The sequence below is a fragment of the Pseudoalteromonas sp. DL2-H2.2 genome, assembly GCF_021532535.1.
In the GTDB taxonomy this organism is placed as follows: Bacteria; Pseudomonadota; Gammaproteobacteria; order Enterobacterales; family Alteromonadaceae; genus Pseudoalteromonas; species Pseudoalteromonas rubra_A.
The window spans coordinates 1-54,916 of sequence record NZ_JAKGBD010000011.1 but is presented as its reverse complement, the minus strand read 5'-3'; the positions used below and the strand labels follow the sequence as shown (position 1 = coordinate 54,916).

Annotated in this window: 68 protein-coding genes (1 of these 68 cut by a window edge); 20 read left to right on the top strand and 48 right to left on the bottom strand. The window is 48.9% G+C overall.

What is annotated here, in order from left to right; all coding sequences use genetic code 11:
• Nucleotides 1–1,290 carry the beginning of a PAS domain-containing hybrid sensor histidine kinase/response regulator gene (locus L1285_RS17525; RefSeq protein ID WP_235413456.1) on the bottom strand. It extends 1,890 nt beyond the left edge of the window, so the window shows 1,290 of its 3,180 coding nt (coding positions 1–1,290); its start codon is at nt 1,288–1,290; its stop codon lies off the left edge, out of view.
• Nucleotides 1,287–2,195 carry an ABC transporter substrate-binding protein gene (locus L1285_RS17520; RefSeq protein WP_235413454.1) on the bottom strand — a complete coding sequence of 303 codons (909 nt, stop codon included), beginning with the start codon at nt 2,193–2,195 and terminating at the stop codon, nt 1,287–1,289. Before L1285_RS17520 ends, L1285_RS17525 begins: the two co-directional genes overlap by 4 nt.
• A gap of 176 nt (nt 2,196–2,371) precedes the next feature.
• Between L1285_RS17520 and L1285_RS17515 the strand changes: the two genes are divergently transcribed.
• Nucleotides 2,372–3,472 (top strand): response regulator, encoded by a 1,101-nt coding sequence (locus L1285_RS17515; RefSeq protein WP_235413453.1) that lies wholly within the window; start codon nt 2,372–2,374, stop codon nt 3,470–3,472.
• 136 nt (nt 3,473–3,608) lie between these two features.
• Here L1285_RS17515 and L1285_RS17510 read toward each other — a convergent pair whose 3' ends face one another.
• The 36 genes from L1285_RS17510 to L1285_RS17340 form a co-directional block, all read right to left on the bottom strand.
• Nucleotides 3,609–4,619 carry a phage late control D family protein gene (locus L1285_RS17510; RefSeq protein WP_235413451.1) on the bottom strand — a complete coding sequence of 337 codons (1,011 nt, stop codon included), beginning with the start codon at nt 4,617–4,619 and terminating at the stop codon, nt 3,609–3,611.
• Between the two features lie 2 nt (nt 4,620–4,621).
• Nucleotides 4,622–4,834, bottom strand: coding sequence for a tail protein X (locus L1285_RS17505; RefSeq protein WP_046005619.1), 213 nt, complete (start codon nt 4,832–4,834; stop codon nt 4,622–4,624).
• Between the two features lie 8 nt (nt 4,835–4,842).
• Complete coding sequence (locus L1285_RS17500; RefSeq protein ID WP_046005618.1) at nt 4,843–5,298, bottom strand: phage tail protein; 456 nt, start codon at nt 5,296–5,298, stop codon at nt 4,843–4,845.
• A 27-nt stretch (nt 5,299–5,325) separates the two neighbouring features.
• Nucleotides 5,326–10,593, bottom strand: a complete 5,268-nt coding sequence (locus tag L1285_RS17495; protein ID WP_235413449.1) for a hypothetical protein — start codon at nt 10,591–10,593, stop codon at nt 5,326–5,328.
• 223 nt (nt 10,594–10,816) lie between these two features.
• Entirely contained in the window at nt 10,817–10,942 is a 126-nt protein-coding gene (locus tag L1285_RS23675; protein ID WP_268836137.1) for a hypothetical protein, read from the bottom strand.
• A 5-nt stretch (nt 10,943–10,947) separates the two neighbouring features.
• Nucleotides 10,948–11,205: a phage tail assembly protein gene (locus L1285_RS17490; RefSeq protein ID WP_010385143.1), complete on the bottom strand. Its 258-nt coding sequence runs from the start codon at nt 11,203–11,205 to the stop codon at nt 10,948–10,950.
• Between the two features lie 37 nt (nt 11,206–11,242).
• Nucleotides 11,243–11,752, bottom strand: coding sequence for a phage major tail tube protein (locus L1285_RS17485; RefSeq protein ID WP_235413447.1), 510 nt, complete (start codon nt 11,750–11,752; stop codon nt 11,243–11,245).
• Entirely contained in the window at nt 11,752–13,113 is a 1,362-nt protein-coding gene (locus L1285_RS17480) for a phage tail sheath subtilisin-like domain-containing protein (protein ID WP_235413446.1), read from the bottom strand. Before L1285_RS17480 ends, L1285_RS17485 begins: the two co-directional genes overlap by 1 nt.
• A 117-nt stretch (nt 13,114–13,230) precedes the next feature.
• The gene (locus L1285_RS17475) at nt 13,231–13,566 is read right to left on the bottom strand and encodes a GPW/gp25 family protein (protein WP_235413445.1); all 336 of its coding nucleotides are present in this window, start codon (nt 13,564–13,566) and stop codon (nt 13,231–13,233) included.
• A 12-nt stretch (nt 13,567–13,578) separates the two neighbouring features.
• Nucleotides 13,579–13,890: a PAAR domain-containing protein gene (locus L1285_RS17470; RefSeq protein WP_235413443.1), complete on the bottom strand. Its 312-nt coding sequence runs from the start codon at nt 13,888–13,890 to the stop codon at nt 13,579–13,581.
• 15 nt (nt 13,891–13,905) lie between these two features.
• A complete protein-coding gene (locus L1285_RS17465; protein WP_235413441.1) occupies nt 13,906–14,787 on the bottom strand; it encodes a phage baseplate assembly protein V in 882 nt (293 codons plus the stop codon).
• The gene (locus L1285_RS17460) at nt 14,784–15,365 is read right to left on the bottom strand and encodes a hypothetical protein (RefSeq protein WP_235413439.1); all 582 of its coding nucleotides are present in this window, start codon (nt 15,363–15,365) and stop codon (nt 14,784–14,786) included. The genes L1285_RS17465 and L1285_RS17460 overlap by 4 nt, the downstream gene beginning before the upstream one ends.
• A 75-nt stretch (nt 15,366–15,440) precedes the next feature.
• Nucleotides 15,441–15,653, bottom strand: coding sequence for a hypothetical protein (locus L1285_RS17455; protein WP_235413438.1), 213 nt, complete (start codon nt 15,651–15,653; stop codon nt 15,441–15,443).
• Complete coding sequence (locus L1285_RS17450) at nt 15,650–16,441, bottom strand: hypothetical protein (protein ID WP_235413436.1); 792 nt, start codon at nt 16,439–16,441, stop codon at nt 15,650–15,652. The genes L1285_RS17455 and L1285_RS17450 overlap by 4 nt, the downstream gene beginning before the upstream one ends.
• 237 nt (nt 16,442–16,678) lie before the next feature.
• Nucleotides 16,679–16,978, bottom strand: a complete 300-nt coding sequence (locus L1285_RS17445; RefSeq protein WP_235413434.1) for a hypothetical protein — start codon at nt 16,976–16,978, stop codon at nt 16,679–16,681.
• Between the two features lie 21 nt (nt 16,979–16,999).
• Nucleotides 17,000–17,833, bottom strand: coding sequence for a hypothetical protein (locus L1285_RS17440; RefSeq protein WP_235413432.1), 834 nt, complete (start codon nt 17,831–17,833; stop codon nt 17,000–17,002).
• Nucleotides 17,834–17,857: 24 nt separating this feature from the next.
• Complete coding sequence (locus L1285_RS17435) at nt 17,858–18,415, bottom strand: phage tail protein (protein WP_235413430.1); 558 nt, start codon at nt 18,413–18,415, stop codon at nt 17,858–17,860.
• Entirely contained in the window at nt 18,415–19,542 is a 1,128-nt protein-coding gene (locus L1285_RS17430) for a phage tail protein I (protein ID WP_235413428.1), read from the bottom strand. The genes L1285_RS17435 and L1285_RS17430 overlap by 1 nt, the downstream gene beginning before the upstream one ends.
• Nucleotides 19,535–20,416: a baseplate assembly protein gene (locus L1285_RS17425; protein ID WP_235413426.1), complete on the bottom strand. Its 882-nt coding sequence runs from the start codon at nt 20,414–20,416 to the stop codon at nt 19,535–19,537. Before L1285_RS17425 ends, L1285_RS17430 begins: the two co-directional genes overlap by 8 nt.
• 358 nt (nt 20,417–20,774) lie before the next feature.
• On the bottom strand, nt 20,775–21,143 hold the full coding sequence (locus tag L1285_RS17420; RefSeq protein ID WP_235413424.1) for a hypothetical protein: 369 nt from the start codon (nt 21,141–21,143) through the stop codon (nt 20,775–20,777).
• 10 nt (nt 21,144–21,153) lie between these two features.
• Entirely contained in the window at nt 21,154–21,882 is a 729-nt protein-coding gene (locus L1285_RS17415; RefSeq protein WP_235413423.1) for a hypothetical protein, read from the bottom strand.
• A gap of 2 nt (nt 21,883–21,884) precedes the next feature.
• A complete protein-coding gene (locus L1285_RS17410) occupies nt 21,885–22,439 on the bottom strand; it encodes a phage tail-collar fiber domain-containing protein (protein ID WP_235413422.1) in 555 nt (184 codons plus the stop codon).
• A 7-nt stretch (nt 22,440–22,446) separates the two neighbouring features.
• Nucleotides 22,447–23,169 carry a phage tail protein I gene (locus tag L1285_RS17405; RefSeq protein WP_235413420.1) on the bottom strand — a complete coding sequence of 241 codons (723 nt, stop codon included), beginning with the start codon at nt 23,167–23,169 and terminating at the stop codon, nt 22,447–22,449.
• Nucleotides 23,162–24,145, bottom strand: a complete 984-nt coding sequence (locus L1285_RS17400; RefSeq protein WP_235413418.1) for a baseplate assembly protein — start codon at nt 24,143–24,145, stop codon at nt 23,162–23,164. Before L1285_RS17400 ends, L1285_RS17405 begins: the two co-directional genes overlap by 8 nt.
• 68 nt (nt 24,146–24,213) lie before the next feature.
• Nucleotides 24,214–24,576: a hypothetical protein gene (locus L1285_RS17395; protein WP_235413417.1), complete on the bottom strand. Its 363-nt coding sequence runs from the start codon at nt 24,574–24,576 to the stop codon at nt 24,214–24,216.
• On the bottom strand, nt 24,566–25,168 hold the full coding sequence (locus L1285_RS17390) for a hypothetical protein (RefSeq protein ID WP_235413415.1): 603 nt from the start codon (nt 25,166–25,168) through the stop codon (nt 24,566–24,568). Before L1285_RS17390 ends, L1285_RS17395 begins: the two co-directional genes overlap by 11 nt.
• Nucleotides 25,169–25,266: 98 nt before the next feature.
• Nucleotides 25,267–25,725: a hypothetical protein gene (locus L1285_RS17385; RefSeq protein ID WP_235413414.1), complete on the bottom strand. Its 459-nt coding sequence runs from the start codon at nt 25,723–25,725 to the stop codon at nt 25,267–25,269.
• A gap of 9 nt (nt 25,726–25,734) precedes the next feature.
• The gene (locus tag L1285_RS17380; protein ID WP_235413413.1) at nt 25,735–26,547 is read right to left on the bottom strand and encodes a hypothetical protein; all 813 of its coding nucleotides are present in this window, start codon (nt 26,545–26,547) and stop codon (nt 25,735–25,737) included.
• 77 nt (nt 26,548–26,624) lie between these two features.
• Complete coding sequence (locus L1285_RS17375) at nt 26,625–26,903, bottom strand: hypothetical protein (protein ID WP_235413411.1); 279 nt, start codon at nt 26,901–26,903, stop codon at nt 26,625–26,627.
• Nucleotides 26,904–26,937: 34 nt separating this feature from the next.
• On the bottom strand, nt 26,938–27,492 hold the full coding sequence (locus L1285_RS17370; RefSeq protein ID WP_046005599.1) for a phage tail-collar fiber domain-containing protein: 555 nt from the start codon (nt 27,490–27,492) through the stop codon (nt 26,938–26,940).
• A gap of 14 nt (nt 27,493–27,506) precedes the next feature.
• Nucleotides 27,507–28,517, bottom strand: coding sequence for a phage tail protein I (locus L1285_RS17365; RefSeq protein WP_235413409.1), 1,011 nt, complete (start codon nt 28,515–28,517; stop codon nt 27,507–27,509).
• Between the two features lie 10 nt (nt 28,518–28,527).
• Nucleotides 28,528–29,349: a baseplate assembly protein gene (locus tag L1285_RS17360; RefSeq protein ID WP_235413407.1), complete on the bottom strand. Its 822-nt coding sequence runs from the start codon at nt 29,347–29,349 to the stop codon at nt 28,528–28,530.
• 132 nt (nt 29,350–29,481) lie between these two features.
• A complete protein-coding gene (locus tag L1285_RS17355; protein WP_046005597.1) occupies nt 29,482–29,727 on the bottom strand; it encodes a hypothetical protein in 246 nt (81 codons plus the stop codon).
• 38 nt (nt 29,728–29,765) lie between these two features.
• Entirely contained in the window at nt 29,766–30,185 is a 420-nt protein-coding gene (locus tag L1285_RS17350; RefSeq protein ID WP_235413405.1) for a glycoside hydrolase family protein, read from the bottom strand.
• 9 nt (nt 30,186–30,194) lie between these two features.
• Nucleotides 30,195–30,557: a hypothetical protein gene (locus tag L1285_RS17345; protein ID WP_235413404.1), complete on the bottom strand. Its 363-nt coding sequence runs from the start codon at nt 30,555–30,557 to the stop codon at nt 30,195–30,197.
• Nucleotides 30,532–30,807 carry a helix-turn-helix domain-containing protein gene (locus L1285_RS17340; protein WP_046005594.1) on the bottom strand — a complete coding sequence of 92 codons (276 nt, stop codon included), beginning with the start codon at nt 30,805–30,807 and terminating at the stop codon, nt 30,532–30,534. Before L1285_RS17340 ends, L1285_RS17345 begins: the two co-directional genes overlap by 26 nt.
• Before the next feature lie 522 nt (nt 30,808–31,329).
• Between L1285_RS17340 and ettA the strand changes: the two genes are divergently transcribed.
• The 7 genes from ettA to L1285_RS17305 all read left to right on the top strand — a co-directional run bounded on the left by ettA (nt 31,330) and on the right by L1285_RS17305 (nt 38,168).
• Entirely contained in the window at nt 31,330–32,994 is a 1,665-nt protein-coding gene (ettA, locus tag L1285_RS17335; RefSeq protein WP_138550321.1) for an energy-dependent translational throttle protein EttA, read from the top strand.
• Nucleotides 32,995–33,129: 135 nt separating this feature from the next.
• A complete protein-coding gene (locus tag L1285_RS17330) occupies nt 33,130–33,492 on the top strand; it encodes a PilZ domain-containing protein (protein WP_235413402.1) in 363 nt (120 codons plus the stop codon).
• Between the two features lie 320 nt (nt 33,493–33,812).
• A complete protein-coding gene (locus L1285_RS17325; protein ID WP_155946259.1) occupies nt 33,813–33,974 on the top strand; it encodes a hypothetical protein in 162 nt (53 codons plus the stop codon).
• 371 nt (nt 33,975–34,345) lie between these two features.
• Nucleotides 34,346–35,047, top strand: a complete 702-nt coding sequence (locus tag L1285_RS17320) for a spondin domain-containing protein (RefSeq protein ID WP_235413400.1) — start codon at nt 34,346–34,348, stop codon at nt 35,045–35,047.
• A 10-nt stretch (nt 35,048–35,057) separates the two neighbouring features.
• Nucleotides 35,058–35,903: a spondin domain-containing protein gene (locus tag L1285_RS17315; protein WP_235413399.1), complete on the top strand. Its 846-nt coding sequence runs from the start codon at nt 35,058–35,060 to the stop codon at nt 35,901–35,903.
• A gap of 76 nt (nt 35,904–35,979) precedes the next feature.
• Nucleotides 35,980–36,705, top strand: coding sequence for a response regulator transcription factor (locus L1285_RS17310; RefSeq protein ID WP_235413397.1), 726 nt, complete (start codon nt 35,980–35,982; stop codon nt 36,703–36,705).
• The gene (locus tag L1285_RS17305) at nt 36,702–38,168 is read left to right on the top strand and encodes a sensor histidine kinase (RefSeq protein WP_235413396.1); all 1,467 of its coding nucleotides are present in this window, start codon (nt 36,702–36,704) and stop codon (nt 38,166–38,168) included. The genes L1285_RS17310 and L1285_RS17305 overlap by 4 nt, the downstream gene beginning before the upstream one ends.
• A 127-nt stretch (nt 38,169–38,295) precedes the next feature.
• On the opposite strand, the gene L1285_RS17300 is transcribed toward L1285_RS17305, so the two are convergent.
• The gene (locus L1285_RS17300) at nt 38,296–38,694 is read right to left on the bottom strand and encodes a hypothetical protein (protein WP_235413394.1); all 399 of its coding nucleotides are present in this window, start codon (nt 38,692–38,694) and stop codon (nt 38,296–38,298) included.
• An 87-nt stretch (nt 38,695–38,781) separates the two neighbouring features.
• Between L1285_RS17300 and L1285_RS17295 the strand changes: the two genes are divergently transcribed.
• Nucleotides 38,782–39,222 carry a MarR family winged helix-turn-helix transcriptional regulator gene (locus L1285_RS17295; protein ID WP_235413393.1) on the top strand — a complete coding sequence of 147 codons (441 nt, stop codon included), beginning with the start codon at nt 38,782–38,784 and terminating at the stop codon, nt 39,220–39,222.
• A gap of 96 nt (nt 39,223–39,318) precedes the next feature.
• Here L1285_RS17295 and L1285_RS23980 read toward each other — a convergent pair whose 3' ends face one another.
• Entirely contained in the window at nt 39,319–39,537 is a 219-nt protein-coding gene (locus L1285_RS23980; RefSeq protein WP_442960516.1) for a hypothetical protein, read from the bottom strand.
• Between the two features lie 353 nt (nt 39,538–39,890).
• On the opposite strand from L1285_RS23980, the gene L1285_RS17290 reads away from it, so the two are divergent.
• The 4 genes from L1285_RS17290 (at nt 39,891) to L1285_RS17275 (ending at nt 42,014) form a co-directional block, all read left to right on the top strand.
• Complete coding sequence (locus L1285_RS17290; protein WP_235413391.1) at nt 39,891–40,142, top strand: hypothetical protein; 252 nt, start codon at nt 39,891–39,893, stop codon at nt 40,140–40,142.
• Nucleotides 40,143–40,259: 117 nt separating this feature from the next.
• The gene (locus L1285_RS17285) at nt 40,260–40,661 is read left to right on the top strand and encodes a GNAT family N-acetyltransferase (RefSeq protein WP_235413389.1); all 402 of its coding nucleotides are present in this window, start codon (nt 40,260–40,262) and stop codon (nt 40,659–40,661) included.
• 275 nt (nt 40,662–40,936) lie between these two features.
• Complete coding sequence (locus L1285_RS17280; protein WP_235413387.1) at nt 40,937–41,380, top strand: LIC_13387 family protein; 444 nt, start codon at nt 40,937–40,939, stop codon at nt 41,378–41,380.
• Nucleotides 41,370–42,014: a DJ-1/PfpI family protein gene (locus L1285_RS17275; protein ID WP_235413385.1), complete on the top strand. Its 645-nt coding sequence runs from the start codon at nt 41,370–41,372 to the stop codon at nt 42,012–42,014. Before L1285_RS17280 ends, L1285_RS17275 begins: the two co-directional genes overlap by 11 nt.
• A 69-nt stretch (nt 42,015–42,083) precedes the next feature.
• On the opposite strand, the gene L1285_RS17270 is transcribed toward L1285_RS17275, so the two are convergent.
• Together L1285_RS17270 and L1285_RS17265 are read right to left on the bottom strand one after the other, a co-directional pair.
• Complete coding sequence (locus L1285_RS17270) at nt 42,084–42,605, bottom strand: hypothetical protein (protein ID WP_235413383.1); 522 nt, start codon at nt 42,603–42,605, stop codon at nt 42,084–42,086.
• Nucleotides 42,606–42,808: 203 nt separating this feature from the next.
• Nucleotides 42,809–43,642: an alpha/beta hydrolase gene (locus L1285_RS17265; RefSeq protein WP_235413382.1), complete on the bottom strand. Its 834-nt coding sequence runs from the start codon at nt 43,640–43,642 to the stop codon at nt 42,809–42,811.
• 439 nt (nt 43,643–44,081) lie between these two features.
• Here L1285_RS17265 and L1285_RS17260 point away from each other — a divergent pair, with 439 nt between their 5' ends.
• The 7 genes from L1285_RS17260 (at nt 44,082) to L1285_RS17230 (ending at nt 49,970) form a co-directional block, all read left to right on the top strand.
• Nucleotides 44,082–44,882 carry an ion transporter gene (locus tag L1285_RS17260; protein ID WP_235413380.1) on the top strand — a complete coding sequence of 267 codons (801 nt, stop codon included), beginning with the start codon at nt 44,082–44,084 and terminating at the stop codon, nt 44,880–44,882.
• Nucleotides 44,883–45,096: 214 nt separating this feature from the next.
• Nucleotides 45,097–46,002, top strand: a complete 906-nt coding sequence (locus L1285_RS17255; protein ID WP_235413378.1) for a hypothetical protein — start codon at nt 45,097–45,099, stop codon at nt 46,000–46,002.
• A gap of 254 nt (nt 46,003–46,256) precedes the next feature.
• Entirely contained in the window at nt 46,257–46,565 is a 309-nt protein-coding gene (locus L1285_RS17250; RefSeq protein WP_010385201.1) for a hypothetical protein, read from the top strand.
• Nucleotides 46,566–46,954: 389 nt separating this feature from the next.
• Entirely contained in the window at nt 46,955–47,458 is a 504-nt protein-coding gene (locus L1285_RS17245) for an RNA methyltransferase (RefSeq protein ID WP_235413377.1), read from the top strand.
• 276 nt (nt 47,459–47,734) lie between these two features.
• Nucleotides 47,735–48,037: a DUF6172 family protein gene (locus tag L1285_RS17240; protein WP_235413376.1), complete on the top strand. Its 303-nt coding sequence runs from the start codon at nt 47,735–47,737 to the stop codon at nt 48,035–48,037.
• A gap of 371 nt (nt 48,038–48,408) precedes the next feature.
• Nucleotides 48,409–48,723 (top strand): hypothetical protein, encoded by a 315-nt coding sequence (locus L1285_RS17235; RefSeq protein ID WP_046005575.1) that lies wholly within the window; start codon nt 48,409–48,411, stop codon nt 48,721–48,723.
• 593 nt (nt 48,724–49,316) lie between these two features.
• Nucleotides 49,317–49,970, top strand: coding sequence for a vWA domain-containing protein (locus L1285_RS17230; RefSeq protein ID WP_235413375.1), 654 nt, complete (start codon nt 49,317–49,319; stop codon nt 49,968–49,970).
• Nucleotides 49,971–50,156: 186 nt separating this feature from the next.
• On the opposite strand, the gene L1285_RS17225 is transcribed toward L1285_RS17230, so the two are convergent.
• The 6 genes from L1285_RS17225 to L1285_RS17205 form a co-directional block, all read right to left on the bottom strand.
• Entirely contained in the window at nt 50,157–50,594 is a 438-nt protein-coding gene (locus L1285_RS17225) for an acyl-CoA thioesterase (RefSeq protein WP_046005573.1), read from the bottom strand.
• Between the two features lie 293 nt (nt 50,595–50,887).
• Nucleotides 50,888–51,319, bottom strand: a complete 432-nt coding sequence (locus L1285_RS17220; RefSeq protein WP_235413374.1) for a hydrogenase — start codon at nt 51,317–51,319, stop codon at nt 50,888–50,890.
• Nucleotides 51,316–51,438, bottom strand: coding sequence for a hypothetical protein (locus L1285_RS23670; protein WP_268836135.1), 123 nt, complete (start codon nt 51,436–51,438; stop codon nt 51,316–51,318). The genes L1285_RS17220 and L1285_RS23670 overlap by 4 nt, the downstream gene beginning before the upstream one ends.
• A 53-nt stretch (nt 51,439–51,491) precedes the next feature.
• Complete coding sequence (locus L1285_RS17215) at nt 51,492–52,085, bottom strand: Crp/Fnr family transcriptional regulator (protein ID WP_235413373.1); 594 nt, start codon at nt 52,083–52,085, stop codon at nt 51,492–51,494.
• A gap of 369 nt (nt 52,086–52,454) precedes the next feature.
• Nucleotides 52,455–54,095, bottom strand: coding sequence for a methyl-accepting chemotaxis protein (locus L1285_RS17210; RefSeq protein WP_235413372.1), 1,641 nt, complete (start codon nt 54,093–54,095; stop codon nt 52,455–52,457).
• Between the two features lie 159 nt (nt 54,096–54,254).
• Nucleotides 54,255–54,743: a hypothetical protein gene (locus tag L1285_RS17205; RefSeq protein WP_235413371.1), complete on the bottom strand. Its 489-nt coding sequence runs from the start codon at nt 54,741–54,743 to the stop codon at nt 54,255–54,257.
• Nucleotides 54,744–54,916: the final 173 nt, after the last annotated feature.

Below are 54,916 nucleotides of genomic sequence, written 5' to 3'. Positions count from 1 at the left end.
GCTAAATTCCTGCACCTCACCACGGGTATTGATCACGATAATGGCATCAGCGGCAGTATCTATGATTGCGCGAGTCATGGCCTGATTTTCAATCAGTGAGTGCTCCTTACGCATCTGCTCTGAGATATCCTGGACAATCCCCACCACCTTACTGCGCCCGGTATTGCTGTCCTGGCAACGCTCAGCCACCAAACGGACAAACCGTCGTGCGCCTGCTTTGTAATGCAATTCATAACTAAAATCATGGTGGGTCTGTTGCTCATCTAAGATGGCCCGCATCGCAGCCTCTGCAACGTCTTCTGAATGGCCAAATAAAGTACGTATGCTCACCGGTTGTGATGGGCTCGCACCGACTATGTCGTATGCTTCATGTGAAAAGTGCATCAGGCCATCGTCCAGCTCCCAGCGGCCCAGCCGCGCCATTTTTTGCGCCTGTTCATAGTTAAGATTTGCGCTGCGTAATTCCTCTGTGCGCAAGCTAACCTGAGATTCCAGCTCCTGCTGATTTTTATCCAATGCAGCAATATGTTCCGCAATGGCGTGCGACACCCAACTGAGGGTATTCGCCAAAGCCGCAATTTCCTTAAAGCCAGAACGCACGGGCTTGAGCGGTTCAGCGCTACTGGCCAGCAGCGTTGCCTGCCTGGCCAACTCTCCCAGTGGGGTAATAATACGGCTGCGCAGCAATATCATGACCAGCAGCATCAGTAGCCCGCAGCCACTCCACAGCAGCAGTAAGTCAAAGCGAATTTGCTGCCACAGCGCCTGCTCGCTAAAAGCCAGATTATAGCGCAGAAAAACCAATCCACGGCGACTGGAGCGCAGCTCAAGGTGCGACGGTAAGGCAAAGCTTTGTAGGGCTTCAAGTTGACTATGATCGCTCGAAAAGGTGATCACGGGCATATTACCAGCCAGCGCCTTGGTGAGTGACTGAGCAGAGCTGTGACTGGCTATCTCTGGCAATAGCTTGCCGATATCAGAAAAATGATTGCTGAATATAACCCGTCCGGTGTTATCGGTCACCGTAATGTTCAAAACCTCAGGCACAGTCCCCATCACAGAGATATCATGACGGATCTCATCGGGCTTATTTAAGCTCAGGTTCACTTCAACATGACGCTTAAGTGTCAGCAGCATATAGTTTGCATGAGACTGGTGGCTCGTTTGAGCAACATCCCGGCTGCCAGTGTAAATCACTATGGTGCTGAGCGTCAGCACAATCAGGCAAAATGCAATAATCCCCACCGGCACCCAAAATGCCAGTGAGCGCGGCAATATCAGACTTCTCATTGTATGACAAACCTCGCATCGACCAGGCTATTCACATCAACGTCGGTGTCTATCATATGATGCTCAAGCAGCACAGATAATAACTGCTCAGCCGTTGTCTGTAATGGTGGCGTTTCGCCCTGACCAACCAGCAGTGCCCGGTTTGTTGCCGCATCCGCAAGCACCATGCCATCGAGCGCTAAAAGCAAATCATCCGGTTCAAGCCCCAACCTGGGCGACATCAATTCGGCGGCATGATTTGGGTTTTGTGCAATGTATGAAAGTGTTGCAAACTGCGCCGAGATCAGAGACCGCAATGACGTCTGATGACGGCTCAGCTGCTGCGTTCTGACCACCAGCACATCCACAATTTTTCCGGGGATCTCTGCACTGTCGAAAATAATTTGATGTTCATGATTACGTAACTGGGTCGTTACCGGCTCAAAGGTAACGACGGCGTCAACATGGCGTGTCTGCAAAGCCTGAAAGTGCTGGTTGACCGGCAAATGCACCGCTTCAATGTCGGCCATTTGCAATTGTGCGGCTTCCAGTGTTTCGTGTAACATCAGCGCTCCCACGGCAGTTTGTTCATACGCAATGCGCTTGCCCTTAAGCTGCCTCAGATCGGTCACAGATTGACGCGCAACCACAGCATCAGCACCATTGGAAATATCCATGATCAGCACAATGTTCAGCGCAATGCCCTCACCAGCTAACACCAAAGCTTCATCAAGCGTCAACGCCGCCACCTCAATACGGCCATGACGAAATGCATCCATGGTATCGGTGGCTGACATCAGTTCAACAAGCCGAATATTGTCCGCCAGATAACCCTGTTGTTTGGCCAGACGTAGCGTCTCGTAGCCTGGCCAGAAATTAAAACCGACCCGCAGCTGTGCCTGCGGTTGCTCCGTGCAAGCACACATCAGTATCCATACCCATATCAACAACAATGATCTCACCTTGCCTCCCAGACAGATAAGTCAGTGGTAAAGTCCTTGTTTGTATTCTAGTCTTGATTTAGGCGTTTGGGAGCTGTGGCAGACAATCCCACAACGGATCAACACAACTTCAGCTGAAGGTTTGACTTAGGATGAGCACAATGGAAACAATTCTGATTGTTGATGATGATGAGTTTGTATTGGAGTATCACAATCACATGTTGTCCTCAAAATACCTTATCAGGGAAGCCAGAAGCGGTGAAGACGCATTAAAAGCAGCACAATCGGGCACTGTAGACCTGATCCTGATGGACATACAGATGCCCGGCATGAGCGGCTACGAGGCTGCGTATAAGTTAAGAGTGGCCGGGCACACCATGCCTATTTTGTTTTTCTCGAACCTCAACTCGTTAGAGGAGCGCTTAAAAGCCTATGATGCCGGCGGCAACGACTTTATTGCCAAACCGGTAGACGAACAAGAGCTGCACATCAAAGTGTCTGCCCTGCTTAAATCGCATCAGGCGCGCGCCGCTAAACCCGATGACGCGGATGACGTGGCAGTCAAAGCCTTATCGGCGCTCTCTTCATTGGGAATTGTGATGGGGTTTTATCGGGATAGCTTTCATTGCCACGAGTTGGAACACCTGGCCCAGTCCGTTTTTAACGTGACGCGCGGATTTGGCCTGAAATGCTCTTTGATCGTTCGAAGTCACGACACCAGCCCCTGCTTTTTTGATGACGGGGTGGTTAAAAATATCGATGCGGCTTTACTGGAGTCATTACACGGGGCAAGCCGGATCATGGCATTTGGTAAGCACAGGGCGGCGTTTAACTGGCGCCGTGCCTCCTTACTGGTAAAAAATATGCCTGAAGATCCAGAAATGGCGGGCACAATGCGAGATTATCTCGCCTATGTGATGGATGGTATGGAACAGTGTATCAACCGGGTGTTGCTGGAGCAGCAGTTGCGTCAAACCATCCGCCAGTTTAAAACCCAAAATACCAACATAAAAAACGGCATTGTGGGCCTGATTGACGATTTAGAGACACAGCTGGAATCTTTGTTTTGCACTTTGAGTATAGATAACGAATTATCTGAAGAGGCCGAGCAACAGCTTCTCACCATGATCCTGGCGGCAAGAGCGTCGGCGGACACCAAACTACAGTCTGGTAAAGAGGTAGAACGGCAACTCACCCAGCTCATAGCACTCCTCGATGACCGAGCAGCCAGCACCAACAGCGCTGATATAGAGCTGTTCTGATCTATTTGCAGCGTAACTGAACAAGACCCGGGCTTTATTGACATGACACCATGCGAACCCAAAAAGATTCACATGGTGCTGATTGGAAAGGCATGGAGAAAGGACTTACTCGCATCAGGGCGATGCGATGGCAGGACTAATTGGGTTGCTCTGCCTTGATCAGGCTAATGTACCCCGTTGATGTCAGCCGATGAGTGACTTCAGTGATAAAAAAGTCGCCTTCAAGGTGATCCACTGAGCTATCAACCGAGATTAATGCTCCGGCAACAATCTCTGGATTGCCGGGCACAGTAAGTTGAACCGCGCCATGGGCGCGCTTAAGACGCGTCAGCTGACTATCGGCAGCCGCTTGTGCACTGGCTTCATCCGGATAAAGGTAAGGCAGCTTAATCACAGGCGCGCCACTGCCGGCCTGCACCAACATCCGCTGCGCCTGGTCTGAGTCGTGGTAGAAGCCTTGTACGGCCCCCACCAGGTGATAATGATTACTCACTCTGGCCCAGTGTATAATTTGGTTTTTACTCAGCGTAGCCGAGGTAACGGTTTGACCGGACAACGACTGCCCACTTCCTTTGGTCACAAACAGCAGTTTACCGGCCGCCACTTTCATCACGGCGTCGTAGCGCAAAGCAAGACGCGTGAGCAACTGCATGTCGCTTTCACTTTGCTCCAGATGTGGCAAAGTAATACTACGCAATGCATCACTGACCCCACTTTGTAAGCCATATTCAGAGGCAATTTGCGCCACCAAATCTCCCAATGTGACGGGCGTTTCACTGCCTTGCTGCGGCCAGGAACGAAACCGGGGCGACTTAAAGTCGACATCCCACATGATGCTGTTGCCATATAAAGTCAGTGCTCTGGCAGGCCCTGTGAGTTCGTATGCCCCGACATCAAACTTGCCCACCGGGGTAAGCGCAGCATGGGTATCCGGCGTACCATCTTTGTACCCCATCGCGATTTCCAGCACGTTTCCCGGCTCTGGCAGCTGGATAGGAAACTCTTCCAGGTTATCAAACCGCACCTTACACACATCACTGAGCAAACCCGTTCGCTGCGTCACACTGACCTCAACGATCCGATCTTTGAGGCGCTTGGTGACTTCATTACCATTCGCTTTGATAGAAAAATAGGGTTGCTGATTCATAACTAATCCCAAATATTGATCACATGTTTGGTCTTAGGCTTGGGCAATTCCGGCAGAAAAATCTCAATGCCAGCCGGGTAAATCGCACCGAGCCCGGCTAAGCCGGTATTAGCCCCCAGCACCTTTTCCACCGTACCTGAGCTTTGTCCGTAATGGCGATAGCAGATCAGATCCAAACAATCACCATCGCGCGTTACATAACTTACGCCTTTCATGATACCTCCTACTCAGGCTCTCTGAGGATCGCCTGATAGCGACCCAGTCGCATAGAAAATTGAATTTCACGTGGAATACCGTCGTTAAAAAACAAAGTGCGCGTTTCACTGATGCTGTTGATGATCCACTTACCCAGCACCCGCCCCACACTGGGGCTGGTGTTGCCACTTTGCTCTACATAACCCAGCGTTAAAGGCTGCCCCTTGGCGGCCTCTTCTCGCATGTAGTCCAGTTGTTTAAGCCCGTTATCTACCATTTGCGGGAAAATAGTCCCTTCCAGGTCAAGCGTTTGCTCACCCACGCCGATAAACTGCATTAACGGGCTGTTGTCATCCGTTGGTGCCTCCAGGCTCTTCCAGCGGTATTGTGTGTCGTACTTCAACTTATTAAATGCAGCCGAGCTGACCGAGAACTTATAGCTGCCCAGCTGCATCATGTGTCTGGCATGATTGGTATTACTCATAGTTCACCTGAATTGTGGATTGGGCTATCAAGCCACATGATTGAAATAGCCAGCATTGAGGTCCAAAATGGCCTGCTGTTGCTGTTGTTCCAGTAACTGCTTGACCTGAATCGCAATATCTTGCGCCTGTTCGCCACTGCGAGCATTGACTGTAATATTGGCGTTCACCGTCACCTGTGCGGTGCGGTTATCGGATGCAAAATGTGAAGACTCAGGCGTGCTGGACGTCGCGTCGGAGTCTGACAAATGCCACAGTGCGTCCGGGTCAAACGGCAGCGCAGTCTGAGCGGTGACATTACCTTTGGCGTTCGCCTTTGGTTCATCACCAAACCAACTGCTTACTTGTGAGCCCACCAGTGCATTGGTCGCAAACCCGGCCAGCGGTGCTGCCATCTTAAGCCAGGGGTTGCGGCTGTTTTCCATCAACCCGCTCACGGCCTTGGCTGAAAACATGCCGCCCAGCGTACCGCCAATCACACCCGATTTTTGCGAGCCACTCAGCGCATCATCGTTGGCTGCCTGCCATACCGTATGGTAGTTCAGTGCATCCCCCGCCAGGTTACCGATTTTGGCAACCTTATGCACCGGATTGTGTTGCTGACCTTTCAATCCTGCATAGGCCGAAGCTGTGCCTGCCACCAGATTAAAGGGGTTGATAAACTGGTTTTTGATAAAGCCTTCGGCCTGAGTAAAGACGCTACTTGCGCCATCAGAATTCGTCGCTGGTGAATCGGGTAACACAAGAGAGTGCAATCCCTCAGCTCCTTCCTGTCCGGCACCTTGGTTGAACCAGCCACCCAATAAACTTGTCGCAGCGCCACCCACAGGACCCAGTGCCATCCCCAGTACCTTCGAGACCAGGCTGCCACCTGGGCCAGATTGAGCTGCACCGGCTGAGGCAGCTTGTGACTGACCCCCTTGTGCTAGTTGCAGCGCCGCGCCAAGTGGCCCTGCGGTTATACCCAGTGCGCCTAACACACCGTCCACTGGCGTTTTCAACTGACTTTGTTGTGCCAAGAATGCTGAGTCATTCGCTGCCACAGGCAGCTTAAAACCAGGTCGCGCCGGTTGCTGGCCATTCTTACTTGCCCTGGTTCCCGGTTCGAACAGAGAAGCTTCTGACGCTTGTGCAGCATCCGCACTTTCGTTGAACAATGGTCCAAACTGGCTGCTCATACCTATGCCGGGACTATTGAGCGCTTTGGCAACCGTACCCGACATGCGGCTTTTAACCGACTTACCCGAGGTACCCAAAGGGACTCTGGCTTTGTCGGTTTTTTGATTTCCCTGAGGCTGAGCGAACAAGGACATTATCGAGCCAAATGGCCCTGTTAGTCCCTTAAGTAACGTATTGCTGCCTATTTCGTTCAGCGAGCCACCTGGCGTTTTGCCAGCCAGTTCCGTCTCTGTCGCTGCAGGCTCAGTGGTCGACTTGCCCTCACCAAAGAGCTTGGATGTCAGCGACATCACCGGACCAAGTGGCCCCGCAAGACCCTGAAGCAGCACATTGCTGCCAATGTCGCTCAGTGAGCCACCTGGCGTTTTGCCTGCCAGCTTCGCCTCTGTCGATGCAGGCTCAGTGGTCGACTTGCCTTCACCAAAGAGCTTGGATGTCAGCGACATCACCGGACCAAGTGGCCCCGCTAGACCCTGAAGCAGCGCATTGCTGCCAATCTCGCTCAGCGAGCCACCTGGCGTTTTGCCTGCCAGCTTCGCCTCTGTCGATGCAGGCTCAGTGGTCGACTTGCCCTCACCAAAGAGCTTGGATGTCAGCGACATCACCGGACCAAGCGGCCCTGCAAGGCCCTGAAGCAGTGCATTACTGCCGACCTCATTCAGCAACCCACCCGGCGCTTCATTTGGCAATTCAGCCTCCGCCGACGCCGGCTCATTTGCCACTTTGCTGTCACCAAAAAGAGTTGACGTCAGCGACATCACCGGACCAAGCGGCCCTGCAAGGCCCTGAAGCAGCACATTGCTGCTTGCCTGATTGGCCAAATCTCCCGGCTTGATGTCTGATTGCTCGGGCGTTACAGGCTCCGGATGAAGCTCGGAAGTCGCAATTGCCGCTTCCTCAACTTCTTCAGAGACCATGTCTGTACTTAGCTCTGGGTCGGGGTCATCCTCAAACCAGCCTCCGAGCTTGTCTCCTAACCAGCCTCCGACAGACTCTCCGCCCATGGCGCCTAGTGCACCGCCGATCAGGCCACCAACGGCCGTTCCAATACCCGGAATGACGGAGCCCAACGCAGCACCCGCAGCAGCTCCGGCCCAGGCTCCTCCGGCTCCCCCCACCGCAGTGCCTAACTGTTGGGTTTTCTGCTGCGCTGTCAGCGTATCATCAGACAAGGTCGTCGCGACATCAACTGCGCCCATGACTGCACTCAGAGGCGCCGCCATCTTGCCAAATAGTTTGGCCCCGGGCAGACGACTCAGAAAGCCACCTTTTTTCCCTGCAAACTGACCAAGCTTGGCGTTTTTAGGGCTGTTGGCCGTCATTTTTTGTGGACTCTGACTGCCTTTATCGAGCTGACGCATGACATTGCCAAGCTTACTCTGTTTGGGTTTAGGTTTAGGCTTGGGCTTTGGATGAGATTTGCCGGGTTTAGCACGCGTCTTGCCTGGTCGCGCTGATACGTCCTTGCGTGTGTTACCTTTCCCTTTCGCGCCTTTTCCTTTGCCTTTAGCGCCCTTGCCTTTGCCCTTTTTGCCTTTATTACGGCCTTTACCTGGCTTTTTCTTATTCTTCTTGTCTTTTTTCTTCTTATCCTGGTCTTTTTGTTCGTCGTCCTGCTCGGCTTCATCAAGCAAGTCATACTCATCAAATTCTTCGTAAGCCGCATCCTCAGAGTCTGCATATTCCGAGTCTGATGCCACATCGCTCTGATCTGGCTCACCCTGCGCGTCGCCTGCCTGCCCACCTTCTTCGCTGCTGTCGCCAAACAGGCCAGAATCACTGAGCCACTGAGACGCCGCATCCCCTAAAGAGGACAAGTCGCCTTGCAAAAGACCGGGTACATCCAGTTGCTTAAACACCGCTTCATGTTGCTCCATAAAGGAAGCTGCATCATCCATACCCAGTGCGCTGAATACATCCGGGGCGATATCAACCAAAGAGGACAGATCACCGTCCATCACCCCTTTAATATTGAGCTGTTCAAAAATGCCTGAGTGTTGCTGTAATAAAGAGGCGGCATCTTTCATACCAAAGGCATTGAGCAACTCCGGGCCGGCCTGTGCCAAAGAAGACAAGTCGCCGCTCATCAGACCGTCCAGGTCAAACTTTTGCAGCGCCGGTAACGCGGACTGCATCACGGCCCCCACATCGCCCAGCTCAAGTACCTCGAACAACTCAGGTGCCACATCAAGCAAACTGCTGAGATCGCCTTTCATCATGGCCGATGCGTCAAGTTTGCCCAGCACAGGCATGGCTTTTTCCATCACCTGTGCAGCCCCTGGCATATTCAGGGCATTAAACAATTCAGGTGCCGCAGCACCCAGCGATGTCAGGTCGCCGTTCATCAGGCCTTTAACATCGAGCTTTTGTACCACTCCAGCATGTTGCTGTAGTAAATTTGCAGCATCACCCATACCCAGTTCGTGCAGTAATTCAGGACCAGCTTCGATCAGTGAAGACAAATCACCAGCCAGCAGACCATCCACATCAAACTTTTGTAACACAGGCAGCGCTGCACCTATCAGCTGCCCGGCATCGCCCAGTTGCAACGCGTCAGCCAGCTCAGGCGCAGCACTCATGAGGCTCGACAAGTCGCCCTGTGCAATGCCCTTCATGTCTAGTTTCGTCAGGCCAGGGATCGCCGCCTGGAATTTGTCAGCGACCTCATCCAGCTCAAAGGCACGCATCACCTCAGGCGTCGCATGCAACAAGCTGCTGAGATCGCCCTCCACCAGGGCCGCCGGATCCAGCTTGGCAAACACCGGCATGGCTTTTTGCATCGCCTGCGCTGCGCCCGGCATGTTCAGCGCCTCAAAGACCTCCGGCACTACCTCACTGAGTGAGGACAAGTCGCCATTCATCAGGCCCTTCACATCCAGTTTCTGGATTAGCCCCGAATGTTGCTCAAAAAGTGTGGCCACCTCGTTCATACCAAAGGCATTGAACAGCTCAGGCGCGGTTTCAACCAAAGAGGTTAAATCCCCGCTCAATACGCCTTGCGCATCAATTTTCTGTAGCGCAGGCAGGATATTGGCCATGCTGCGGGCTGCACCCGGCATATCCAGGGCACTGAAGACCTGTGGTGCCTGATCCAGCAATGAGCTTAGATCGCCACTGACAATCCCGGCCATATCCAGCTGTTTGAGCGCAGGAAGTGCCCGGGTTACGGCCCCTGAGGCACCATCCAGACCCAGCTCAGTCAACACACCTGGCGTGACTTCCAGCAAAGATTGCAGATCGCCCTGTAACACACCAGCCAGATCCAGTTGCGCCATCGCTGGCAACTCGGCCGCCAGTGTTTTTTGCAATCCGGGTATATCTGCAACATCCAGCAGCACCGGCAATGCGGCTTGTATTGCCTGCAGATCGCCCGCTAGCATTCCACCCAAATCCAGTTGCTGTAGTGCCGGCAGGGTCGCTTTAAATTGCGCTACCACTGTGGGTAGGCCAGATGCCTCACCCAGCTGCGGAGCCAGTGTTGTTAGCTGTCCAAGCTCGGTAGATATTCCCGTTGCAGGTGCAACCGAAACCGTGTTTTGCTGCGTACTAAGCGGACCTGCAACGGATGCAGACGGAGCAGCCGCTGCACCATTGACTTCAAGGTGTGTCGCCTGCTGCGGCGCACTCAGTTGCGGTGCAACAAATTGCGCAGCAGTCGCCATCGGCTGTGGTACTGACGCAGCCTGCTGGGCGCTATTGACTACAACAGCCGGCGACAACTCCAGACTGGTAATCGCCGACGTCAGCTTATCTATGGCCTGCACTAACTGATCTGAGTGCTCAAAGACCTCGCTATGTTCCGCCTCAAGCGTATCTGGGGTCGCCCCGGCATCTGCTGCCTGCTCTTTCGCAGCCGGCTTAAAAAATTGCCTAAGCTGGGCTTGTAAATTGGCTTCGTTTGGGTCCAGCAGCGCCATGGCATTGAGTTGCGACATGGCATTCAACAGCTGGTTGACGGATTGGGTACTGGCGTGACTGTGTGCTTTTAACTCTTTAAGCGCATCACCCAGTTTGGCCAGTCGCTTCGCTGTACTCCCGCTGTGTGGGAGGCGATATTTAACTTTGTTTTCGGCCCCGGCGGGGGAACGAAGATGGTCGACAGATCCCTGTTGCTTCATAATATTACCTGAGAATGACTAGAAAAATGGCACGCACGCCAAGACAAAAATGACAGACACGGCAGCCGCCTCAGGCGCACAGCATGAGGGTTTCGGTCCGTATCGGGATGAAGAAATTTTGGAAAGCGAAAAGGTGCTTTATAGGTAAGCGCTCTGATATGGAGCACTTACCTATAAAGGCTGACGGGTGTGAATTGCCCGTCAGCCCTAACCCGCCCACGAGTCAGGAGGGAGTGGTTGCGCGTTTGTAGTCAACCGCTGCCTCAAACCAGTCGATTAACTCGTCTTCGGTTAACGCGTTAAGCTCAGCCAGGCCCCAGCCTGTGTATTTAGCCAGGGCCACAACCATGGCTCTTAAGCGCCTGGGCGGGATACGAGAAAAGCCTGTAAGGTTTCTCTGAGCTTCACAAAGTCGCTCCAGTCAAGCTCTTCGATGATATCCGGCGAGACTTCACACAAATTGGAGAAGTAACGAATTTCACTTTCCGACTCGCTGATATCTGCCTTATCCACCATTAACCGGTCACGTACTTTAGGTCGTCTCATTGTTAGTTCGGCATACTCATGCCCATCAACCGTGATTGGAAATGCCAGGGTAATGATTTCTTTCATGCTTTTGCTCCTATTTATTGTTATTGCGAGTTAGTGCTTAAGCGCCAATGGCGTTACGCAGCAGCTCCATGTGGTCTTTGCCGTTGACCTTACGCACATCGTTGTACAGGTCGATTTCGTAGATGGTGTCCGGACCAATCTGAAGCTTGTACTTTTGTACCGCATACTGCAGCGTCAGCTTGGCTTCTTCACCGTCTTTCCAGTTACCCATATCGACTTCTTTGAAGAAGCCTTCCAAAGTAACCACGACCGGTACCGGCGAATCGCCCTGTGCCTGAATCGCACCGCGCGCTGTCAGTGGTGTCGTTGCACTACTCCAGTCGCCCAGTAGCTTCATCATGTCGGCGTTGTACTCAAGCAAAGTCACCGTGCCTTCCAGCTTTTCCAGTTGGCCCACATCCAGCTCGATTGGCGCCTGGAAGCCAGAAGTCACTTCACGGGTTTTCACGGTTACTTTTGGTAACGTAAGCTCGTCCGCAATGCCCAGGTAGCCTTTACCATCTACGAACAGTTTGAATTTTTTAAGGATTTTAGGAGACATTGCCATTATACGATTTCCTCTAGGTAGTTGTTTGTCATGATGCTCTTGAAGGTGATGTGCTCAGCAGGCGTAGGTGGTGTAAAGTCAAAGCTAAAGAACACTTTACCGGCCTGAATATTTTCCGGCGTGTTTTGCTCTTCATCTGCCCAGATCTCACCGCCCAGAATTGCGCCCTGCGCCTTCAGGTTGTCCAGGTATGACTGAACACTTTGCGTCACATCTTCGATGTAAGTTTTGGTGATATTGCGGTCAACGGCCCACATATGAGCGCGTTGCAGTGAATCGTTGATCATGTCTGCGGTACGTACCACTGACAGGAATGCCCATTTAGGGTCGCTTGAACACGTGCGGTTACCCCACAGCTTAAAGCCATTTTGACGAATGATGGTCGCCACATCTTTGCTGTTAAGCTGGTTTGCACTGGCAAGCGGGTCGCCCAGCTGGAAGTCAACTGGACGGGCGGTACCGGCAATGCCATTGATAGCGGTGTTACTCGGGCTCCACCAGAAACCGCGGTCATTGTCAGATTTGGCAATCAAACCTGCAACACGGGCACTGGCCGGCTCAGCCTGAAGCTTGTCGCCTTTTAGTACATTGACCTGAGGGTCAACCAGGAACAGACGGCGAGAGCCAAACTCATTACGGTATTCCGCCGCTTTCTGGTCGCTATCATTTGGACCATCCGCGATAACCACAGCACGTAAGCGCTCTGCCACAGCAATCAGTTCATCTGCAACCGCTTTTTGATGACTGAAACCAGGTGCTACCAGAATACGCGGTGTCACGCCTAATACAGACTCTGAGCCCAGGAATGCCTCAATCGCCTTTGGCTGAGTGTCGCTGCCAACCATGGCGCTAGTCGCAGCACTGTCATCTGCGCCTTCAACACGGATAACCACAACCGCAGCACCGGCCTGGTCAAAAATGCCATCAATGGCGCGCAGCAGGCTGCCTTTTTTCGCATCATCAATGTCTGTGACAGCGTTACGCGCTTGCTCTTCGACCTTGTCCTGAATAGCGGTTTTTTCTTCCGCAGACAGCACATAGTCAGCATCTTTGCCATTTGCCGCCTTGAACGCTTCAACAGCCGCCAGATACTCAGCGCTGGTTTCTAGTCTTGCATCGTCACCAGCCTTGGTTTTTGCCTCATTCAACAACGTCTGATAGGCAGCGCCTTTGGTATCAACCAACTTCATGGCATCTGCGCGCTTACCTGCGATCAATACCGGTGTATTGGCCGGAAACGCAGTAGTATCAGCAAGGGGTGCTGTACCAATGACTCCAATTACAGAGCTTTTAACGGTTTTAACTGGGCGAGTACCAGACTGCGCCTCGATTACTTCTACACCGTGTAGAAATTCAGACATAGTTATCTCCTTTAAAGGTATGTCAATTAGCTAATAAAAAAGCCACAGGGTTGCGGATGGCTCCGCCCTTACCTGTGGCTTAAGTTGATAATGATTAAAATGAAAATGGTTAAAAAATTAGAACTGGATCCCTTCTATGGTCACCGGTTGTCCGCTAATGAGGTATAACCCCTCAATGGTAATAGACAACTTGCCATTACCTGCCGGGTGCACCGCCACGCCTTCAAGGCGAAAACGAGGCTCCCACAATTCCAGCGCATTGGATATCACCATAGTGATGTCGCCCACCAGCGAATGTGAAAATGGACGGTCGACCAGCTCATACAGACCGCAGCCATAGTTGCGGCGCATGACCCGACTGCCCAAAGGCGTGGTCACGATATCGCGAATACTTTGTCTGAGATGCGCCAACCCGCTCAGCGGCTTGCCTGTTTGTGCATCCATCCCCGCCATGCTTATTACTCCTTATGAATTAATATCCAGCTTGCTGTCTCCCCCAGTAAGTAATGCGCCGCAGGTGGTTTTATCGCCTACCCGGGCAATGGGAGTACCCCCTAACGAGAACAATGCGCTGCCCTCAATGACTTTGCCTGGAGGGTGAACGGTTTGTTTACTCTTATCCGAGTGCGCCATCACCAGATCACCAACCAGAATGACCGGATCGCCATTGACGGTAAATTTACGATCAGGATCCAGGAGCTGTACTTTTCCGGGGTCAAAACTGGCGTCATGTGCTTCGCCCCCGGCTTTATCTCCCTTAATGCTGACATCTGCCATCCTTACCTCCTGTTATTAACTGGCCTTAATCTTACCGCCTTTGAGCAACAGGTCAGCACCACCCGCGTCAACCTCCAAGGGGCCACCCGTGGACTTCACGGACACTGTATTGCCCTCAAGGGTTAATGCGCCCTGGCTGGCCTTGACCGTCAGTGCGCCTTGCTGCGCCAATACGTTCAGGCCGCTCTGTAAGGCTTCGATATTGAGCTCTCCCTGCTCAGCTTTAATATTCAGTTCACCTTGTTCAGCGTTGATATTCAGCGTGCTTTGCTTGGCTGTCAGGTTAAGTTCATTACCCGCACTCAGCGCCGCATTGTTGTCAACGGTAATAGTCGCATCTCGCGTTACATTCACCAGTGCATCGCGGTCGCACTGGATATGCGCATCATTTTCGCAGTGAAGCCGGATATCTCTGGCAGAATGAATGTGGATCTGAGCCTCTTCATTGCCATCACGATTCGGTACATACAAATGATAGATATGACGCTCGGTGTCATACTCCATCAAAGCGCCGTCCTGATAGCGGGTGCGATGCACATGCTCTCGGCTACTGGCCGCAGCGTAACTCTCTCCTTCACCCGCACCCAATACATGATCGGGTTTATGATGATCGGCGGCAGCACTGTAAACACTGCCCAGTACCACGCCCTGCGCGGTGTCGCCGCACGGTGCCAGTACCACAACCTGCTCGCCTATTTCAGGCGCTCGCCAGCTCATATTATGCGCGGCCATGTCGGCCAGCCAGGGCAGCTTTGCCGTGATCCAGTCACCAATTTTGACTTTGACACGGGCAGTCTCATAATCGACTTCGTGCACCGTACCCAGCGTGATCAGCTTGCTTAAGCGATGCTGTAAGTCAGAGACCGCCAGTTCGGATTGCATGGGGTCGGGTCTCATACTACCTCCGCGCTTGATGCGTCACTGCTGTATATCAACTTGTGCTCATAGCCCTTTTGTCCCAGATACACTTCAGTGATGGCGGTACCTGGTAGTTCTGGGTACTCCACCTGATAATAGAAGGCCCAGTTCGCTTGCAGCCGGGCCTTAATGGCTTCATCTTGCTCAGTAAATTCAAACGTCGTTTGCTCGGCAATAAAATGTTGCCAGTAGGTGGGCACGTCGTCCGCCAGCATCGCGGCTTCGCCTATACTGAGCACCTCATCCAGCCTCTCCAGTAGCCTGGCTTTATCGCCATCCACCAACTCGATGTCGAGCTGCACACTCAGCACTCGCCTGTCCAGCGAGTTCGGGCTGAGGTTTTTGTTGTACGCCGGTCCATAGCTGACACCTTTGTCGGTGCCTTTACTTTGCAGCTCGCTGGCCTGACGCTCCTGTGTCGGCGTTACCGTCAGTTGCGCTTGCTGGGTCAGGTCCGGGGCCACCTGGCTCGGGATTAGGTAATCCACCTGAGCCACCTGTGCCAGGGACGCTGTCAGGCGCTCAAGCACCTGAGTGATTAAGGTCGTTCGTTGCATAGACTTGCTCTTAGATTAAAAAGACTCGAAGACAATCAGTGAGTCAGGGCGGGCGACGTGCCCGAAGGGTTGCCCCTAAAAAGGAAGTGGCAAAGGTGTTTCTATCATAGCTCTCACCTGGGCCCGGTTAGCTTTAATTTCCTCGGGCACGGGAGTTCCGGTTTCCAGTTCACGGATCACGTACCAGTCGGTCTTGGCCAGATAAACACGTAAATCGGCATCAATGTCGAAACGTGCTCGGCCACCCCCCAACTCATCCGTTGCCTGGGTAATTTGTTCAATACTCATAACTCACTCTCCAGCACTGGCTTTTCAAAATAACCCCAGCGCTCCCGAGGAACCCAACCAAGCACTGTTGCAGGTAAAGCAACTAAGCAACTACTGCCTTTCTCGAGGTGAATATGAGGGCCGTGGATATAGTTTGCGCCTCCTTTGGGTGGCGCCTTTACATGATCTACCATGGTGTGCCACTCACCGTCTGCTGGAACAAGATCACTAAATCGTCCTGAACCAAATCCGACTTTACCCTGCTCCACTTTAACAAATGCACCAAAAGTAATTGCAGTGTTGTAAGGCGTTCCTCCCTGATAAATAGAGTATTGTCGATAGTTTTCTGTTGGATAATTGTCTACATTCAGTGCGGTGATCCTGACAATCGCAAATTCCGGTTTGTGATATTTTGGTGCGGTGCCTTCCACATTTTTCCAGAAAGCCAGTTGTTCTGGCGAGCGCTGCCCGGGTTCTTTTTCTGTTCTGCTGACATCAACTATTTCTGTTTCGAAATACTTCCCATGCACCTCACCATTCATCGTAAACCCATCGGGTATCCCTTTTTGCCCAATTTCCAGCTTGCCATTAATTTTTAACTGCTGGTTTTTGGTCAGGCGCAGAAAAGGGATTTCGTTACGAAACGTCTCAGACATAAAGGTATCTATCTGAGATTGGGTAGAGGTAATGGCGTTGTTCACTTGGTTTTGCATCGCACTGGCCTGGTCGGCCACCGTCTGGCACAGTGCATTGGCCCGTACGGCCACATCGCTGAGCCGCTCAGTCGTGGTTTTATTGTCCGTTGACATAGTGTCTCCTGTGAGCCTTGCCGAGCAGTGGCAGGCTTAGAATCGGCAACCCTGTGCCGCTGTATAATTCAGGTAATAAAAAGGCGTGCATGACGCCCAAAGGAAGAATCCGCAGTCTTGAGTTAACTTTCTCAAGCTTAGATGTATCTTACTGATTTCTCTGAGGTAAAACCGGTCAATTCTGACCGGGTCAGAGAAAAAAGAACAAGGCATGTATTCATGTGCCTGCACTCAGGCTTATTCCTCAGAGACAGGTGCCTGAGGTAAAGGAAAGCGCGCTTTAATCTCGGCCACTTTGTCCAGCCAGGCCTGTTTTGCAGTTTCAGTCTGGTCGAATTGCCATTCCATATAGAGCGGATCTGATTCCCGCAGGTAAGAAAGTCGACGATATTCCAGCGCCTCTTCGTGCTCAAAACGAAAAGTCAGCGCCTCAAACGGCACATCTATCTCATTCATTATCAAAAATTGGCGGATCTGGGCCTCACTCATCAGCTCACCCAAAGTCGCCAATACGATATCGTTGTGGATTAATTGCATGTGTTGATCCTTGCTTACGTATTAGGCTGGAGGCGTTTCGAGTTCATTCACTCGTGAATTCAGGGTCGCGATACTGCCAGTCAGGCTTTCAATATCACTGGGTCTTGCAAACTCCGGATAGCAGCCCCATGCGTTATCTTCCAGGTTTACATACCCAGACACTGAACCATATAAACAGATCAAGGCCTCTCCAGTCTCAGACGAAAATGACAGCGCCGTGTGCGGGGCGTAAAAACCACCGGTTGACGAATTTGCTTTCTGTCGGTAAGCATGGAGCTTCCATCCGTCATTAAACTCTGTCACAGGCTGTAGCTCTCCTGCAAGTTGCCCTTCTATTACTTTGATATAGCAGCCTTTAGTGAGCGCTCCCTGATCGTATCCCTGATAATAGGTATTATCTAATCGCACTGTTTTGCCTGGACTCGTTTTCCATTTAATCCTGAGAATATGGAACTTCTTGTTGACATAGCCTCTGTAAACATTATCCCTAAAACTTGTAGCGACCCCGCCTCCGGTATGGTCTTCATCATGTTTGCCTACCTGACCATATATCGTTGCCTCCTTGACAACTTCAAAGGACTCAAGTCCTATAGTGGTAAACCCTTTAATCGCATTACTACCCAGCGGCTCCATCTGCTGGTTTCGGCTTAGCAAAATATGGGACTGCTCGGCGCGTGCACCGGCAATATAATTTTGGATATCCTGATGCGCCTGCTGTTTTGCGGCGTCCATCTCTGCTTTTTTGGCATTCACCGTGGCGTTAATATTACCGGCATGATCTTCCACACTCTGGCACAGCGCATTGGCACGTACGGCCACCTGGGTGAGTAATTCCGTGGTATTGTCTGTCGACATAATAAATCCTTAAAAAGTCCTGTGTTACGCCTGTTCCAGCGCCACTAAGCGCCATTCCTGATTGATCTGACGATGCATGGTATCAATCTGCACCAGGGTCAGCTCGGCCAGTTCGTTGTCGAGGATCAGGTTGAGGTTATCGACACCAAGTTTGACCTCAACACTGTCGGAGGGCAGCTGTGTTAGGCTTAGGGTTAACCACTGCAACACCTTAACGTCTGGCGTGCGGTACCCAAGCGTGGTGTTGGGTTTAGAATACACGCCCAGTAAAATGAGTTTGGGCTGACCGCTTGCCAGCTTTTCGCCGGAATCCAGAAATACGCCAATTTCACCAATGGCGTATTCCAGCGGCGCTTCGAATTTGGCGGCCACTTTCAGGCTACTGCTTTCGCCGTCGGTGTAATCCGAATCGGCAATTTCCACCAGCTCTTTTTGAGAGCGCAGCGTGGTTTGATTTTTAGACGGGGTGTAGCTTGCATCGCCAAAGGCCATATGGCTGATTTGCCCTTTAAAGCCTCTGGCGCGCGCCGACAACAGCGCATCCAGCCCCACCTGAGTAAATTGCAAGGTTAATGCTGACATTACGTCACTCCTTGGAAATGAAAAGATTGAATATTCAGCGCATCTAGCCCTGAATAAAGCGCCAGTGCCCCAGCCATAGAATCGGGCGTCACACCCGAGCTTTCGGCCTTCAGGCTGACGGTATTTAATGACTGCAGCTGTGCATGCGCTGCCATTACCCCATCGCTCGGATCCGGAGTGATCCCCTCGCCCTCTGTATGCCAGCGCTGACAATTAAGTAAGTGCCCCGCTGCGGCTGTAGCCACAGCTCCCTGTGTCGAGTTTGGCGTCACGCCCAACCCAGTGGCTTGATGGTCGATAAGATTAAGCGGCGACTGAACTGCACCAAAAGGTGACAAAGATTCGCTCAGTGCTATACCCAGCTGTAAGTCCACATGAATCGCGCCGCGCTTAACGGCATTGATCACCCGGCGGATTTTCTTCAGCATTTGGGGAGTCAGCAGTCCTTGCTGATGGTCGTCCAAATTCTGATTCACCAGTGCCCAGACTTTAATCGTCCCGGGCGGCATGACCTCATCTGAGGGGGTGTCCGCTCCTTCGGACTGCCACCATTCCTTGATCTCAGTAGCAATGTTTAAACTGTCGAGTGCTTTTTGCAGCGCGTAAGGGGTGCCCTTGTACTGGTGCACTGCAAAGGCATCACGGATAACCTGGCGTTTGAGTGTTTCTGACCAAGCTTCATCCCATTCATCCACCGACATCGTCCAGGCCAGCCAGGGTAACAGAGGCGCAGGACAGAGCATGGGGTCCCAGAGCGCGCGAAGCAGCAGGCGGATATCCTGTAAAATACAGGCATCCTGCAGCGCCCGGCGCTGTGCTTGTTCATCCAGGTAGTCGTGCCAGTTGGGGATCTTCAGTGCCCGGGCAAGCTCTGCAAGCTTAGGCGCCGGGCAAATCGTCTGGTCCCACAGCAAGGTCAGTAGCAGACTGATATCCGCACTAACAAAGGCGCTGTCGGTCGTGCTATTTAACCGCCACTGTGTGGCAAGGCGCTGGCGCTGCGCCTGGCTCCTGTTGCTGATATCCAGTGTATCTAGCAGTAATGCGCGTACCCGCTCAGGTCTTGCCATCTCATCCACAACCGCCCGGCTCAGCGCTGATGCATTGGTTGGCAATAATTCATTCATCTTTGACCACCACAGACACTTGCGTATGCTCGCACCAGGCCGACTGAGTCTGTGTCACGGACACATTGTTAGCGGGAGACAGCAAATTCACTTCGTCTACCCCTTCTCGATGCAGCGCCGCAAACAAACCAGCGCGGGTCACTTTTTTGCCCAGTGCCCGGCGACTTGTCAGGTAGGCTTGTAATGCGTCCTCGGCCGCCTGCCGGATAGCTTCGGCAGACGGCCCCGGTAACACAATCAGCTGGGCGTTAACCGTAAAGGGCACAATTTGTGCGCTATGTACAGTTACTCTGTCTCCGAGTGGTCTCACTTGCGAAGCACCCTGGTGCTCCCATCCCTGGGCAGCAAAATGTTTACCCACCTTGTCGAGCAACGCCTGCGTGGGCGTACCGTTCCCTTCGTTGCTCAAAATGGTCAGCGCTACCTCACACGGCGCCGGACTGTGCACCGTCACATCCCGAATGGCCGGGTCGAGCGACAAAGTATGAAAGGTATAGGCCGATGCGCTGCCCGCAGTATTTAACCCGTCAAAGGCCAGCTGAACACGCTGGCGAAACCGGGTATCGCTTTCACCCTCGTCGCGCAGCAGGTTATAGCGCGATGCGATGGCATCCAGGTCTGCGCCACTGGCTGTTGCCAGCATCACACCCCGAACCGCCTCATTTGCCTGCTGAGTGTGTAACACCTGCTGATAGGCCAGCGTTTGCAACAAGGCCGTCAGCGGATCGCTTTCCAGCTTAAGGGCATCGGCATACTGAGGGTGAGACGCCAAAAAACGCTGTTTGATTTCACTAAACTGTTGCTCGAAATCCACATCCTGCAGGAGGTCCGGTAAAGGCACCCGAGACAGGTCTGGTGTTGCAAATTGGCTCATCTCATCCTCGGTCTTTACTAATAAGGCATAAAAAAACCCGATTTGGTCCTGCATCAGTGCAGTACCGCATCGGGTTAATCACGGGAAGCCTGTTATCTCTGTTAGCTTTCTCAAGCTTAGGTGTATCTTACTGATTTTCTGGGATTAAAAACGGTCAATTCTGACCGGTTTAAATGCCACAGAGTCATCCACCGTTAACCAGGCATAAAAAAACCACCAGTCGAAATACGAGCCGGTGGTTTTTAACTTGCGGATGCTTTACTTACTAAGTAAGCGTTTACCTGGTTGCTTGACTTAACTTTCTCAAGCTTAGGTGTATCTTACTGATTTTATGGGAAGAAAACCGGTCAAAAGTGACCTATTTCGAGGTATCTTGCAAAATATTACTAATGCCCTGAGCACGATGCTGGATCTCCTGCAATACCGCCTCAGTGCCTTTGCCCTGATAAGGAAATTGCAGCTCACCTGCCGAGACTTTGTCACTGATGGTGCCCAGCAGTTGTGCACTGCTTTGTGCCGCTGGTTTAAGATCTTCAAGCGACTGTGCACTAGAGATTGCTTTAACCAGATTGGCAAACTCAACCAGCAACAGGTGTACCGTATCTGACGTGGTGCCCAGCAAAGATTCATTATCTGCTACCCGTTGTGTAATTTGGCCACGCCTGACCTGTTTCTCCAGGCTTGCTTGCATTGCCTGATGTGCTTCTGGGGTTGGAAATTGCTCCATGTCCATGCTCCTATACTTTGATATGCGGATAGTTAACAACGCGATCAACCGCGAAAGTGGCATTGCCACCAAATTCGACAATATTCTGTAATGCTTTATCACTCGATACTTGGGTACTTCTCAAATTTACAAAGCGCACAAAGAGCCTTGTGTAAGGGTGTAAATCTGCAATGCCCACGAAGGGGATTGTGAGCATTTTGGCGTTGCTATTCCAACCCCCAGTTATGAGAGGAGTCTTGCCCTGGCGCTCCAACTCGGCATTAATCTGCTCACTGGATGCATGCTTATTGGTGAGCACAAATTGTATAGAACTGCGACTCCAATCCGAAGCATACTGTGTTGGGCTCTCGTAATAACCGGGCTCATAGCTGTAACCATTTTTCAGATGTACTTTGGTAAGCGCACCGAGAACCGGATACTGGTGATAACCAATACCACTTACAGGCACAAGCTTCCATTTAGACATATGAGGCTGATCCGGGTCCGCCTCAATCTCCAGAGATGTTTTGGAGTGTGCAACTCCATCATAATAATTGATCCGCATATCTGAATGGCTTGCTGCCAGGTTAGCGATAGCCTGATCCATTCTCGCTTCTGCGCTGGCGACCGTAGCGTTAATCGCGCTCATTTTTCCAGTGACAGTTTGGGTCAGCGTATTGTTTGATGTCACCAGCTCCCCATTGATTTGCTGCAACTCAGCAATGCGCTGATCCAGCGACATACTTTGTGAATTACTCATAGTTACACTCCTAGTTTGAGTAAACGATCGTTGAATTGAATTTGTCGGTGGTTTGACTGCACCTGCGCAATCGCCATATTGGTTTGCGCCTGGGTCATCGCCAAGAACTCTGGTGCATAAAAGAGATTCAGATCACCGCTGGTATTTACGGTTAAATGCTCATAAGGCACCGCCGTGACTGTCAGATCAAAGCCCTGCACCACCCGGGCAACCGGGGTTTGATAAAACAACACGTTTTCAGGGTGAGACCAGATGGCAAACAGAGTTTTGCGTTCATCGTCGGAGTGGTCGTTAAGATAAAAGCCCACTTCGCGAACGGCATATTCCTTATCGTCAGTAAATACGCCAGACAAATGAAACTGGCCGTCGCCAACCACTCGGCCATCGGTGACAGGCACATTGTTACGTTCATTTTGCAGACGGGTCTGGGTGCGGGTCGGTACATAGCCTTTGTCGCCCACTCCGATGCGCCCAATCTCAAGCTGAATACCATGGGTCTGGGCATTCACGGCGGCATTGATCCCCGCCTGGGTAATAATGGGTGTATAAATACTCATAGGTCGCCTAAACGGTTGTCATCATGACCTGTTGCAACTGTGTAATCGCCATCCCGTCGGCCACCCACACCCCGCTGTTCAGTTGCATATGCGCAGTCTGACGAAAGCAAGGGGTCGATACCGACAGAGACTGACCAGCCCCTGACAGGTGTGTTGATGAAGGTGAAAAAGAAAAATCGTAGTGCTCAGACCATTGCCCCGTCTGAGCGCTCAGTGAGTTTGCGCCCGCAGCCAGGCTCAGTGTGCTTTGTTGCCTCACTCCAACACTAAACCGGATCTGACTACGACAGGGTTTAGTCGCAGCCACGTTTTGCCACAGCTGGGCCTGAAGCTTGGGTGTAAGTAAGGTGCTGCCTTGGGGGTCCAGATTGTCATGGGCCAGCGCCAGCAACTCGGCACTGTGAGGCACACCGTCAGTTTGCCACCACTCGTGTAGCTCAACACTGACATTCAGACTGCTGAGTGACTGCTTGATGGCCCCGACCGTGCCTTTGATCCTGTGATTGGGCACACTGTCCGCGATGACCTGACGCTGAACTTGTTCAGGCCAGCGGCTATCCCAGGTATCCACGCTCAGGCCGTCGGCCAGCCAGGGCAGAAATTGTGCCGGGCACTGCCAGGGATCCCACAAGGTAGCAAGCGGCACCGGAACCTGCTCGATGCGTGCTGCCACACTATCCAGGGTCTGCTCCAGTGTGCTTGCCTGGTTAGGCAGCAAGGATTCAGACATGCTCGCCTCCAATGCCGACCTCAATCGCTGAACAATAAGCCGCTTCATCTTGGCCAACGGTGATATCCCACTGAGGTTCCAGCAACTCGACCCGCTGCACGCCCTCGCGATGCAACACTGCATACAAGGCAGACAGAGAAATATCGTGGCCGAGCTGACGGTGTTCATCCAGCCATTGCGCAGTCACTTGTTTGGCTTGCTGCACAATGGCATCACCATCCATACCCGGATACAGATACAAACGTGCGTCAATGGTGAAGGGTTTGATTGTTGCAGGCTTCACCCGCACCCGGTCAGTTAACGGGCGGATCTCATCCTGATTGAGATAGGCCTGAACTGTGTTCAGTAAAGCGCCAGACGCCAGCCCGGAGCCTTCGCCGCTAAGAATAGTCACGGCAACATCGCCGGGCATGGGGTCAACCAGCCCGGCGTTATACCGGCAATTCAGCACAAACGCTTCTGTCGAGTCAGCTATATCGGCTCGTTCAAACTCCGGGGCTGACACATAAACATCCCGTACCAGTGGCGATGCCTTCATTGCATGAAACACATAGGCGCCGGGAGGACCGGCGGTACTGAACCCCTCCAGTGCCAGACGAATTCGCTCACGGTAACGTTCATCCGCTTCGTAACTCGGTGGTACAGCCGGTGTCGCAGTGACATCGCCCGGCGAAATCACCACGCGCTCAACACCAAAGCGCGCGCCGAGATAGTCCAGCTCAGCGCTGCTGGCTTTGGCCAGCAACACCGACTCTGCCGCCTCGTTAATGCGCTGGCGCAGTAACATCTCACGATAGGCAAAGGCTTCTATCAGCTTAACAGCCGGGTCGCTGGCATAATCCAGCATCGCCTCACCATAGCGCTGCTTAAAATCCGCCAGTATGGCAGATTTAATGTCGTCGAAGCTCAAAGGTTCAATTAACGACGGGGTTGGCAATCGTGCCAGGTCGAAGGCACTAAAGTTGGTCAGAGACATAGCAGCTCCGATAAAATAGATGAAAACAAGCAGGGGAAAAGGAAAGAAAAAGCTAAAATGCAAGCAACTTACAGAAGCTCGCTAACACCGTTTGCGCGCTCAATCACCTCTTCTTTCACGGTATCCAGCCCTTTGACCTGATAAGGAAAACGTAACTCGTTGTTGTCAACTTTGGTTTCTATATCACCAATGGCTTGTTTCATAGACACTACCGACGCGTTAACCTCGTCCATATCCCGGGCTTCTGACAGTTTATTGACAAAGCCGCTTAGTTCATGCAGTAAAACGTGGGCAATGTCGGTAGCCGTGCCGGTCAGTGAGGCACTATCCGCAACATAATAGTTAATTTTGTTGCGCAGTGAATTTTTTACCTGCACGGCCCTATCATCATTTACTAGCTCTGGACTTTCATTCAAGTTGTTATCCTGCATGGTCGTCTCCTGAAACTTGCTCTTCATCTGACTCGATAACTCGAATGTCGCCCGCTTTTAACAGCCGACCGCTACCTACTCTCATTGCATCCACGCTAAACATTGCGTAGTGCTTTTTTTCGAAAGATAAGCGACAATAGACATGCTTATCTTCGCCGACATACAAAGTAGGTAAGTGCGTGCCCGTTGCTTGCTCTTGAACCAAATTATCCACGTGTGCATAAGCGTAGCCTACAAAAGTGGCATCAATGGCCTTCGCTTCGTGATATGCATATCCACGCACTTTGAGGTGAAACATTTCAGTATCTACTTCTACATTTAGAGGCAAGCGCAAATGCACATTTGTAGAGCCATATCCACTTGTAAAAAAGTGTGCAATCCCCATGGACAAAGTGCCCCGCTCTCCATCACCAATGATCGTTAAATCATCTAAAGAGCTATCCACTCGGGCCTTTTGCTGTGCAACAAAGTTATTCACTTCCGTCATTTTGCTGCTGACGGTGTTATTAATACTCTCAATTTGATTATCTACTGTGCTGGCCAGCGCTTCAGACGCTTCAACCAGGCTGGCAATATCATGTTCTAATGCCATCGTTCTCTCCGATAGAGTTTGATTTTTATCAATACGTTTAAAAAAGGATACCTGGAAATCAGGTGTTCAGGCGTGAAGCCCTGAAGGTGGTAAGGGGATTAGTCACTAAGCAGGTTGTTAACACCGTTGGCGCGTTCCAGTATCTCTTGCTTAACTGACGCCAGACCTTTGGTTTGATAGGGGAAGGTCAGCTCACCCGTTGCCACCTGGCCTTCAATATCACCAATGGCAGTTTGGATATCCTTCGCCGAGTTGATAACGTCCTCCAGCGAGCTTGCCGCAACCAGTTTATTCACAAACCCACTGAGTTCGTTGAGCAACAGGTGGGTGGTGTCCGACGTTGTGCCAAGCAAAGACTGGGTATCGGCTACTTGTTTTTCCAGCTCGCTGCGGATCTGAAGACGATCTTTCAATTGCTGTTCTGAGTCGCTTAGCTCTATTGAAAATTCACAGCCGTTGCCATAAAACTCTGCAACGTATTGTGCAACAATACTAAGCGGTTTGGTCGGATCTATATGTTGCTCAACAACTTGGTTGTTTACTATTAACTTAGCCATTGCGCTCTCCTATGGAAACATTGTTGTTGGGTGATAATCGTATGCAGACAGATCTTTATGCCCGACATGAGGGAATTGTCCCCAGCCAGAATCGAGCTGCACTTTACCCGTTACAACGGCAGGCAGCGCAACCTGAATGACTAGGGTTTCAGAACTATCCAGCGTCATACCATGGGCCGTTGGTACACAGTGCGAGTATTTGTTCCGACCGTCAGGTGCAAGCTCCCCCCCACAAATCTTCGCCGGTTCATTGGCTCTGAGCCCTTGACACCAAGAACCAGTGGGTACGATCCCGCGAATATGTTTAACCACTGCGGCTACTGTCATGTGCGTAGGACGACGAAAATACTGGTACATTAAGTACGCATAAGTCTTTCTTGTTTGGTTATCAACTGTGACCTCACGATAGGGGTAGTATTCCAGCTCCCATATATTGAAATTACCCGCAAAATATTGCGTATCTGAGTTCACCGCTCGCAAAAATTCACGTGCTAACTCACTTCTAGTGTCTGCTTTTTGATGCGTCTGTACCGTTTCAAGGAGTGTCGCTCTTTTCAAATTCCCAGAGTCCCAGTACGCCGGAAATTCTCCCTTGTTATCTGGTACCAGAGCCTGATTTCTGGAAACCCGAAAATGCGATTGAGTATCCAAATACTTGCTTAAGGCAGTATCCACCTTTGCCAAATGCTGATCCGTCTTGCTCTGTGAAGCACTAATAGCCGCACTGAGCGCGCTATCAATACTCTGAATTTTATTATCGACCGTGCTGGTTAGCGTCTCAGAGGCTGCAACCAGATTGGCAATATCCTGTTCTAATGCCATATTTTTCTCCGTTTAAATTTGGGTTTAAAACTTAGGTTTAAAAAATGTTTTTAAATTAGGTAAAGAGCTTTTGAAAATTACGTTCTTGGAAACTGTGCTTTAATGGCGTTACGTGCCCCCAGCCAGCGTTCACGGGCTTTGCCCGCCTGTGGGCTGTGTTCGCCGTATTCCGCGCAGGCAGCCAGAAACTGAAAAGCCAGGCCATCGCTGTGTTGCTGATATCCCTGCACCCGGGCAGCATCCACCTGCGCCTGGTGTTGCAATGCTTTGGCTTGTTTGAGCAGTTTAATGGCTTCCTCGGCCAGCTGTTGTGCGCGCTGCGGCGCATTTTTTGCGAATGGGTTATGTTCTGTCATTGTCTTGCTTCCTTTTGATGCGCTGAGCGGATGCTTACAGCACCCCGTTGTCCATCAGTGCAAATTTCAGTTTAAGATGGCGGTTCATGTTGCCAATTTGTGCTGCGCCCATTTTGGCCAGCTCCGGCGCCACCAAAATGTTGAACTCCACACCCTGATCGATCACCGTGATCGAGTCGGCAGGCACCCCTGTCAGGGTTAAATCGAACGCCAGCAACAGCTCAATATCATTGGATTTATAGGCAATGGGTTCATCGGAGGAGTACACTGCAAACAGCACATACTGGATCTCTCCATTCACTTCCTCTTCGGTGTAAAAGCCAATTTCGTTGACGAAAAATCCGTCTCCCTCAACCTGTTCGGCATCACGCACGGTCAGATGAAGCTGTTTGTCATCAGCCAGGGTTTTGGCACTGGCCAGGTCCAGCCTGTACTTTTCGTCCTGCAAGCGGGTGATCCCTTCATGTGGCTGATAGCTGCCGCTGCCCAGGCCCACTTTGCTGATTTTGGCCTTAAAGCCGCCTTGTTGCGCCCTGAACAGCGCCGATAAACCCGCCGAGGTGATCACGGGCTGTAACAAAATACTCATTAGTCCTAACTCCTTTAAGTAGATGCGCCAAGCGTGCCATAGCAACGCACAGCACTCACCCGACGGCGGCTGATGTGCAGCAACGGCGCAGCGCAACTGGTACTATTAATAAAATGATCGGGAATACGCTGATCCGTAAGCCCCCTGAAACGAACCACCTGAAGCGGTTTGCGGGTAATGCTCAGTGTCTGACCCAGCGCACCGCGCCAGTGACAGCGGCGCACTTTGGCGCTCTCGATAACCTGTCTGAGCACCTGATAACGCGTGCGCGATAAATTGGCGGCCATAGGCAACTCACCATGTGCGCCACGGTGGCGCGCTTTGTCCACCTCAGCATGATGCCTGAGCACCTGATAGCGGGTGCGCGATAAGTTGGCAGCCATAGACAGACCGACCCGGCTGTCTCGCTGTTTGGCTTTGTCGCCAATACAGGGCTCTACCGCCGCATACATCCGCTTGTGTGTGATCGGGTGAACGATTGCGCCTGCCGCCGCATGACTTGCCATTTTCATCCCAACCAGAAAATCAAAATGGGCCTTTTGCGGCTTGGTTTGGTTAGTCACCCGGTAAATGGCGTCGTACAGCGCCTGGTCCAGCTTGATAGCCCGGCTGGTGTAAGGCAGCGCATTGGCCCACGCAATAAATACAAAGGTATGCGGCTCCTTGCTTAAGTACGGGGCCAGATAGACATCATCGGTGTCCTCGAACCACTCGAAAAACTCCAGCTCCAGACCGAGTGAGGACAGTGCCCGCTTAACCGATCCCACCGTTCCTTTGTGTTTGTGAATTGGCACAGAGCGGGCGATCAATGCCCGCTTGGTCTCGCTCGGCCAGCTTTCATCCCACTCATCCACCGACAGTGCCCAGGCCAGCCAGGGCAACAGAGGTTCCGGGCAGGTCTGCGGATCCCACAGTTTGGCTATCTGCTCTGGCACAACCCCACGCTCGGTGCACTGTGTTACTTCGCTCAAGCCACGTTCCAGTGCGCTTGCGCCGGGCGGTAATAATTGTGTTGTCGCAGTCATTACCCCTCTCCTATAAAAACGACAGTTGCAGTGATAAACTCATGGCCTGAGTTGCCTCAGGCACAATGTCATCCGACGGCGACAACAGCTTGATTTTGCGCACTCCACCCTGGTGTAACATATCGATAATGGCCGAATGGGGGATCTCTTTGCCCAGGCGGGTATGTGCGCGGTTGAAATCGTCCATAGCCGTATCAATTGCCAGCCTGACCTGAGTCTCATTCACACCCGGGTTAAGGTAAATATGTGCGTCAACCACCACATTGGTTGGTCGTGTAACCGTTACCTGCACCTGATCAGTCAGTGGCCGAACATCTTCATGGTTCAGGTGTGCCGACACCGCCGCCTGCACCGCCGCCTGATCTGCCCCCAGATCCGTGAGCACTGTGACCTCCACTACACCCGGCGTATGTGAGGCCACATGCACATCCCGCACTCGCGGGTCAGCCGACATCGCCTGAAACTGATAAGCCCCATTGGTGCCAGCCATGCTGTGGCTTTCTAATGACAGTGGAATGCGGGCACGGTAACGTTCATCGCTCTCCTCTGGAGAGCGGGCAACGCCAAACAGGGCACCCAGGTGATCCAGGTTGCTTCCCGCTGCAAAGGCCAGCATCACAGCCTGGGCAGCGTCGTTGACTCTTTGCCTTAACAGTAATTCCCGATAAGCGGCAACCTCCAGGACTTTGACTGCCGGATCAGACGCCAAAAGCGTATGTTCAGGCAGGCGTTCGGTAATGGCGCTTATGAGCGCTTGGCGGATTTCGTCGTAATTCAGTGTTTCTATCACCGCCGGGGGGGCCAGGCGTGATAGATCAATCGCAGTATTCATAGATCAATTCCTCAGGCAAAATCGTCCCGCCCGGACAATATTGTTCAGGTCAATTCAGTCATTTAAAGGACGAGGCAGAATGCTTCGGCGGTGCAACCTGATGCAGATGTGCTGCATCGACTGTGCCTTCAGCTAGCCGTTATTGCGTTTTGCACTCAACAGGGCGTCGAGTTTTTTATCGATAGAATCCAGACGCTTTTCGATGCGCTTCTGGTCCTCTTTGCGGATCTGCTTTAGATGTGCCAGCTCCTGTGAGTTTGTGGTGATCCGTTTATCCAGATCGTTCAGATATAAAATGCCCGACACCACTAGTGCAATGGTGGTCAGGATATGAGCCAGATTCAGCTCCTTTTTCATTTGCCATTGATCGGCTTGCATGGTTTGGCCACCTCCTCATTCATAGTTACCCCCGCAATTTAGGACTGCCACTGGCCACTGAGCATTTGCTGAGCCAGCTCCTGCGCCCGCTCAGGCACCTGGCGAGCCCAGCGGCTGTCCAGCATTTCCAGTGCCGCACGTTCAAAGTCGCCACTTTGCACTGCCTCAAGCATCTTTTTGAAGCCCAGCAATCCCTGCACGCCTAAATTAAACGCCATATTGGTCAGTACCGCCTGTCTGGCCTCATTGCAGTGCACAATGTCTATGCGGCGCCGCACACCGGCCTGTGCGTTAGCCACATCCTGTGCCAGCAACTGTTCCGCTTCTTCCTCAGCAATGCCATTCTGTTCCAGGTTTCTGCCATAGCCGATAGTCAGCTTGCCCGCTGTGCAGTAGTAGGGGAAACGGCGAAACCCTTCATGCTTTTTTAACTGTTCAACCGTGTTCATAATGGTCATATTCGCTCCTTATGGATGACATAAACTCTGGAGCAGGCTTCTTTCTGCTTTCACCAGCCAAAACTCCATCGACCGCTTGGAGTCAAACCCCAGTGTTTTGGCAACCAGGGCAATATCCCCCTCAACCAGATATTTGCCCCGCAGCGCCCGAATACACTCAGGTCGCAGCCTGGCTATACATTGTGTCAGCGTTTCAATTTCTTCAGGCACCGTCATCATGTCGCTGCTAATATAGCCTGCGCCAGAATCCCCTACCCGTTCGGTCACAGCCTGACGGCTAAACCCTTTACCCAGCTCTTTGGCACGCCAGAATCGACCCCAGCGCTTTAAGGCGGTGCGTAGCTGCTTAATGGTTGGTTGTGTCATCATCATTGATCTTTCCTATTACTTCTAAAATATCGAGCGAGTACACATCCTCAACCAGACCGACTACATCGTTCCATCTGGGGCTGTACTCTTTGTTTTCCCAACGCCTCAATGTACGCTCCTCAACACCATAGTGCGCAGCCGACTCGGCCTGCGTATAACCTCGAAGACGCCGGGCAAAGCGGAGAATATCGGCACCCAAAGGCGTTTTTCGTTGCGGCGTAAGCCGCGACTGTGCGTGCATAAATTGCTTCATCGTTTTCCTTATACTGTGAAGTCATTTGTTAAACAGAACGATCCCTGACAGACAGCCACTAGCATGCTGTGTCATCGCAGACGTCTTTCGTCACTATCATTTTTTGGTTATTGGGTTGATGCGAGAGCGGACCAAGTGTTAGTGCGCTAAAAATGGGTGGTTTGCTGTCTCAATTCATTGAGTGATACACCCACTGGACGTGATGTGCGCTGGTGCAAATATCGCATCACATGTTTACAACTCCATGTCGTAGCTTTATCAAGCTTAGACACATAATACCCGTTCCCCCGATTCAAAACAGGTCAATAATGCCCTAACAATTATAAAGTTAAAAAAATCAAGCAAGTTGAATTCAAGATTGAGTAATAAAGCCACCAGACGAAAACAAGCTGAAACATAAAATAACAAAAGTAAATAAAACAACAATTGATTGCTTCTTTAATGCAGTATGCCAGACAAACATTGCCCCCATGCACCGCATTCACTAAAATAACCACATCTAAACAAAGAGAAGCGAAATTCATGGCTCAATATATCTATACAATGTCGCGGGTGAGCAAAGTCGTGCCACCCAAACGCACAATCTTAAAAGATATTTCTCTGTGCTTTTTTCCGGGTGCCAAAATCGGTGTGCTCGGTCTAAATGGTGCGGGTAAATCAACCCTGTTACGCATTATGGCCGGGGTCGATACCGAGTTTGAAGGGGAAGCACGTCCGCAACCTGGCACTAAAATTGGTTACCTGCCGCAGGAGCCGGTGCTGGATGAAAGTAAAACCGTGCGCGAAACCATTGAAGAAGCAGTGGGTGAAGTAAAACGCGCACTGAGCCGCCTGGACGAAGTTTACGCCGAGTACGCAATGGAAGACGCCGACTTTGATGCACTGGCCAAAGAACAAGGCGAACTGGAAGCCATTATCCAAGCACACGATGGTCACAACCTGGACAACGCTTTGGAGCGTGCTGCTGATGCACTGCGCTTACCCGAGTGGGATGCTAAAATTGAGCACCTTTCGGGGGGTGAACGTCGCCGAGTTGCCATTTGTCGACTGTTACTTGAAAAACCAGACATGCTGTTACTGGACGAACCGACCAACCACCTGGATGCCGAGTCGGTTGCCTGGTTAGAGCGCTTCTTACACGACTACGAAGGTACTGTGGTTGCGATTACCCACGACCGTTACTTCCTCGACAATGTTGCAGGTTGGATCCTGGAGCTGGACCGTGGCCATGGTATTCCGTGGGAAGGCAACTACTCTTCATGGCTGGAGCAAAAAGATGCCCGTCTGAAGCAAGAAGAGAAGTCTGAAAAAGCACGCCAGAAGTCAATTGAAAAAGAACTTGAGTGGGTTCGCTCTAATCCCAAAGGTCGTCAGGCTAAATCTAAAGCCCGTATGGCACAGTTTAGCGAGCTACAGCAGTCAGATTATCAGAAGCGTAACGAAACCAACGAGCTGTTTATTCCACCAGGTCCGCGTCTGGGCGATCAGGTCATTGAAGTGAACAATCTGACTAAGAGCTTTGGCGACCGCGTCCTGATCGACAACTTAAGCTTCTCGGTACCAAAAGGCGCAATCGTTGGGATCATTGGTGCCAACGGTGCGGGTAAATCAACCCTGTTCAGAATGTTAAGCGGCCAACACCAGCCAGACAGCGGTGAGATTGTGTTGGGTGAAACCGTAGAGCTGGCCACCGTTGAGCAGTTCCGTGATGACATGGACGGCAATAATACCGTGTTCCAGGAAGTGTCTGATGGTCAGGACATTCTGAAAATCGGTAACTTTGAAGTACCCAGCCGTGCGTATGTGGGCCGCTTTAACTTTAAGGGCAACGACCAGCAGAAGTTCGTAAAAGAACTTTCCGGTGGTGAACGTAACCGACTGCACCTGGCTAAACTGCTAAAAGCAGGTGGTAACGTGATCCTGCTGGATGAGCCGACCAATGACCTTGACGTTGAAACCCTGCGTGCACTGGAAAACGCCATTTTGGAATTCCCGGGCTGCGTTATGTGTATCTCGCACGACCGCTGGTTCCTCGACCGGATAGCGACACACATTCTGGATTACCGCGACGAAGGTCAGGTAAACTTCTTCGACGGTAACTACACTGAATACGAAGAGTGGCTGAAAAAGACCTATGGCGCCGAAGCCGCTGAGCCAAAGCGTATTAAATACAAGAAAATTGGCTGATAACCCATAACGCCAGATAAAAGCCCTGATTTTCGGGGCTTTTTTATACCTGCTCTGAACTGTAATTTGCTTTGCAAAGTGGAGAGCCGGCAAAAAACTGGCTAAGCTATAGAGAAACAAGCTAAGAGAATACCGATGAAAGAACGTAGACGATTTTCACGCGTACTGTTTTCTAACCTTGCCGTGCTTATGACGGCCAGTGGCGACTACAAATGCGAAGTGATTGACCTCTCACTCAATGGCGCCCTGCTGACGTTACCTGTGGGGTATGTGCCCCTCAAAGATGAGCCAGCCAGTTTGCGCTTTGCCTTACCGCAAAGCGATATTCAAATCGCAATGGAGGTTCAGGTTCGTCATATAGAAGAAGGCCACCTAGGCGTGCACTGCAATCAGATAGACTTGGACAGTGTCACCCACCTCAAGCGCCTGATTGAGCTAAATCTGGGAGATGACGACGTGCTGCATCGCGACCTGGAACAACTGTTGCTGCACGACTAACCCCCGTGGATATAGTCACACAAGGGTGGTTTTACACCCTTGTGCACACCAGAGCACTAGACCTCTACTGCACACTTTGGCTGTAGCGCAAACCTCTCGATTTTTTGTTCTTCTGACCAGCAATTACAGCCATCAGCAATACCCCGTCACACTGAAGTCGTTGTCATGATAATAAAGCCAGGCTGAATGCCTTTGTTGGATAATGCGACTATTTAAAACATAAAATAATTTATTTCTTATATAAAAAGGGAAATATTTTACTTTATTTTTACGTCAAGCCTATGCTAGGTTATTTGATGTAACAACCAAAGGAGATAACTATGTTACTAAAACTAAAAAAGAAACCAATGAAAGCCCTATCTAACGACAAAGCAGGCGTACCCGCAAACATGACACCTCAAGTGGCTGGTGGTGTAGAAAAGACTTACTACTGTTGGTCAGATCATCGCTGTCCGGGCACACAAACATCGTGGCTGTGCTAAGCGCCTGATAACACCCTTGCCCGCTAAGTTGAATTTACAAAGCGGGCTTATGATCACTCCCTGCTCTGTATTGCCTCCTGTCACATGCGCTTCGCTTTTCCTTCTCAACCAATCACAGTTTAAATACACACCAGTCAGAGTCTGACTTACTTTATGCCTATGGCTGCTCAGGGCCACTCTGATAACTGAGTAAAAAAACCTCGCTGAAAACTCAAAAGAACAGAGTCGTACACAAGCCCGTTTTGGCAAGCAACAATGCCTGGGAATAAAACGTCACGCTATTGTGATAATTTTGTGATAACTACGCGAGCCTTCCTCAATAATTTACCTGCATGCTTGTCAGGGTCAAATCCAAACAACAAGAGTAAATTATGAAAACACGCATCATCCCCCTCATCACAGGTATTTTATTAGCATCCGGTACAGCCAGCGCTGCATCACTTGATGTGAAAGTAACCAATCTGACTCAGGGGATCTACTTTACCCCTTTGCTGGTGACGGCGCATACCAGCGACGCCATGTTGTTTCAGGCTGGCGAAAAGGCGTCAGGCGCACTTACCGCTATGGCAGAAGGCGGCTCGCTGACTGGCTTGAGTGAAATACTCACAGACATCAATGCGAACACCACCGAAAACCCGGCTGGCGGCTTGCTCGCACCGGTTACCTCGACCATGACCAGCCTGGAAACCGACGCAGGTAATGACCGCTTGTCTATTGTGGCCATGATGCTACCCACCAATGATGGCTTTGTTGGTCTGAACAGCTGGCCTATCCCTACTGCACCAGGCACGTATCATATCTACCTGAATGCCTATGATGCAGGTACTGAAGCGAATAATGAGCTGGTTGTAGAGGGTTCCGGCGCGCCGGGCACACCGGGGATACCCGCATCGCCTGGCGTTGCACCGGGTACTCAGGGTATGGGCGTGACGGAGATGGAAGAAGATACAAACGTACATATTCATCGCGGAAATCTGGGCGATGATGAACAGGTCGGTGGAAAAAGCGACCTGCACAATACGGTCCACCGCTGGTTGAACCCCGTTGCCAAAGTTACCGTAACCGTTAAGTAAGGGGCCTGCCATGAAATTATTCAGACTCACCCTGCCTGCGGCTTGCTTAGTACTGGCCGCCTGTGGCAGCGATAACGACGATAACATGCCAATCACAATGCCCGATGATGATATGAGCATGGTTGATGACCCGGCTCCTGCTGATCCAGATCCTGCGGACCCGGCTCCTGCTGATCCAGATCCTGCGGACCCGGACCCAGCTGATCCAACGGACCCAACTGATCCAACGGATCCAACGGATCCGACCGACCCCACGCCAACCACAGTGGAGTTAATGATCACAGCAACAAACCTGACCTACGCTCAGCCGTTATCGCCTATTGGTGTTGCACTGCATCAGGAAGGTCAGTTCTGGCAACTGGGTACCCCTGCAAGCGATGCATTAGAAGTATTGGCTGAAGGTGGCGACAATAGTGGTTTGCTCGCACTGGATGTAGTGCAAAGCCAGACCTCTGCTGCGGCGCCTTTAGCGCCGGGGCAAAAAACCGAGCTGACTCTGACCCATGACTCCCTGGATGGACAAAAATTGTCATTGATTTCCATGATGGTGAATACAAACGACGGCTTTACCGGTCTTAATGCTTTGGATGTGTCTGCAATGACTGTTGGTCAGGCGATGACCTACACGACACATGCCTATGACGCAGGCACAGAGGCCAATAGTGAAGCTCAGGGTACGATCCCTGGTCCGGCCGATGGTGGCACAGGGTTTAGTGCCGAAAGAGAAGCGTTAAACAAGGTAGCCATGCACCCGGGTGTGGTTGGTGTGGACGACGGGCTGGCAACGTCGGTACTGACGAGCAGCCACAAATTCGACAACCCATTGATGACGGTTACCATAACCAGAACCAAGTAGTCTCCGAGCCGCTCCGTGACCGTTGTGGTGACGGAGCAACAACAGCCGGTAATCCATACCGGTGCGGAGACCTGCTATGCAGCAAAAAGTGCTTATCGTTGAAGACGATGCCGATATTGCCGATCTGCTACGCGTTCATCTGAACGAGTTAGATCTCGACGTTGATCACCTTGCCAGTGGAGACAAGGTTATGCCACAACTGATCCACCAGCATTATGCCATTGTGATACTCGATATTATGCTGCCTGAAGTCGACGGCCTGACACTGTGTCGGGAGATTAAAACCCGTTACCCCAAAATCAGTGTGATCATGATGACCTCAAAAAGCAGTGAAATGGACCGCATCATAGGCCTCGAAATGGGCGCCGACGACTACATCTGCAAACCATTTAGTTACAGAGAGTTTCAGGCCAGAGTGAAGGCCCAGCTCAGACACATCAAACTGCTGCACGAGCCACAACCACAAACTGAAAATACAGTCAGCCCGGTGGTGATTGGTCAGCTGCAAATTGATCCGCACTTTCATGAACTGACACTCAGACAAACGCCGGTGGACCTTACTGCCACGGAATTTGATTTAGTGCTGTTTTTTGCCCGTCATCCCAATCAGGTATTTTCCCGGGCTCAGCTGCTGGAGTCGGTCTGGGGCTATGATCATCTTGGCTATGAGCACACTGTTAACTCTCATATCAACCGCATTCGTAACAAGTTTGAGCAGATCACCGAACACACCATCATAGAAACCGTGTGGGGCGTGGGCTACAAGCTCAATGCCAAACCACTTCAGCAGGAAATGCAATGACACTGTCTCTTTATCATCGCCTGGCATTAACAATCACGGCCATGTTTATGCTTATCGTTTCGGTGTTCGTCTGGTGGGCGCAAAACCTCTCTTCGGTGTCTCGCGCCCAGGCGGAGCAACAACTGCATATTGGTCTGGCGGCGCATCTGGCCCAGGATAACCCGCTATTACAACAGGGTGTTTATGACTATGAGGCACTGGGAAACCTGTTTCATACCTTGATGGTGCTGGGCCCGGCGTTTGAGTTTTATTTTGTTGACCCCGGCGGCAAGTTGCTGACTTACTCGGCCAAACCCGGCGCAGTCAAGCGCGCGTCAATTGACCTGGGCCCGCTCGTGCAATTGATTAAATCGCCCACCAGGCTGCCAGTATATGGAGACGATCCTCGCTCGCCTGACGGTAAAAAAATATTTTCTGTTGCCCCGGTGTATAACGAGCAAAAATTACAGGGCTACCTGTATGTCATTATTGGCTCCTCTATTTACGACTCGATAGTGGCTCAACTTAACAGCTCCGATCAGCTGGTCAAACAGGCTGTGTGGCTGGGCGTTTTTCTGCTTCTGCTGTTTATTACTTTGCTCCTGTTATTCCGCTTTATGACTCAACCCTTAAAGCGCCTCACTCAGTATATTCGCACCACGGAGCAGCATAAATTTGATATTCAGCAGGTGCCACTGCTGAGCTGGCAACAACACAACAACGAAATTCATCAGCTGGGTAACGGCATCAACGCCATGCTGCAAACCATCAATCAGCAAATGTCACAGCTGACAGCGGTAGATGAACAACGTCGCCAGCTACTGGCACACCTATCGCACGACCTGCGTACACCACTGGCCTCTTTACAGGGCTATCTTGAGCTGGTTGAGCGCCAATGCGACGCTTCGGGCGACATGCAGCGCTACATGGACATCGCATTAAAAAACTGCACACAACTGAAGAACCTTATCGACCAAATTTTTGAGCTGGCCCATCTGGAGTCCGGGCAAACCCAGGTGCACTTTGAAACCTTCAATATGGGGGAGCTTATTTACGATGTGCTCGCCAAATTTGCACTCAGGGCACAGCAGGCTCAGGTATCATTACAAGTGACCCCCACCGAATGCGACTTTGTGGTGTACTCAGATATCGCCAAGCTGGAAAGAGTACTGAGTAACCTGCTGGAAAACGCACTGCGTCATACCCCCGCTGGTGGCTCTATTGCCATTGTTGTGACGCCCAAAGCAGGCAGTTTCGACATTGCGGTGCAGGACACCGGAGTTGGGATCAGCCAAAAAGAGCTGCCGTATATCTTTGAAGCACGTTACCAGGCCAGTAACAGCAAAGGCTGCAAAAAAACCCATGCCGGACTCGGCCTGGCAATTACTGCCAGATTATTACAGCTGCTCAAGTCAGACATAAAGGTCAATAGTCGACTCGGTGAAGGCAGCGAGTTTGTCTTTGCTGTGCGTGGTGCTGAGTGACAACTCACTTGGCATTTCGTTAATCTCTGCACTCGGCTCTTTAGCCTGGGGCCCTGTGAACAGAGTGGACAAACTTGAGAATGCCAAGCTGCTACATATCTGTAATGGTCCGGGTGACTTACGAAATCTACCTCTCTTTCACCATGCCCGTTGAGCTCCTATGAAGGAGTTGCAGTATTGCGAACGCAGCAACTAACCCAGCAACCAACACTGTGGCAATGATACCCTCTTGTGTTGTGATCCAGACCTGTGTAAATACAAGCGACATGCTAGCAATCACCCATAAAACATCACCGGCAGAAAAGTAGTAAATCAGGTTATTTGACGGTGGCTGGAGGGTTGATGCCCATAACAGGTGGAGACCATTCAGAATAAGCAATATACCTAAACCGAGTAAAACCAGCGGTGGCGGTGGCGCAGTTCCACCCAAAAAGGTGGCAGCCAACTCCGGACCAATGACAAAAACAAGGCCAAACATTAAACAACTATTAGCATTTGCTCGCATTACTTTAGTGAGGGTTAACATTGTAATGACTCGTATGTATACTTGGTTGACATAGGTTATGTGTAGAATTTATTCATGTCAACTCAGTTTACAAAAAATGGGGTTCCTATGGTGGAATCTCAATCTTTACAACTCATTCAGCGTGCATCGCAACTCAATGATGTGATGACACATCATATTTCTGAGCGGCTCATTGCTAAAGGGCACACTTCACTCACCCCGTCTTTACTGTCTTTCTTGAGCACGCTTGAATGTGGCGTGAACTTTGGTTCAGAGATAGCCAGAAAACTGGGTGTTACAAGACAAATGGTGGCTAAAACAGTCAAAGAGCTATGTCGGCTAGGATACCTGGAACAAGTTCAGGGTACAGGACGACAAAAAGAAATCCTGTTTACAGAGCGAGGGGAGCAGCTGATGTCAGAAGCAAGAGCCTTACTATCTGAATTAGATAATGTGCTATTGGACTTTACGGATGGTGAAAAAATTAGCCAATTAATCAATGAACTAAGCCGCATTTATCAGCTAGTAGAACAGCAAACACACACCTGAGCAAAACAGTAACAAGGTATGCTCTGCCAGCTTGTTTTGGCGAGCATCTCAGGGATTCTCTAACTTAGGAACTTATCCAGATCAGGTGTTTCCAAGTCACGCAGCACTGGACTTAGACAGTACCCTAATGGTCAAAGTTTTTGCAAAAGTTTTTTGCAGGACACCCACCCTAAGATTAGATGAAGGTGAGTGTCCTGCGAAATTCCATGCGAAATTCCTTTTTTTATCATTGAATAGAATGTAGCCTTTGATCCAGTACAGATAGCTTTTCTCTGCTTTCAGACTATAGTGCCTGGTCCTAAGCTCAACGCGCACAGACTCCAAAAAAGGTGAATGAGGCTATTTACAAGTCAAATTTCTCGTTTTCTCCGCGCTTGAAGGTCTCGTTTAAGCCAGTCATCATTTTTAGTTTATTAGATTCAAAAGGTTAGTAGCTTTACATAACGAGACCCCAAGTCTCGCTATGATCACGGCTCGGTTTCAACAGCACTGCTTTGGCTTGAGGAACTAATAAAATAGTGGTAGGTTATTGTTCTTATTATGAATTAAACAATTTAGCTGTGGATCTGTATGATTTTAGGAACTAGATCTAACCGGTATTCACGCTAATAAGCGTTAGCTACCAAGCCCAAATGATGATTAGAATTATACAATTATTGATGATTTTAATGGCTTTAGTTGCTGGGTCATATCTTTTTGAAATGTCGTTTCTTGGCGTGGCACTCTTTCTATCAGCTCTATTTTTTATTGGTGGAATAGTGACTGAAGGTGAATATATGCCAGGTCAGATGTTCAACCCTGATGACAAAGAGTTGCACCCAGCTAAATTGCTTTCCGGTTTGGTTCTTGTATTCGTTGCTTTATTAGCTCTTGGGTACTTTTACCCGTCACTCTATAACTATGGTGCGTATGGAAGCTAACAAAAGCAATTAATGCGGACAAAAACTCATTGGCTGCACCTCGTACCTCGGGCATTATAGCCAATAAATTTTTGCCGTTTATTGCGGCCGTTAGTTGCCAATGGATTGAGTGAAAAAATGAGTATTAAAGTCTCATCAGATAAAACGTTATTGGATGTTGATGTCATACATAACTATATCAGTGAACGTTCATATTGGGGGCAAGGTCGCACCAAAGACCAAGTTCTTAAATCTATAGATAACTCCATCTGCTTTGGGCTTTATGTTGAAGGCTCACAAGTTGCTTTTGCTCGCGTTGTAACAGATGCGGTGTGTTGCGCGTATCTTCTAGATCTATTTGTACTTGAAGAACATCGAGGCAAAGGTTATTCCAAGCAAATTCTTGAGGCTGTATTTGCACACCCTGAGCTTCAAACGGTATCCTGCTTATTACGCACCGCTGATGCTCAAGGGCTTTATCAACAATTTGGTTTTGAGCCTGTTGGTAATCAAAACGACTTCATGCGGCGTAGTGCCTAGCTGGCAGCACAGTTTGCAGGACACCCACCCTAAGATTGAAGAGCAAATGGGACGTTACAGCTCCCTCCCAGCAACATACCTCTGGATTTGGGGCAATTTTTCTGAGCATATCCTGTAGGATAGTGGCATCACGCTTGGTGCCGTTGTTAAGCTAGTTTTGGCGAAATAAACTTCGCTTAAACCATACCGCGTGTGTCCATCATATTGATTTAAGATACAAATCTCTGAGAGAGTGCCTCAGAGCAAAGTGTTGTGCGCAAGGGAAACAATAAGCTATGGAAAAAATACTATTTATTACAGGTGCATCAATTTTTGGCCTTTTGGGGCTGCTACACCTGATTTACACCTTCTTCTCCAAAAAGTTCGATCCCTACAACCTGGCAGTGAAAGAAGCCATGCTTAATACATCTCCCAGAATCACAAAACAAACCAATATGTGGCAGGCCTGGGTAGGCTTCAATGCCAGCCATAGCCTTGGCGCGATTTTTTTTGCCGCCTTTTTCATTCCTTTATGCATCAACCACTTTGATGTTGTCGCGGGCTCTCTCTGGTTTTCAATTCTGCCATCGGTTGTAGGTGTTAGTTACCTCCTGTTGGCAAAAAAAGATTGGTTTAAAGTACCGTTCACGGGTATTTTAGTCTCCTCGGCTTGCTTGATAAGAGTGGCCTGGTCAGTAACACGTAACAAAGCGCAGCAAGGGAGCAAGTATGATGTATAAAGTTGGGATTGTTTTGTTTGATGATTTCACGGATGTGGACTTCTTTTTGATGTATGACTTGCTGGGTCGCACAGCCGATAGCTGGACGGTTAGCATACTTGGCACTCAACCTGAACATCGCTCCCATCTTGGTATGAAAGTCAAAACCGACGGACACATTTGTGCGGTGGCAGAGCAAGATGCCGTGCTTATCACAAGTGGCAAACGCGGTATTCCAGCGGCAATGAAGAATACAGAGTTTATGTCGGCGTTGAACCTTGACCCAAAAAAGCAGCTCATTGGTTCGATTTGTGCGGGTTCATTTGTCCTTCACGAGCTTGGTTTACTAAAAGGTAAGCCTTTGACAACAAACCCAGACGCTAAGACTGCCCTGCAAAGTTTGGGTGGAGATGTTCAGGACACACCGCTCGTAATAGAAGGCAATATAGCAACGGCTGGTGGCTGCCTTTCACTGATGTATTTAATTGGTTGGCTGGCCGAGCGGCTGTTTGATTCAAACAAGCGAAAAGCCATACAAAATCAATTGATACCCGCAGGGCAGCTCGCGTTGTTTGAGGAGTTGATAGCCACAACAATTCAATCAGCAGAATTGGCAAACTCGCAAAATAAATACCTCGCGGTGACGACCAACTAAATACGAATGGAAAGATCATAGCATAGCTTGCAGCATATTCGCTGCTGCAAGCCTGCGGGTTATACTGGATTAGTTCACCAGTTTATACGCAACCCAAGTGGCATTTAAACGCTTATCTACGCCTTTCATCACATTCGGTAAAATTTCGGTAACACTGTATTGCCACTGGCAACCCGTTTTATCTAAGCCGTAATTTAGCGGTGTACAGAAGTCCAGTGTGCCAGTATTACTCATAGTTACGTCTAAAATGCGATAAAACTTGTCGTCGTGTGTTTCAAGTACACCACCCTGACCCGTAAAGTTGAGAAACTTCACTTCATTACGGCCATTATACTCTAAACGCCAACGGGTGCCCGGTAAAGATTCCAGTGAAGCCAGCGCATCGTTGTTTTTCAGCTTATATTTCACCGCTCCAGTACTGGTTACCCAAACCAGGTCTTTTCTGTTATCAGCATTGATATCAACGATGTGTAACGTTTTTACGTCTTCGTTGATAAGCAGATCCTGAGTCACGCCAAAGTCCTCTGCCGTCGCTGCATTTGCAGCTCCCGCGAACAATAGAGCTGACAATGTGATTACTGAAGTTTTCATAATTTTCCTTAATTAAAATTATTGAGTTCAATTTTGCTTTAATAATATTGCATCACGCTCTGCCTTGGCTTATGCAATTGAAGACCCAATTTGGGAACGAGACAACCCCAATGATAGCAAGATAGGTTTAGATAAACCACAGATAAACAAGCAATTAGTACCAACTGATTACTCAATAGCCTCGCCTAAGGTAAGCGTGATGATTAGTCCCGATATAAAGCTTTCAGCACCTCATCCACAGAATATGCGACGACCGGAATATGTTCTTGTTTGTATTCCAGGTAGGTCGTATCCAGTTGAGCAAAATTGGCACGTGTAAGTTGCGCATCAAACTCGCGTACATAGAGCACATTACCAACTTTGCCATTGGCTCCAACCAAAATAGTGCGGCTCTTTAATGTTGAACTCTGCCCTCGTCTGTCATCTATCAACTGAGAGGTAGTGTCGGTATGTGCCCAGAAGCTGCCATCAAACGAGACATGACGATGAAAAAAAGGCTGCTGCGGATCGTCCATTAATAATGCCAGGCCAACAAACAACCCAGTATAGGAATGGCCCATAACCGTCCTGTCGGATTTATCCACCGGGTAACGGGCTTCTAACTCCACTGCCAGCTCTTTGCGAATAAAATCAAAGTAGTCTTGTGCCAGCGGCCACTGTGAATAAGCCTCCCGGTGCTTATAACCTTCATCGACATAGTTTTCTATCCCGACCAGGATCACCGCCATTTTATTATCGTCCAGGCTATCGGCAATGGTGTCAAAACGCCACTCTGCATCTAATACGTAAATCACCGGATAACGTTTATTGGCAACGCGATTCTGCGGCAGATAGACCCTCAGCGGATACGATACACCGGTATAGCTCGAAGAAAACGCGTCCAGCTGCAATCGCTCACCCGGCAAAAATGGCTGTGCAGTTTGTTCAGACAAACCTTGCTGTGCAGCTTCTGAGTCCGAGCTTCCACCACAGGCGGCCAGATTGATTGCCAAAGCACAAAGGAAAAGGCGCGTAACAAGTTTAAATTGCAAATACATCAAGAAATTATCCTGTTGAATTAATCGTCAATATCAGCAGCTCTATAGTAACGAAGTTCTAAGTGAATTGTTATTACTGTACTTCATTACCTACAGAGGCTGTCTCGACACGAAAAATAACGAAGAAAGAAATCGAAGACACCCATTTCAAATTTCAAAATATACCTACTTAGGGCTCAAATGATGTAAAGCCGGGCTGAAATAGTTTTGTGTGCTAGCAAGCACCACAAACCTTGAAAAAATCGCAGTTTCCCGACATCATATTTGAAGAAAGAAATCGAAGACACCCATTTCAAATTTCAAAATATACCTACTTAGGGCTCAAATGATGTAAAGCCGGGCTGAAATAGTTTTGTGTGCTAGCAAGCACCACAAACCTTGAAAAAATCGCAATTTCCCGACATCATATTTCACTCTGAAAATTACCTAAAAAAGAACCATGACATCTTCTAACTTCTTTATGACGAAACTGACGGCGATTGTCGAAGCCCGATGGTTTCAGAACTTTTTGATTGCTGTCATTTTATTCAATGCCTTCACCTTAGGCCTGGAAACCACACAGTTTGGTAAAGCTAATGCCGCAATCCTGCATAAAATTGATTTGGTTATTCTGATGATTTTTACCATCGAGCTGATACTTAAGCTGATGGTATATCGCCTTAGATTCTTCAAGTCGGGGTGGAACTGGTTTGACTTAATCATTGTTGCCGTTTCCTGGGCTCCATCCAGTGGCCCACTCTCCGTGTTGCGTGCTTTTCGGATCCTGCGGGTGTTACGGCTGTTCTCAGTCGTACCACAAATGCGTCGGGTCATTGGTGCGCTTGGTCACTCACTGCCGGGGATGGCATCGGTCATTGGCGTACTGGGTATCGTGTTTTACGTTTCAGCCGTACTCACCACTAAACTGTTTGGTCAGCATCCGGATCCAAACATGCAAGAGTGGTTTGGCAGCATCGGCGCTTCTGCCTATACCCTGTTCCAGGTGATGACGTTAGAGAGCTGGTCGATGGGCATTGTACGCCCGACCATGGAGCTGTTCCCGCAATCCTGGTTGTTCTTCGTACCTTTTATCATTATTACCAGCTTCGCAGTACTGAACCTCTTTATTGGTATCATAGTCGATGCCATGCAGGTAATGCATGAAGAAGAAGGCAAACCGGATCAGTTACTTGCAACCCGCGAAGATATTGAACGAGTTGAAGCCAAGCTGGATGCGCTGTTAAAACAGCAAAAAGACTAACCGCAACAGGCTTGCCGCTAGCGTGACTGCAACGTCCAAGCGGCAAGCTCTTGCCTCTTCACTCATACACTCATGCCATAAAAACCTTATTATTGTGCGGCAGCGGCTTCATTACGCACTCTCATTTCTGGTATGTAACTTGCTGTATTTGATATAGATAAAACAAGTGCTGGAACACTTGTCGTTAACTCTAACCTCATCAAAGGAGCTGAACATGCAAGTTACATCCAATCCCTATCAGGTAAACAACGCATATCAGAAACCCGCTAAAACGCCACAAAGCACGGATTATATACAACAGCAATCCGAACAACAGTCAGAGCAGGTAAATGCGCCAAACAATGGCTTCGATGTACGCGGACAGGTCAACCTGGTCTATTTGCTCAAGCCAGAAGACATTACCAAGCTTTCTGATGAACCCAATTTTCTGGCCGATTTTGATATCACTTTAAGAAGCCCGGAAGAGCTGGAACAACAATACACCCAAAAAGGCCTGCAACGAGATGTGGGTACCATTATCTTTGTGGAAGGCAAAGCGGTCGCATCTCAAGGCTATGACGGTACCATATATGGTCAGGGTCCTGTGGCCGATATTTTCAATCAGGCAGGTCAAGATCCTGAAAAAATAAAACAACTCGTTGCCCAACACTTCCCCGATGCCCGCGTCGAATTTTACGCTGAAGGCAAAGGGCCAACCAATGCCGAAGTATTTGAGCTACGCTATGGCGAAACCTATGAAGACTTTGTGCGTGAGCAGGTGCAAAGCCATAGTGACCATTACCTGACCGACCAAATTAATGCCGAAGAAAACTATCGTAGAAAATTAATGTTTGAGCAGACGCCACAAACCAGTGTGTTCAGCGTTGATGGCCGGGTAGTGGCAAGCAGAGATGAAAAAGGCTTTGTCGACGTTGGCCAGCCCCTGCTAGCCGAAGCAGATGCGCGAGGCATAGAAAGAGAAACGCTCAAAGAACTATTCAGATATTCTCCTGAGCGTTCACCTGAAGACTATCAAGCGCTATTAAACCAGGTATTTGGTGATGGTGTTGAGTTGCACAACTACGACGCAACTGCAGCGCCCACAAGAGCAGAAGTACGTGAACTTGCTGAGACAGGCTAAGCACCTCAAGCATTTATCGATGATTAATTGCACCAATATCGGACATTTATCGCACAACACTCATCTTGATTGTTATGCTTCCTCTGATAATAAAAATATTCAGTTCATCATCAATACCATGCTGGGTGGTGCTCATTCCCGGACAGCAAACGTCCGGGTTCTATCAGCCTGGCTTACTTCTCACTTTCTTTACCAATAAAGTGTTAGGTATAATTCGAGGTTAACGCCATACAGGCTTTAAATTTGGAAACCTCATGAAAAAGCTCTCTAAAGTTCAGCAAAAACAACAGGCACTGGTGCTCACGGTGGCCGATGCAATCGAAGAACAAGCCCGCGCAGAAATCCCAGGCATGGTGCAATGCTGGTTTGATGTGGAATACCACCTCTTTCCTGGTTCCCTGCTTCTGTGCTTTCAATTTGAAGATCAAGCCACTTTGGATGCAGCCAAGCCCGACTTACTCAAATGGCAAAAGCGCCTGAGCGCCGCAATGCTGAAAAAAGGGGTGATCCTCAAAGATATGCGTAAGCATTTAACTTTTACATTGGAAGGGCCAGAGGATTGATATTTCAAGGCTTACTGTCAATGCACTGCAGTGTAAGGTTGCGCGGACAAAAACGAGCCAAAAGTTAAGACTAACGACTACGCCCATGAATAGAGCTGCCAAGTCGCCGTGTTCATCGAAACGCATTGAATAGCTGAACACTATGATAAAAAAGCAAGCAAAGCTAGTTCTAACATCCGCTTCGGTTGCCTAGGTAGCACAGCACTACTTTTGTTACGCAATGCTCGCACTTCCATTCTCAAGTTCATTCAGCTGGACAGATCAAACTCTCTGGCTGGCACAAAAATATCCGCATGGTACAATCGGCCGTCAATTTTTTTGGCAGCCCCGCTGCCGTCTGTTAGAAGTTTTGGTAGCCCTGCTACCTGTAATGTTGAGAGTAAAAGAGTATGAGTGAGTCGTTTGCCGCGATTGGATTAGTCAATCCGAAATCGCCGACTAACGTAGGTGGCGTATTAAGAGCAGCGGGTTGCTATCAGGCGCAGGCCGTCTATTTTAATGGTAACCGCTATGCCAAGGCTGCTAAATATCATACCGACACTAAAAACATCGCCGATAATATCCCCATTCAACAAGTTGATGATCTCACCAGCTTGAAAGTACCAGGCCGATCGCTGGTCTGTATTGAGCTGGTGGAAGGTGCGACACCATTACCACAATTTACTCACCCCGATAATGCAATTTACGTTTTTGGTCCCGAAGATGGCAGTTTGCCACAGGAAATTGTCGATGCCGCCGACGCCGTTGTATATGTGCCTACCACAGGGTGTATGAACCTGGCCGCCACCGTAAATGTGTTGCTGTACGACCGTATGGCGAAGCGCTCAAGCGGGTTTGACGCGAGCCAGATACTGACCAGCCGGGATACCAATAATCGTTTGGTGGTTGGGTAAGTTTACAGGCGACACAGCACTTGCAAACATAACCAGTACGACATTACTGCAGGCACTGCAGTAGTAAATAGAGAAAGGCGACTTACCTTAAATGGTCGCTATGTAAGTGCGTTCAACAAGCGCATTTACAATCCTCGCCAGCCCGCTGAATATAACGTAAAATAGCGCATTACATTTCTGTATTTATCCATACATAGGCTTTACGCTTAATAAATACACATTCCTTACTCAGGCATGCTTTTTTGCCGACTGAGTAATTTCTGCTTGAAGGCAACTATGAAAAAAACATTTGAACTGACTCACCCAAAAATCAAACTTGCAAGACGCGTTGACGCCGTAAAACACGAGCTTAAAAAGTACCTGAAACGCGAGCGCAACAAAACTTTGCCAGCTGGCGCTGACTATTGGGACTTTGACTGTAAATTCGGTAACACAGAAGCGCAAGCCGAGCCTGTGCACGTATCACAGCTAAACAAGTTGATAGATAAGACTCAGGAAGAGAACCTCACCTCATTCTATGTTGAAATCCTGGCAAAGCCAGCCGTCAGAAAAGCGAATGATTTATTTGATGAAGAGTAAGGTGAGCGCCAGGTAATACCTTTGTCTCACTTATCCTGACTCACTAACGGTTATGCCGGACCAACCTCAGCATAACCGTTTTGCTGTAAGCCTGATAGCAGCGTTCTCAACCGCCTTTTGGCTCCCTCTAACTTGTCTATGTACAGTGCAATAATCTGTAAGGCCCGGACATATCGTCTCCTGTGTTACCGCTCTTCACTTACAGTACGTTATAAAATTGACGCATCACTTAACCTTGGCTGCTAAATTTAATCTGCGCTCTTTTTTTATTTATATTTTCAATATCTTAAAAACCAATGTTGAGGAAAATTAAAAGCTTGGTTTGAAAAATGCATTACGAGCACAGAGTCCAACTTAAGAATGTCACCAAGATGAATAAAAACGCAGATACAGTTTATGTGTTAAGCGGCTACGCTAAATGTTCAAACGCTCAGCACGGAAAGTACAAACCTGGCAATAAGCACTCCATCGGCCTACTAACAACCGATGAAAACTACCAAGACAACATCAATCAGCTTAAAACTTTTATTACAGATTTAGGATGGGAATCCATTACGTTTTGTATGGTTGAAGAGGTCGACGATATTAGTACTTTGTCAAATGACGTTTTGATATCCAGTTTTCTGCGTGCTCAGAAAAATGGTCAGTCACTGGTGGTGAATGATCAGCCAATTACAGTGCATTAAGATAATAACACAGGCTCAAGATCTCCTGTACTTAGCAGCCACCCTTGTAGTGCCTTCAGGGGATCTTAGAGTTCACAGATAAAAATTAATTGGATTGGATAAACAGGCCTATACAGTTGCATAACACCGCCTATGCTGCTCGATTACAGATAGAGCAGAAAACAGGTTCTAGCGCGCGAAATTAATTACTAATATATTCCTCACAGCGCTCGGCTGGCAAAAATCGTGACGACATGCTGAGCCCCGCATTCAAAGTTATACACTAACCTGGCAAATTGTGAGCGCTAACCGGGATAAAACGGCGCGTACCAAACTAACGAACTAACACTGTTGCTACTGTAAATCGCTCTGCAAAAATCAGCTGTATTGCTGACTTTCCCATGCAATTTGTGCACTCTAGCTTAACCGGATTCTTGCCTTAGTTTTCCCTCTCTTCCATCAAAGCAAAAACACAAAGCGCCATGTTTATGAAACTCAAAGATTAAACAATGCTCAGCTCCCAAGGTGTTTGTTGTGTAATAATGTGTAATAGGAAGCCGCTCATTAGTTGCTACTTTTCATATTGCCATTTAAACGAAATAAGGAAGAATGCAATGAGCGATGAAATGCTAGTTGATGTTTATTTTTTGATGGATGCAACAGGTAGTATGCAAAATGCAATTAATAGCGTCAAAAATGAGATTAAAGATTATGTCCAGGGTTATTGTAAATGTAACCCTGGGGTTAACCTTGCATATGGACTTGGTACTTATCGAGACATTTCGGACTCCAGACCATATAATTTTATCCAAACGATCAACAGTAACGTTGATACCTTAGTCAATAATTTAAGCTCAATAAGAGCGACGGGAGGAGGAGATCAGTTGGAAGGACAAGTAATCCCACTGTCCTTATTAAATTATAAAGCTGCGAAATGGCGTCCAGGTGCTCTAAGGCTGGTTGCCTGGTATGGCGATCATGGAGCACATTCAAGCCGCATATATAATGGCAAGACATATGATAAGCAAACGGCTTTAGATAATCTTCTTGAAACCAATACGATTGTTATCGGATTAAGTGTAGGAAACAATAAGCTTAATCAACAGGGTATTGCTAAATATATTACTTCCGAAACGAGTGGTCGGTATGTTGAGGATGTTAAGTACGACAAACTGTGCTGTACGCTCTTTGATGAGATCTCCGAACGGTTACACCTGAAGAAAGTGCCATCACCTTCCAGAACGCACAGTCTGGCCATGGAAAGTTGAGTTGGTATTGATAGAGGCTATGTGATTTTTTCTCATAGCCCTTCTTGCAAGTTTTTGCGGTCCAGATGTTTAGCAGACACCCATTTCAACATTGTCTACCCGCTTGATATCTTTGTATCTGATAGATGGGTGTCGGCCAAACAATACTCAAACAGCACTCGTATCGTCACCCAAAAGTAGCGGCTGCTATTGATTGTTGTCCAACTCGTATTGCTTAAGTATGGCCAGCATATTCTCTGGGATTGGCGACTTTTGCCCTGTTTTCATGTTAAACATCACCACATTTGCATACCCTGTTGTGCATACTGCTTGCTGCGACTCACTAAATGCTTCGTAGCGCATTGTGAAGCGATCTTCTTGTATATCAGTAATATATGAGCCAATATACAAAGTATCTGGAAAAGTGACAGGACGCTTATATTGCGCATAAGTATCACGCAGCACCGGGCTGTGAGTCGGTTCTGATAATATAGAAAGCAGCCCGGTTTGTTTTAAAAAGTCGATTCTTGCGGTCTCAAAGTAGCGAAAATACGATACGTTGTTCACATGCCCCAGCGCATCCATTTCGCCCCAAACCACGTTAATTTTGGTATGAACTTCATACTTATCAAAAAATTCCTGCATGCTCTTGCCTTTAATTCTGATTCTTTTTTTGAGGGTATCAACTCATCGTACCAGCAACAAGCACTATGCGATATTTCTATTATTCAGCTCGGTATCTACAGCAGAGCCAGACCTTCTAAAGTGCACTTTTTCGATCCGAACATCATTCTAGAGGTGAACCAAGAAAATCCAAACTCGGAACAGTTAACGCTGGGTGTCTTTCAAAACTGTCCCAAATTTGGCATAGGCGCGCCCGAAAGCTTCAATATTTGAAGTGGGTGTCTTCTAAAATTCTAAAATTTACCTTCAAAAGTTTACCCAAGTATCGGAAATAACCCGAAAACCAGCACGGTACAGGCGATTAGCGACAGTAGTGACCCAGAACGCACCATAATCTTAACCGTGATTTCGGTTGTGAGATTTGATGAAAATCCAGCCCCCGCAATTGGCAGTGCTTTACTCGCACCTGTTACGGACGCAATTGTTATCCCCAGCCAAATCAGTATAAATCCAAATGCAGAGCCGAAGGCTGCAAATAATTCCAAGAAGAAAGACAGCTCAACCAGCGACCAGATAACACCAAACAACGCCACAGCCATTCCACATTGGACAGCAGTAAGATGACCAGAAAGCGCCATCCGGGAGTTTTTTACTGCAGGGATCAGTGCTCCTTGTATTAAACCAACAAGAAAGAAAGCAATACCAATAAATATGAGTTGTGCACCTGTTTGTGTTATTTCCATCATAATGCTCCCTGTTTAAACACAACGCCAGCCTCAGCGCCGTCGCTTTCATTCCAGTCATTTTCAGTGAAAAGCAGGAAGCCATTATTGGCCTTTTTCTTAAGCTGTTGATAAGTATTCATTATTATTCTCCAGTGAAAAAACACATGGTAAACAATGAAATACAGCAATTCATTCACCTAGATTCATTTTTTAATTTACTTAAAGTCTGAGGAGCAATACCAAGGTAGGAGGCGATGTGATATGACTTAACTTGCTTAAAGATGGCTGGGTATTCGTCAAGCAAACGCGCATACCTTTGGGCAGCTGTCTCTGACATCAAAGAAAGAACACGTTTATATGTGGCCGAGTAATAAGTGTTATGTATCCATTTTCCAGCCAAAATCGCCCACTTTTTTTCTTGTGATATAAACTTATCAAGCTCCTGCAAAGACGTTACGTAAAACACCGAGTCTTCCAGAATTTCGAAATTAAGCATTGAGCCAGTTTTTTCATAAAAGCTGACGCTGTCGTCCATAAAGTGGTTTAAGCCATGCTTACTTTTTCCGCGAAAATAGAGTTGCCAGGTATGCTCCTTACCGTTCATGTCACTGAAATATGATCTAGCTAGCCCGCTTTTAATAATCCATATTTCACTAAATACATCACCGGCGCGATGTACCGTTACTCCTTTCTTGACATGTTTTATCTCAAACAGGTTGCACGCAGAGCCCCACTCTTCGTTGTCAACAGGAATATGCTGCTCGATCATTTTTCTAAAGTATTTCATATGTTTACAGCTATCAGTCTTGAAAGTAACGCACGTTATGAGAATTCCAAAAATACCTATTTGAAATCAATGTGATGAATACGCACAGCATTGGTCTGTCTAATTCAATTTATCAGCAATCAACCGGATAACAAAGTCTAGAAAAAATTAAAAAAAATTAAGACACCCATTCCAAGTTGCAGCCCCTCAACTGAGCGGGTACAGATATCGGTGGATGTCTTCCAAAACATTCCAGAACAGTGCCCAAAATTCTTTTCCCTCTACAACTGCCAAAGACCGCACAACAACAACGAAATGCTCACGCCAGCTGTTGCGCAAGAAAAACTTTATTGTCAGGGATTAGTTGACCACTACACCCAAAATTATCCTTTAAAACAAGCTCACCTCACTTTTGTTGGTTGATAATCTTTCAACCAATGACTGCAAGTCAACCGACGCTTTATTCACCGCAACGGAGACCTCATCGCTTTGTGCCATTTTTTCCAACGTTTCAGAGATCACCAGCATTTGCGCGACGTCTTCAACAATACTTTGCGAAATATCTTGTTGTTGCACTGCATTGTCATCCACTGAATGGGTCACCGTGATCAGGCTATCAAATGACGTCGAGGTTTGGCTCAGTACACTGCTCACTTGTGCAACTGATTGTGCGGTTTGCGTTGTTTTGGACAGACCGGACTGTATCGCGCTCACCGCTTGTTGAGAGCTTTGCAAAGTGCCGTCTATAATGTCTTTTATTTCAAGCGTTGAATTTTGGGTGCGTGTAGCAAGGCTTCTGACCTCATCGGCGACCACCGCGAACCCTCGCCCTTGCTCACCAGCCCTGGCGGCTTCTATTGCCGCATTCAGTGCCAGTAAGTTGGTCTGTTCTGCTATATTTTGAATGACTTGTAGCACATTAACAATTTCAGAAGAGCGGCTTTCTAGCTGCTCAATATTACCTGCAATTGCTTGCATCTCACCAACCAGTTCACCCATGCCTTTGTCTGCTAAGTCTAGAGAAGCTGCGCACTGTGCTGTCGCTTCGCTGGTTGATTTAAACGAGTCGAACGCCTGTTTTGAGTCCATTTTATTTTGTTCGGCAATAGTAGATAAACGTGCTGTGGCTTGGTTTAAACTATCGACGATTTTGCTTTGCGAAACTGAGCTGTTACCAATTTCGTCGGAGATTTCCGATAGCTGAGCAAATGCGGTACTCACTTCATGGTTAACTAAATTAATGAGCCCGACACTGTCAGATAACTTTTCCTGCATGTATCGCGCACTTTTAACCAATTCTCCTATTTCATCATTGGATTGATACGAAATATTTTTTGTGTAATCCCCTTCCGCAATCGCTTTTAATACTTCGTTGAGATCGCCGATTGGCCTGACAATCACTTTTTGAATATATAACAATACAAATATCACCCCAACAACCGCCGTCAGCATACTGATCAAACTCACTGTATAGCTGGTACGAGATGAAAACGCCTGTAAGTTTGCAAAATTATCATCCACGCTTTCATCTATCTTTTGAACAAGATCTATCAGTGAATCACTGAGAGCTCTGTCTATACCTTTAACATGTTGATCAGCCGTTTCTATGTTTAAACCGGAAGACAGAAAAATATCATAGCCTGCTTTGTATTTTTGTGTGGCATCACCATAATCTTCTAATATTTTGGCGATAAGTGCTTTAACCGATTTCGAATGCTGTTCTGATTGTGCAATGTTTTCGAGCACACCTGTTACCTCATTTTCTGAGTTTAAAAAACGCTGCCAATATTTATTTCGCTCAGCAACTGATTTAGAACGTATCAGCACATTTTTCCACTCCTGAACCTGAGTTTTAAACAGCGACAACGCCAAGCGCCCTTGATTGGCCGTATGTATATTTTTATCTTTGAGCTCGACAAATTGAGATTCAAGCGTATGCAAAGTAAACAACATTGCAAGAACAACAATAGCAAACATAGCTAACATTGCGGACATTGGACCTAACAGCTTAACCTTTAAAGAGCTTTTCATAGACTACCCCACACTACACTGATCTTCAGTTACTAAGGATAGAACAATTTTCAAACTCTTTATTTCGCTGCCAAAAATAGCTTTGTCTTGGTAAGGCTGGGCATCTGAACTGCAATTGATGTTGAAACAAGGTGTGTTTGAATGGGTGCCTGTGATTTGCTAATTCTTTATCACATGCCACTGTCCAAAAAGATGTTCCACACATTGGGTGTTTGGCAAGCAAACATCTTTGGGGTTTACTGTACCAAAAGCATAAATGCCTTCACCCATTCCGTTTTCACCTTTGTACGAAAACGCTTTCCTAATTAACCAGGCACCCTGGTAGTTTTGAAGCCAAAGCGAATGCAGGCCTGTTTTTTTATATGGCCCAATAATTTTGCTTAAATCTGGCTTAATCACTTTTTTATATTTGGGTTCTCCAGCCTCCCAGGCCATTGAACTTTCATCACGTTGTTGGGATTTTTCATACCACTGGATAGAAACATACCCTGCGTCCTCTGTAGCACTCATTGCTTCGATAAATTGATCAGAGTAAGTAAAAACAAAAGCAAAATGCTTAAGCTTACTTTCTGGCCAATAATACATTGACTTCAATAATAGTATGATAATTACTGAGAGCAGACTTAAATATAAAAACAGTTTTTTCATAAAAACTTTTATCGAGACACCCATTTTAAAATTTTGCCTACAATCATGGCAGGTTCAACTTGGAAGTGCACCAACTTTTTCATTATAGATTTCAAATGGAGTTTTGTAATCAAGGCACCTCCTGGGCCTTGAGTTTAAATTATGCTCTATTTCTTGAATCTGTTTGTTGGTTA

Excerpts from the sequence above, each read along its gene's own strand:
- L1285_RS17220 (WP_235413374.1), bottom strand. The coding sequence starts at position 51,319 with ATGATGGAAATAACACAAACAGGTGCACAACTCATATTTATTGGTATT.
- L1285_RS17350 (WP_235413405.1), bottom strand. The coding sequence starts at position 30,185 with ATGACCATTATGAACACGGTTGAACAGTTAAAAAAGCATGAAGGGTTT.
- L1285_RS17205 (WP_235413371.1), bottom strand. The coding sequence starts at position 54,743 with ATGAAAAAACTGTTTTTATATTTAAGTCTGCTCTCAGTAATTATCATA.
- L1285_RS17460 (WP_235413439.1), bottom strand. The coding sequence starts at position 15,365 with ATGCAACGAACGACCTTAATCACTCAGGTGCTTGAGCGCCTGACAGCG.
- L1285_RS17315 (WP_235413399.1), top strand. The coding sequence starts at position 35,058 with ATGAAATTATTCAGACTCACCCTGCCTGCGGCTTGCTTAGTACTGGCC.
- L1285_RS17470 (WP_235413443.1), bottom strand. The coding sequence starts at position 13,890 with ATGGCAGATGTCAGCATTAAGGGAGATAAAGCCGGGGGCGAAGCACAT.
- L1285_RS17290 (WP_235413391.1), top strand. The coding sequence starts at position 39,891 with ATGGCTTTAGTTGCTGGGTCATATCTTTTTGAAATGTCGTTTCTTGGC.
- L1285_RS17270 (WP_235413383.1), bottom strand. The coding sequence starts at position 42,605 with ATGAAAACTTCAGTAATCACATTGTCAGCTCTATTGTTCGCGGGAGCT.
- L1285_RS17345 (WP_235413404.1), bottom strand. The coding sequence starts at position 30,557 with ATGATGATGACACAACCAACCATTAAGCAGCTACGCACCGCCTTAAAG.
- L1285_RS17375 (WP_235413411.1), bottom strand. The coding sequence starts at position 26,903 with ATGACAGAACATAACCCATTCGCAAAAAATGCGCCGCAGCGCGCACAA.
- L1285_RS17235 (WP_046005575.1), top strand. The coding sequence starts at position 48,409 with ATGAATAAAAACGCAGATACAGTTTATGTGTTAAGCGGCTACGCTAAA.
- L1285_RS17475 (WP_235413445.1), bottom strand. The coding sequence starts at position 13,566 with ATGGCGGGGATGGATGCACAAACAGGCAAGCCGCTGAGCGGGTTGGCG.
- L1285_RS17330 (WP_235413402.1), top strand. The coding sequence starts at position 33,130 with ATGAAAGAACGTAGACGATTTTCACGCGTACTGTTTTCTAACCTTGCC.
- L1285_RS17500 (WP_046005618.1), bottom strand. The coding sequence starts at position 5,298 with ATGAGTAATACCAATCATGCCAGACACATGATGCAGCTGGGCAGCTAT.
- L1285_RS17260 (WP_235413380.1), top strand. The coding sequence starts at position 44,082 with ATGACATCTTCTAACTTCTTTATGACGAAACTGACGGCGATTGTCGAA.
- L1285_RS17415 (WP_235413423.1), bottom strand. The coding sequence starts at position 21,882 with ATGAGTAATTCACAAAGTATGTCGCTGGATCAGCGCATTGCTGAGTTG.
- L1285_RS17305 (WP_235413396.1), top strand. The coding sequence starts at position 36,702 with ATGACACTGTCTCTTTATCATCGCCTGGCATTAACAATCACGGCCATG.
- L1285_RS17480 (WP_235413446.1), bottom strand. The coding sequence starts at position 13,113 with ATGTCTGAATTTCTACACGGTGTAGAAGTAATCGAGGCGCAGTCTGGT.
- L1285_RS17380 (WP_235413413.1), bottom strand. The coding sequence starts at position 26,547 with ATGGCATTAGAACAGGATATTGCCAATCTGGTTGCAGCCTCTGAGACG.
- L1285_RS23675 (WP_268836137.1), bottom strand. The coding sequence starts at position 10,942 with ATGGTTGTGGCCCTGGCTAAATACACAGGCTGGGGCCTGGCTGAGCTT.
- L1285_RS17210 (WP_235413372.1), bottom strand. The coding sequence starts at position 54,095 with ATGAAAAGCTCTTTAAAGGTTAAGCTGTTAGGTCCAATGTCCGCAATG.
- L1285_RS17485 (WP_235413447.1), bottom strand. The coding sequence starts at position 11,752 with ATGGCAATGTCTCCTAAAATCCTTAAAAAATTCAAACTGTTCGTAGAT.
- L1285_RS17340 (WP_046005594.1), bottom strand. The coding sequence starts at position 30,807 with ATGAAGCAATTTATGCACGCACAGTCGCGGCTTACGCCGCAACGAAAA.
- L1285_RS23670 (WP_268836135.1), bottom strand. The coding sequence starts at position 51,438 with ATGAATACTTATCAACAGCTTAAGAAAAAGGCCAATAATGGCTTCCTG.
- L1285_RS17265 (WP_235413382.1), bottom strand. The coding sequence starts at position 43,642 with ATGTATTTGCAATTTAAACTTGTTACGCGCCTTTTCCTTTGTGCTTTG.
- L1285_RS17320 (WP_235413400.1), top strand. The coding sequence starts at position 34,346 with ATGAAAACACGCATCATCCCCCTCATCACAGGTATTTTATTAGCATCC.
- L1285_RS17495 (WP_235413449.1), bottom strand. The coding sequence starts at position 10,593 with ATGAAGCAACAGGGATCTGTCGACCATCTTCGTTCCCCCGCCGGGGCC.
- L1285_RS17510 (WP_235413451.1), bottom strand. The coding sequence starts at position 4,619 with ATGAATCAGCAACCCTATTTTTCTATCAAAGCGAATGGTAATGAAGTC.
- L1285_RS17240 (WP_235413376.1), top strand. The coding sequence starts at position 47,735 with ATGAAAAAAACATTTGAACTGACTCACCCAAAAATCAAACTTGCAAGA.
- L1285_RS17405 (WP_235413420.1), bottom strand. The coding sequence starts at position 23,169 with ATGTCTGAATCCTTGCTGCCTAACCAGGCAAGCACACTGGAGCAGACC.
- L1285_RS17300 (WP_235413394.1), bottom strand. The coding sequence starts at position 38,694 with ATGTTAACCCTCACTAAAGTAATGCGAGCAAATGCTAATAGTTGTTTA.
- L1285_RS17250 (WP_010385201.1), top strand. The coding sequence starts at position 46,257 with ATGAAAAAGCTCTCTAAAGTTCAGCAAAAACAACAGGCACTGGTGCTC.
- L1285_RS17370 (WP_046005599.1), bottom strand. The coding sequence starts at position 27,492 with ATGAGTATTTTGTTACAGCCCGTGATCACCTCGGCGGGTTTATCGGCG.
- L1285_RS17430 (WP_235413428.1), bottom strand. The coding sequence starts at position 19,542 with ATGAATGAATTATTGCCAACCAATGCATCAGCGCTGAGCCGGGCGGTT.
- L1285_RS17355 (WP_046005597.1), bottom strand. The coding sequence starts at position 29,727 with ATGCAAGCCGATCAATGGCAAATGAAAAAGGAGCTGAATCTGGCTCAT.
- L1285_RS17360 (WP_235413407.1), bottom strand. The coding sequence starts at position 29,349 with ATGAATACTGCGATTGATCTATCACGCCTGGCCCCCCCGGCGGTGATA.
- L1285_RS17455 (WP_235413438.1), bottom strand. The coding sequence starts at position 15,653 with ATGAGTATTGAACAAATTACCCAGGCAACGGATGAGTTGGGGGGTGGC.
- L1285_RS17295 (WP_235413393.1), top strand. The coding sequence starts at position 38,782 with ATGGTGGAATCTCAATCTTTACAACTCATTCAGCGTGCATCGCAACTC.
- L1285_RS17490 (WP_010385143.1), bottom strand. The coding sequence starts at position 11,205 with ATGAAAGAAATCATTACCCTGGCATTTCCAATCACGGTTGATGGGCAT.
- L1285_RS17225 (WP_046005573.1), bottom strand. The coding sequence starts at position 50,594 with ATGCAGGAATTTTTTGATAAGTATGAAGTTCATACCAAAATTAACGTG.
- L1285_RS17395 (WP_235413417.1), bottom strand. The coding sequence starts at position 24,576 with ATGCAGGATAACAACTTGAATGAAAGTCCAGAGCTAGTAAATGATGAT.
- L1285_RS17515 (WP_235413453.1), top strand. The coding sequence starts at position 2,372 with ATGGAAACAATTCTGATTGTTGATGATGATGAGTTTGTATTGGAGTAT.
- L1285_RS17275 (WP_235413385.1), top strand. The coding sequence starts at position 41,370 with ATGATGTATAAAGTTGGGATTGTTTTGTTTGATGATTTCACGGATGTG.
- ettA (WP_138550321.1), top strand. The coding sequence starts at position 31,330 with ATGGCTCAATATATCTATACAATGTCGCGGGTGAGCAAAGTCGTGCCA.
- L1285_RS17440 (WP_235413432.1), bottom strand. The coding sequence starts at position 17,833 with ATGTCGACAGACAATACCACGGAATTACTCACCCAGGTGGCCGTACGT.
- L1285_RS17505 (WP_046005619.1), bottom strand. The coding sequence starts at position 4,834 with ATGAAAGGCGTAAGTTATGTAACGCGCGATGGTGATTGTTTGGATCTG.
- L1285_RS17285 (WP_235413389.1), top strand. The coding sequence starts at position 40,260 with ATGAGTATTAAAGTCTCATCAGATAAAACGTTATTGGATGTTGATGTC.
- L1285_RS17255 (WP_235413378.1), top strand. The coding sequence starts at position 45,097 with ATGCAAGTTACATCCAATCCCTATCAGGTAAACAACGCATATCAGAAA.
- L1285_RS17425 (WP_235413426.1), bottom strand. The coding sequence starts at position 20,416 with ATGAGCCAATTTGCAACACCAGACCTGTCTCGGGTGCCTTTACCGGAC.
- L1285_RS17410 (WP_235413422.1), bottom strand. The coding sequence starts at position 22,439 with ATGAGTATTTATACACCCATTATTACCCAGGCGGGGATCAATGCCGCC.
- L1285_RS17420 (WP_235413424.1), bottom strand. The coding sequence starts at position 21,143 with ATGGAGCAATTTCCAACCCCAGAAGCACATCAGGCAATGCAAGCAAGC.
- L1285_RS17365 (WP_235413409.1), bottom strand. The coding sequence starts at position 28,517 with ATGACTGCGACAACACAATTATTACCGCCCGGCGCAAGCGCACTGGAA.
- L1285_RS17465 (WP_235413441.1), bottom strand. The coding sequence starts at position 14,787 with ATGAGACCCGACCCCATGCAATCCGAACTGGCGGTCTCTGACTTACAG.
- L1285_RS17245 (WP_235413377.1), top strand. The coding sequence starts at position 46,955 with ATGAGTGAGTCGTTTGCCGCGATTGGATTAGTCAATCCGAAATCGCCG.
- L1285_RS17280 (WP_235413387.1), top strand. The coding sequence starts at position 40,937 with ATGGAAAAAATACTATTTATTACAGGTGCATCAATTTTTGGCCTTTTG.
- L1285_RS17390 (WP_235413415.1), bottom strand. The coding sequence starts at position 25,168 with ATGGCATTAGAACATGATATTGCCAGCCTGGTTGAAGCGTCTGAAGCG.
- L1285_RS17520 (WP_235413454.1), bottom strand. The coding sequence starts at position 2,195 with ATGTGTGCTTGCACGGAGCAACCGCAGGCACAGCTGCGGGTCGGTTTT.
- L1285_RS17325 (WP_155946259.1), top strand. The coding sequence starts at position 33,813 with ATGTTACTAAAACTAAAAAAGAAACCAATGAAAGCCCTATCTAACGAC.
- L1285_RS17435 (WP_235413430.1), bottom strand. The coding sequence starts at position 18,415 with ATGTCAGCATTAACCTTGCAATTTACTCAGGTGGGGCTGGATGCGCTG.
- L1285_RS17385 (WP_235413414.1), bottom strand. The coding sequence starts at position 25,725 with ATGGCTAAGTTAATAGTAAACAACCAAGTTGTTGAGCAACATATAGAT.
- L1285_RS17230 (WP_235413375.1), top strand. The coding sequence starts at position 49,317 with ATGAGCGATGAAATGCTAGTTGATGTTTATTTTTTGATGGATGCAACA.
- L1285_RS17450 (WP_235413436.1), bottom strand. The coding sequence starts at position 16,441 with ATGTCAACGGACAATAAAACCACGACTGAGCGGCTCAGCGATGTGGCC.
- L1285_RS17445 (WP_235413434.1), bottom strand. The coding sequence starts at position 16,978 with ATGCAATTAATCCACAACGATATCGTATTGGCGACTTTGGGTGAGCTG.
- L1285_RS17310 (WP_235413397.1), top strand. The coding sequence starts at position 35,980 with ATGCAGCAAAAAGTGCTTATCGTTGAAGACGATGCCGATATTGCCGAT.
- L1285_RS17400 (WP_235413418.1), bottom strand. The coding sequence starts at position 24,145 with ATGTCTCTGACCAACTTTAGTGCCTTCGACCTGGCACGATTGCCAACC.
- L1285_RS17215 (WP_235413373.1), bottom strand. The coding sequence starts at position 52,085 with ATGAAATACTTTAGAAAAATGATCGAGCAGCATATTCCTGTTGACAAC.